The sequence below is a fragment of the Clostridium celatum DSM 1785 genome (assembly GCF_000320405.1).
Classification (GTDB): domain Bacteria; phylum Bacillota; class Clostridia; order Clostridiales; family Clostridiaceae; genus Clostridium; species Clostridium celatum.
Genome location: NZ_KB291650.1, coordinates 115344 through 173014 on the forward strand (window position 1 = coordinate 115344; position 57671 = coordinate 173014).

Annotated in this window: 49 protein-coding genes and 1 pseudogene (1 of these 50 only partly in view); 42 read left to right on the forward strand and 8 right to left on the reverse strand. The window is 27.8% G+C overall.

Features of this window, described 5'->3' with window-relative positions; genetic code table 11:
* The 9 genes and pseudogenes from HMPREF0216_RS10110 to HMPREF0216_RS10150 form a co-directional block, all read left to right on the forward strand.
* On the forward strand, nucleotides 1–856 hold the 3' portion of the coding sequence (locus HMPREF0216_RS10110; RefSeq protein WP_005213957.1) for a 6-phosphofructokinase. Its footprint begins 245 nt before the window's first position; only the last 856 of its 1101 coding nucleotides appear in the window; its start codon lies beyond the left edge, outside the window; it ends in the stop codon at nucleotides 854–856.
* Between the two features lie 231 nt (nucleotides 857–1087).
* Nucleotides 1088–1867 carry a serine hydrolase gene (locus HMPREF0216_RS10115; RefSeq protein WP_005213958.1) on the forward strand — a complete coding sequence of 260 codons (780 nt, stop codon included), beginning with the start codon at nucleotides 1088–1090 and terminating at the stop codon, nucleotides 1865–1867.
* A gap of 189 nt (nucleotides 1868–2056) precedes the next feature.
* On the forward strand, nucleotides 2057–2977 hold the full coding sequence (gene pyrB / locus HMPREF0216_RS10120) for an aspartate carbamoyltransferase (protein ID WP_005213959.1): 921 nt from the start codon (nucleotides 2057–2059) through the stop codon (nucleotides 2975–2977).
* Nucleotides 2977–3409, forward strand: a pseudogene (locus HMPREF0216_RS10125) (aspartate carbamoyltransferase regulatory subunit). Before pyrB ends, HMPREF0216_RS10125 begins: the two are co-directional and overlap by 1 nt.
* A gap of 4 nt (nucleotides 3410–3413) precedes the next feature.
* The gene (locus HMPREF0216_RS10130; protein WP_005213961.1) at nucleotides 3414–4616 is read left to right on the forward strand and encodes a dihydroorotase; all 1203 of its coding nucleotides are present in this window, start codon (nucleotides 3414–3416) and stop codon (nucleotides 4614–4616) included.
* A 39-nt stretch (nucleotides 4617–4655) separates the two neighbouring features.
* Nucleotides 4656–5528: an orotidine-5'-phosphate decarboxylase gene (pyrF, locus tag HMPREF0216_RS10135; RefSeq protein ID WP_005213962.1), complete on the forward strand. Its 873-nt coding sequence runs from the start codon at nucleotides 4656–4658 to the stop codon at nucleotides 5526–5528.
* Between the two features lie 14 nt (nucleotides 5529–5542).
* On the forward strand, nucleotides 5543–6280 hold the full coding sequence (locus HMPREF0216_RS10140) for a dihydroorotate dehydrogenase electron transfer subunit (RefSeq protein ID WP_005213963.1): 738 nt from the start codon (nucleotides 5543–5545) through the stop codon (nucleotides 6278–6280).
* A gap of 21 nt (nucleotides 6281–6301) precedes the next feature.
* Nucleotides 6302–7198, forward strand: coding sequence for a dihydroorotate dehydrogenase (locus HMPREF0216_RS10145; RefSeq protein WP_005213964.1), 897 nt, complete (start codon nucleotides 6302–6304; stop codon nucleotides 7196–7198).
* Nucleotides 7199–7488: 290 nt separating this feature from the next.
* Nucleotides 7489–10971 carry a 5'-nucleotidase C-terminal domain-containing protein gene (locus HMPREF0216_RS10150; RefSeq protein ID WP_040419635.1) on the forward strand — a complete coding sequence of 1161 codons (3483 nt, stop codon included), beginning with the start codon at nucleotides 7489–7491 and terminating at the stop codon, nucleotides 10969–10971.
* A 110-nt stretch (nucleotides 10972–11081) separates the two neighbouring features.
* Here HMPREF0216_RS10150 and HMPREF0216_RS10155 read toward each other — a convergent pair whose 3' ends face one another.
* Nucleotides 11082–12533 (reverse strand): alanine/glycine:cation symporter family protein, encoded by a 1452-nt coding sequence (locus tag HMPREF0216_RS10155; RefSeq protein WP_005213966.1) that lies wholly within the window; start codon nucleotides 12531–12533, stop codon nucleotides 11082–11084.
* Nucleotides 12534–12911: 378 nt separating this feature from the next.
* Nucleotides 12912–15620: a transglycosylase domain-containing protein gene (locus HMPREF0216_RS10160; protein WP_005213967.1), complete on the reverse strand. Its 2709-nt coding sequence runs from the start codon at nucleotides 15618–15620 to the stop codon at nucleotides 12912–12914.
* A 96-nt stretch (nucleotides 15621–15716) separates the two neighbouring features.
* On the opposite strand from HMPREF0216_RS10160, the gene yunB reads away from it, so the two are divergent.
* From yunB to HMPREF0216_RS17125, 3 genes are all read left to right on the forward strand, one after another.
* Nucleotides 15717–16391 (forward strand): sporulation protein YunB, encoded by a 675-nt coding sequence (gene yunB / locus HMPREF0216_RS10165; protein WP_005213968.1) that lies wholly within the window; start codon nucleotides 15717–15719, stop codon nucleotides 16389–16391.
* Between the two features lie 1404 nt (nucleotides 16392–17795).
* Nucleotides 17796–18572, forward strand: a complete 777-nt coding sequence (locus HMPREF0216_RS10170) for an Ltp family lipoprotein (RefSeq protein ID WP_051040697.1) — start codon at nucleotides 17796–17798, stop codon at nucleotides 18570–18572.
* 258 nt (nucleotides 18573–18830) lie between these two features.
* Nucleotides 18831–19004, forward strand: a complete 174-nt coding sequence (locus tag HMPREF0216_RS17125; RefSeq protein ID WP_157464284.1) for a hypothetical protein — start codon at nucleotides 18831–18833, stop codon at nucleotides 19002–19004.
* A 191-nt stretch (nucleotides 19005–19195) separates the two neighbouring features.
* Here HMPREF0216_RS17125 and hpt read toward each other — a convergent pair whose 3' ends face one another.
* Nucleotides 19196–19720 (reverse strand): hypoxanthine phosphoribosyltransferase, encoded by a 525-nt coding sequence (gene hpt, locus HMPREF0216_RS10175; protein ID WP_005213971.1) that lies wholly within the window; start codon nucleotides 19718–19720, stop codon nucleotides 19196–19198.
* Between the two features lie 522 nt (nucleotides 19721–20242).
* Between hpt and hflX the strand changes: the two genes are divergently transcribed.
* The 3 genes from hflX (at nucleotide 20243) to HMPREF0216_RS10190 (ending at nucleotide 24177) form a co-directional block, all read left to right on the forward strand.
* Entirely contained in the window at nucleotides 20243–22039 is a 1797-nt protein-coding gene (gene hflX / locus HMPREF0216_RS10180) for a GTPase HflX (RefSeq protein WP_005213972.1), read from the forward strand.
* 322 nt (nucleotides 22040–22361) lie between these two features.
* Complete coding sequence (yjeM, locus tag HMPREF0216_RS10185; protein ID WP_005213973.1) at nucleotides 22362–23855, forward strand: glutamate/gamma-aminobutyrate family transporter YjeM; 1494 nt, start codon at nucleotides 22362–22364, stop codon at nucleotides 23853–23855.
* A gap of 127 nt (nucleotides 23856–23982) precedes the next feature.
* Nucleotides 23983–24177 carry a hypothetical protein gene (locus tag HMPREF0216_RS10190; RefSeq protein ID WP_005213975.1) on the forward strand — a complete coding sequence of 65 codons (195 nt, stop codon included), beginning with the start codon at nucleotides 23983–23985 and terminating at the stop codon, nucleotides 24175–24177.
* Nucleotides 24178–24340: 163 nt separating this feature from the next.
* On the opposite strand, the gene HMPREF0216_RS18260 is transcribed toward HMPREF0216_RS10190, so the two are convergent.
* Complete coding sequence (locus tag HMPREF0216_RS18260; RefSeq protein ID WP_005213976.1) at nucleotides 24341–24844, reverse strand: CPBP family intramembrane glutamic endopeptidase; 504 nt, start codon at nucleotides 24842–24844, stop codon at nucleotides 24341–24343.
* Between the two features lie 41 nt (nucleotides 24845–24885).
* On the reverse strand, nucleotides 24886–25203 hold the full coding sequence (locus HMPREF0216_RS10200) for a hypothetical protein (RefSeq protein WP_040419637.1): 318 nt from the start codon (nucleotides 25201–25203) through the stop codon (nucleotides 24886–24888).
* A gap of 77 nt (nucleotides 25204–25280) precedes the next feature.
* Between HMPREF0216_RS10200 and HMPREF0216_RS10205 the strand changes: the two genes are divergently transcribed.
* From HMPREF0216_RS10205 to HMPREF0216_RS10235, 8 genes are all read left to right on the forward strand, one after another.
* Nucleotides 25281–26366, forward strand: coding sequence for a DUF8173 domain-containing protein (locus HMPREF0216_RS10205; protein WP_040419639.1), 1086 nt, complete (start codon nucleotides 25281–25283; stop codon nucleotides 26364–26366).
* 148 nt (nucleotides 26367–26514) lie between these two features.
* Nucleotides 26515–27927: a MocR-like pyridoxine biosynthesis transcription factor PdxR gene (pdxR, locus tag HMPREF0216_RS10210; RefSeq protein WP_005213979.1), complete on the forward strand. Its 1413-nt coding sequence runs from the start codon at nucleotides 26515–26517 to the stop codon at nucleotides 27925–27927.
* Nucleotides 27915–28565 (forward strand): YigZ family protein, encoded by a 651-nt coding sequence (locus HMPREF0216_RS10215; RefSeq protein WP_005213981.1) that lies wholly within the window; start codon nucleotides 27915–27917, stop codon nucleotides 28563–28565. The genes pdxR and HMPREF0216_RS10215 overlap by 13 nt, the downstream gene beginning before the upstream one ends.
* Before the next feature lie 100 nt (nucleotides 28566–28665).
* Complete coding sequence (locus HMPREF0216_RS10220) at nucleotides 28666–29406, forward strand: YebC/PmpR family DNA-binding transcriptional regulator (protein WP_005213983.1); 741 nt, start codon at nucleotides 28666–28668, stop codon at nucleotides 29404–29406.
* Between the two features lie 207 nt (nucleotides 29407–29613).
* On the forward strand, nucleotides 29614–30528 hold the full coding sequence (locus tag HMPREF0216_RS10225) for a tyrosine-type recombinase/integrase (RefSeq protein ID WP_005213984.1): 915 nt from the start codon (nucleotides 29614–29616) through the stop codon (nucleotides 30526–30528).
* Between the two features lie 142 nt (nucleotides 30529–30670).
* Nucleotides 30671–30796 carry a hypothetical protein gene (locus HMPREF0216_RS17920; protein WP_267955918.1) on the forward strand — a complete coding sequence of 42 codons (126 nt, stop codon included), beginning with the start codon at nucleotides 30671–30673 and terminating at the stop codon, nucleotides 30794–30796.
* 20 nt (nucleotides 30797–30816) lie between these two features.
* Complete coding sequence (locus tag HMPREF0216_RS10230) at nucleotides 30817–31368, forward strand: hypothetical protein (protein ID WP_005213988.1); 552 nt, start codon at nucleotides 30817–30819, stop codon at nucleotides 31366–31368.
* Nucleotides 31369–31736: 368 nt separating this feature from the next.
* Entirely contained in the window at nucleotides 31737–32900 is a 1164-nt protein-coding gene (locus HMPREF0216_RS10235; protein ID WP_005213990.1) for a DUF262 domain-containing protein, read from the forward strand.
* Between the two features lie 413 nt (nucleotides 32901–33313).
* Here the strand turns inward: HMPREF0216_RS10235 and HMPREF0216_RS10240 are convergent, their stop codons facing one another.
* Nucleotides 33314–33814: a QueT transporter family protein gene (locus HMPREF0216_RS10240; RefSeq protein WP_005213992.1), complete on the reverse strand. Its 501-nt coding sequence runs from the start codon at nucleotides 33812–33814 to the stop codon at nucleotides 33314–33316.
* A gap of 337 nt (nucleotides 33815–34151) precedes the next feature.
* Here HMPREF0216_RS10240 and HMPREF0216_RS10245 point away from each other — a divergent pair, with 337 nt between their 5' ends.
* The 12 genes from HMPREF0216_RS10245 (at nucleotide 34152) to HMPREF0216_RS10300 (ending at nucleotide 49019) form a co-directional block, all read left to right on the forward strand.
* A complete protein-coding gene (locus HMPREF0216_RS10245; RefSeq protein ID WP_051040702.1) occupies nucleotides 34152–35990 on the forward strand; it encodes a 5'-nucleotidase C-terminal domain-containing protein in 1839 nt (612 codons plus the stop codon).
* A gap of 236 nt (nucleotides 35991–36226) precedes the next feature.
* On the forward strand, nucleotides 36227–36373 hold the full coding sequence (locus HMPREF0216_RS10250) for a hypothetical protein (protein WP_005213995.1): 147 nt from the start codon (nucleotides 36227–36229) through the stop codon (nucleotides 36371–36373).
* Between the two features lie 84 nt (nucleotides 36374–36457).
* Nucleotides 36458–37075, forward strand: a complete 618-nt coding sequence (locus tag HMPREF0216_RS10255; RefSeq protein WP_005213997.1) for a hypothetical protein — start codon at nucleotides 36458–36460, stop codon at nucleotides 37073–37075.
* 191 nt (nucleotides 37076–37266) lie between these two features.
* Complete coding sequence (locus HMPREF0216_RS10260) at nucleotides 37267–37680, forward strand: hypothetical protein (RefSeq protein WP_005213998.1); 414 nt, start codon at nucleotides 37267–37269, stop codon at nucleotides 37678–37680.
* A gap of 229 nt (nucleotides 37681–37909) precedes the next feature.
* On the forward strand, nucleotides 37910–38515 hold the full coding sequence (gene ruvA / locus HMPREF0216_RS10265) for a Holliday junction branch migration protein RuvA (RefSeq protein ID WP_005213999.1): 606 nt from the start codon (nucleotides 37910–37912) through the stop codon (nucleotides 38513–38515).
* Between the two features lie 13 nt (nucleotides 38516–38528).
* Nucleotides 38529–39560, forward strand: coding sequence for a Holliday junction branch migration DNA helicase RuvB (ruvB, locus tag HMPREF0216_RS10270; protein WP_040419643.1), 1032 nt, complete (start codon nucleotides 38529–38531; stop codon nucleotides 39558–39560).
* Nucleotides 39561–39571: 11 nt separating this feature from the next.
* Entirely contained in the window at nucleotides 39572–40597 is a 1026-nt protein-coding gene (gene queA / locus HMPREF0216_RS10275) for a tRNA preQ1(34) S-adenosylmethionine ribosyltransferase-isomerase QueA (RefSeq protein ID WP_005214001.1), read from the forward strand.
* A gap of 28 nt (nucleotides 40598–40625) precedes the next feature.
* Nucleotides 40626–41765 (forward strand): tRNA guanosine(34) transglycosylase Tgt, encoded by a 1140-nt coding sequence (gene tgt / locus HMPREF0216_RS10280; RefSeq protein WP_005214002.1) that lies wholly within the window; start codon nucleotides 40626–40628, stop codon nucleotides 41763–41765.
* A 159-nt stretch (nucleotides 41766–41924) separates the two neighbouring features.
* Nucleotides 41925–42200, forward strand: a complete 276-nt coding sequence (gene yajC / locus HMPREF0216_RS10285; RefSeq protein ID WP_005214003.1) for a preprotein translocase subunit YajC — start codon at nucleotides 41925–41927, stop codon at nucleotides 42198–42200.
* 55 nt (nucleotides 42201–42255) lie between these two features.
* Nucleotides 42256–42636, forward strand: a complete 381-nt coding sequence (locus HMPREF0216_RS10290) for a TIGR04086 family membrane protein (protein ID WP_005214004.1) — start codon at nucleotides 42256–42258, stop codon at nucleotides 42634–42636.
* Between the two features lie 287 nt (nucleotides 42637–42923).
* On the forward strand, nucleotides 42924–44057 hold the full coding sequence (locus HMPREF0216_RS10295; protein ID WP_005214005.1) for a YibE/F family protein: 1134 nt from the start codon (nucleotides 42924–42926) through the stop codon (nucleotides 44055–44057).
* A 285-nt stretch (nucleotides 44058–44342) separates the two neighbouring features.
* Nucleotides 44343–49019 (forward strand): CehA/McbA family metallohydrolase, encoded by a 4677-nt coding sequence (locus HMPREF0216_RS10300; RefSeq protein WP_005214006.1) that lies wholly within the window; start codon nucleotides 44343–44345, stop codon nucleotides 49017–49019.
* Nucleotides 49020–49156: 137 nt separating this feature from the next.
* Here the strand turns inward: HMPREF0216_RS10300 and HMPREF0216_RS10305 are convergent, their stop codons facing one another.
* Complete coding sequence (locus tag HMPREF0216_RS10305) at nucleotides 49157–50125, reverse strand: substrate-binding domain-containing protein (protein ID WP_005214007.1); 969 nt, start codon at nucleotides 50123–50125, stop codon at nucleotides 49157–49159.
* 164 nt (nucleotides 50126–50289) lie between these two features.
* Here HMPREF0216_RS10305 and modA point away from each other — a divergent pair, with 164 nt between their 5' ends.
* The 5 genes from modA to HMPREF0216_RS10330 all read left to right on the forward strand — a co-directional run bounded on the left by modA (nucleotide 50290) and on the right by HMPREF0216_RS10330 (nucleotide 54297).
* Nucleotides 50290–51090, forward strand: coding sequence for a molybdate ABC transporter substrate-binding protein (modA, locus tag HMPREF0216_RS10310; protein ID WP_005214008.1), 801 nt, complete (start codon nucleotides 50290–50292; stop codon nucleotides 51088–51090).
* A 124-nt stretch (nucleotides 51091–51214) separates the two neighbouring features.
* Nucleotides 51215–51892 carry a molybdate ABC transporter permease subunit gene (gene modB, locus HMPREF0216_RS10315; protein WP_005214009.1) on the forward strand — a complete coding sequence of 226 codons (678 nt, stop codon included), beginning with the start codon at nucleotides 51215–51217 and terminating at the stop codon, nucleotides 51890–51892.
* Between the two features lies 1 nt (nucleotide 51893).
* Nucleotides 51894–52988, forward strand: coding sequence for a sulfate/molybdate ABC transporter ATP-binding protein (locus HMPREF0216_RS10320; protein ID WP_005214010.1), 1095 nt, complete (start codon nucleotides 51894–51896; stop codon nucleotides 52986–52988).
* A gap of 92 nt (nucleotides 52989–53080) precedes the next feature.
* On the forward strand, nucleotides 53081–53686 hold the full coding sequence (locus HMPREF0216_RS10325) for an HAD family hydrolase (protein WP_005214011.1): 606 nt from the start codon (nucleotides 53081–53083) through the stop codon (nucleotides 53684–53686).
* Nucleotides 53683–54297: a copper homeostasis protein CutC gene (locus tag HMPREF0216_RS10330; RefSeq protein WP_005214012.1), complete on the forward strand. Its 615-nt coding sequence runs from the start codon at nucleotides 53683–53685 to the stop codon at nucleotides 54295–54297. Before HMPREF0216_RS10325 ends, HMPREF0216_RS10330 begins: the two co-directional genes overlap by 4 nt.
* A gap of 258 nt (nucleotides 54298–54555) precedes the next feature.
* Here HMPREF0216_RS10330 and HMPREF0216_RS10335 read toward each other — a convergent pair whose 3' ends face one another.
* Nucleotides 54556–54975, reverse strand: a complete 420-nt coding sequence (locus HMPREF0216_RS10335; RefSeq protein ID WP_005214013.1) for a GNAT family N-acetyltransferase — start codon at nucleotides 54973–54975, stop codon at nucleotides 54556–54558.
* Between the two features lie 470 nt (nucleotides 54976–55445).
* Between HMPREF0216_RS10335 and HMPREF0216_RS10340 the strand changes: the two genes are divergently transcribed.
* Together HMPREF0216_RS10340 and HMPREF0216_RS10345 are read left to right on the forward strand one after the other, a co-directional pair.
* Complete coding sequence (locus HMPREF0216_RS10340; protein ID WP_005214014.1) at nucleotides 55446–55862, forward strand: hypothetical protein; 417 nt, start codon at nucleotides 55446–55448, stop codon at nucleotides 55860–55862.
* A gap of 196 nt (nucleotides 55863–56058) precedes the next feature.
* Nucleotides 56059–57414 (forward strand): MATE family efflux transporter, encoded by a 1356-nt coding sequence (locus HMPREF0216_RS10345; RefSeq protein ID WP_005214015.1) that lies wholly within the window; start codon nucleotides 56059–56061, stop codon nucleotides 57412–57414.
* The last annotated feature ends 257 nt before the right edge of the window (nucleotides 57415–57671 follow it).

Genomic DNA, 57671 nt, shown 5'->3' on the forward strand with positions numbered 1-57671 from the left:
TGATTATACAGTTGAAGAAAATGGTGTAATGGTAAAAAAGGACGTTTCAGATGTTGCTGTTGAAAATATGAGAAAAGAAGGCGTAGATGTATTAATAGTTATTGGTGGAGATGGAACATTAACTTCAGCTAGAGATTTTGCTAGAAAAGGAGTTAAGGTTATAGGTGTTCCTAAGACTATTGATAATGATTTATCCTCAACAGATGTAACTTTTGGATTTAATACAGCTATTGATGTTGTAACAGAAGCTTTAGATAGACTTCATACTACAGCTGAATCACATCATAGAATTATGCTTTGTGAAGTTATGGGAAGAAATGCTGGATGGATAGCATTAGAATCAGGAATTGCAGGTTCTGCTGATATAATTCTTTTACCAGAAATGCCATATGATATAAACAAAATTGCATTAAAAGTAAAGGAAAGAGAAGAGCAAGGAAAGAATTTTACAATAATTGTAGTTGCAGAAGGGGCTAAGCCAAAGGATGGCGAGGTTGTAGTATCTAAAATAGTAGCAGATAGTCCAGATCCTATAAGACTTGGAGGAATTGGTAATAAGCTTGCAGAAGACTTAGAAAAATTAATAAAAGATCATGAAGTAAGATGTACAGTTTTAGGACATATACAAAGAGGTGGTAATACATCTACTTATGATAGAATCCTTTCAACTAGATATGGAGTTGCTGCCGTTGAATTAATGATGAATGGTAATTTTGGGGAAATGGTATGCTTAAAAGGAGATAAAATATCTAGTGATACTTTAGAAAATGTAATAGGCCAAAATACTAAGAAGGTTAATCCAGAAGGAGAATTAGTACAAGTTGCTAAGAAAATAGGAATAACATTTGCAGAATAATAATAAGACTGTACCAAAATGATTGTTTTGGTACAGTCTTATTTAAGTAATAAAACAGTTGTTTTAAGAATATATAGTATAGTTATTTATATAAAGTAAAAAATAAAAGTGTATATGGCAATTAAAAAATATAGTAAAAAAATAATGAAATACTTCAAAATATTCTGACAATATGTTATAATAAATATAGAGTAAAGAAATTTTTAGAATAAGTGGATTTAGGAGGGTATTATGAAAGAAATAAAGAAATATTTAGAATCAAGAATCGGAAAATATAGTTTCTTTTTTGAGGATCTAAAGAGTGGATATGTGTATGGGTACAATGAAAACGTTTCTATGGTTGCTGCTGGATGTATGAAATTGCCTATAGCTGTTTCATTGATAAAAGCTGTAGAAGATAAGAAAGTTGATTTTATGGATAAGATCAAAATTCAAAGTTCAGATAAAGTTTTTGGTACTGGAATAATCCATGAGTTTAATGAAAGAGAATATACTGTATTTGAACTTTTAGTAATAATGTTAATACAAAGTGACAATACAGCTGCAAATAAGATTATTGATATTGTTGGTATGGAGCAAATAAATGAAGATATATTAGCTATGGGATTAAAAAATACTAAATTAAATAGAAAGACTAATGATGAAAGAATAAACGTTGAAGGGGTAGAAAATTTTACATCAGCATATGATTTATCAAGAATATGGAAACATTTAGCTAATGGAACATTTTTAAATAAGGAAAATGGACAGATGCTAATAGATATATTAAGAAGACAACAAATAAAAAATAAAATTGCGTTATATATACCAGATGATTTAAAGGTAGAAATATCAAGTAAAACTGGAGATAAAAAAGGTGTTGAAAATGATACAGCACTATTAGAATTACCTAAGGGAAGATTTGCTTTTACAGTATTATCACAAGATGTACCAAATAGTGTATATGGAACAGTATCTTTAGCTAAATGTGGTAAAATGATGTGGGATGAAGTTATGAATAATTGGAAATAAAAATGTATTGACAACTATTTCTAGAAGTGATATTCTATGAAAAAAGAACCTTTAAAGGAATCCTGAGAGATTCATAAGGAAGTTGTAATGATACCAATATTATAGGATTACTATACCTTCCTTTAAATTAAAGGAAGGTTTTTTGTTCTTTAAATTTAACACTGTGATGTTAAAAAGGAGTGACGTAAAATGAATAATAGAAACTTAATAAGTCCTATGGACTTTTCAAAAGAAGAATTAAACGAAATCTTTGAACTAGCAGAAAAAATTATTTCAAATCCAAAGGAATTTTCACATATCTGTGATGGCAAAATATTAGCTACACTTTTTTATGAACCAAGTACAAGAACAAGATTTAGTTTTGAATCAGCAATGATGAAATTAGGTGGTAATGTACTAGGCTTTTCTGAACCAAATTCTACTTCAAGTGCAAAGGGAGAAACACTAGCAGATACTATAAAAATGGTATCCATATATTCGGATATTATTGCAATGAGGCATCCAAAGGAAGGATCAGCAAAGGTTGCAAGTATGTATTCAAATGTACCAGTAATAAATGCTGGTGATGGAGGACATCAACATCCAACTCAAACACTAACAGATCTATTAACAATAAAATCTCAAAAAGGAAAATTAAATGGACATAAGATAGGGATATGTGGTGACTTGAAAAATGGAAGAACTGTTCAGTCATTAATATCAGCAATGTCAAGATATGAAGAAATAGAATTTATTTTAATATCACCTAAGGAATTAGTCATTCCAGAGTATATAAGAGAAGAAATTTTAAAGAGAAATAAAATAACATTTAAAGAAGTTGAAAGAATAGAAGATGTAATAAGTGAATTAGATATTTTATATATGACAAGAATTCAAAAAGAACGTTTCTTTAATGAAGAAGAATATTTAAGATTAAAGGATAGTTACATATTAGATATGGAAAAAATGAATAAAGCAAAAAAAGATATGATTGTAATGCATCCACTTCCAAGAGTAAATGAAATAGCTACGGAAGTAGATAGTGATAAAAGAGCTGTCTATTTTAAACAAGCTGAATATGGAATGTATGTAAGAATGGCTTTAATAGCTAAATTATTGGGGGTAATGTAATGTTACAAATAACTAGTATAAAAAATGGATTTATGCTTGATCATATAAAAGCTGGAATGGGAGTTAAAATATTTAGGTATCTTAATTTAGATAAATTAGGTCATCAAGTTGCGCTAATAATAAATGCAGATAGCAAAAAAATGGGTAAAAAAGATATAATAAAGATAGAGAATATAGAAAAAATTAATTATACAGTATTGGGCTTGCTTTCACCAGGAATAACAATTAATGAAGTTAGAAATGAAGTTATAGTTAATAAAATTAAACCAGAGCTTCCAGAAAGAGTAGAGAATATTATTGAGTGTAAAAATCCAAATTGCATAACTTCAGATGAAAAATATATACCTCATAGTTTTACATTAGTGGGATAGAACACAGGGAAGCTATAAATGTGAATATTGTGAACAAATAATAAATCCAAGTGAGGTGTAGATTTATGAACTTACTAATTAAAAATGCTAATATCGTAGATGCACATGAAGAATTTTGTGCTGATGTATTAATAATAGATGGGAAAATAGCTGAAATAGGTATTGAGTTAAATAAAAAGGATGTAGAGATTATAGATGCAAATGGATTAACATTAATGCCGTCTTTTATAGATACTCATGCACATTTTAGAGAACCGGGATTAACAAATAAGGAAGATATAGAAAGTGGTTCTAAGGCTGCAGCTAAAGGTGGATATACGGGGGTTTGCTTAATGGGCAATACTAATCCAATATGCTCAAGCAAAGAAGTTGTTGAGTATGTAAGAAATAGATCCAAAGAGGTTGGATTAATAGATGTTCATCAATGTGTTTCAATAACAGAAAATTTTGCCGGAAAGTCTATAGAACACTTAAATGCTTTTGATAATGATAAGGAATTAGTTGCAATAACTGATGATGGTGTTGGAGTAATGGATTCTAGCATAATGATGAAAGCTATGGAGAAGGCTAAAGAAAATAATTGGATAGTTATGTCTCATGCAGAAGATAAAACATTTTCTAAAATAGACATGAGAATAGCAGAAGATTTAATGACAATAAGAGATTTATACTTAGCAAAAGTTACTGGTGCTAGACTTCATATGGCTCATGTTAGTACCGTAGAATCTATTAATGCTATAAGAAGAAGTAAAAGTGAGGGTGCGAATGTTACTTGTGAAGTAACACCACATCATATTGGACTAACAACAGAAATTAGTAATTATAGAGTAAATCCTCCTATAAGAAAACAAGAGGATATTGATGCTATAATAGCTGGTATTAAGGATGGAACTGTTGATTGTATAGGAACAGATCATGCACCACATACTGAAGAAGATAAACAAAATGGTGCACCAGGAATGGTAGGGCTTGAGACATCATTTAGTATTTGTTATACAGAGCTTGTAAAAAAATATGGTATTTCCATAAATAAATTAAGTGAATTAATGTCAAAAAATCCAGCTAATATTCTTGGAATGAATAAAGGAACAATAACAGTTGGAAAAGATGGAGATTTAGTATTAGTTGATTTAAATAAAGAAGTAGTTATAGATAGAGAGACTTTTGTATCAAAAGGGAAAAATACTCCATTCCACGGAAGAAAGTATTATGGAGAAGTTATAGCAACTATAAAAGCAGGAAAAGTAATATATAGTACAAATGTTTAAGTTTAGTATAGTATAAAAAGCGAAAGGTGAGTAAGTTTTATGAAAAGTTTAATAATAGATAAATTATATAAAAGAGTTGAAGAAAGAGGAGTAGTTTGTTTAGGTCTTGATACTGCTGTTGAATATATACCAGAACATGTTTTAGAGGGAAAATCAATTGAAGAAGCAATATTTCAATATAATAAAGAAATTATAGATGCAACTTTAGATGTTGTATCATGTTATAAGGTTCAAATTGCATATTATGAAGCATTAGGACTTGCAGGGCTTTTAGCATATAAGAGAACTTTAGAATATTTAAGAGAAAAAGATGCTATTATAATTTCAGATATAAAAAGAGGGGATATAATGGCAACTGCAACTCAATATGCTAAGGGTCATTTTAGTGGTGATTTTGAAGCAGATTTCATAACATTAAGTCCATATATGGGGATGGATAGTATAGAACCATATATGCCATATATGGAAAGTGGAAATAAAGGTGTATTTGTATTAGTTAGAACTTCAAATCCAGGAGCAGAAGATATAGAAAATATTGATACTAAAGATGGTAGTAAGGTCTATAAAGTTGTAGGTGATAAGCTTACTAAGATGGGAGAAAATGTTAAGGGTGAATGCGGATATTCAGCAATAGGTGGAGTAATTGGATGTACTCATGTTGAAGAAGGAAAAGAAATAAGAGAAAGATATAAGGATATGTTCTTCTTAATTCCAGGATACGGAGCACAAGGAGGGAAGGCTGAAGATGTAGCTTTATATTTAAGAGATGGAAATGGTGGAGTTGTAAATTCATCAAGAGCAATTCTTTTAGCATATAAGAAAGAAAATAAACCAGAAGAGTTTGCTGCATGTGCAAGAAGAGAAGCAATTAGAATGAGAGATGAAATAAGAACTGCAGTTAATAACCTTTAGGAGGAAAAGAATTTATGAAGTATACACAAGGCAAAATATTAGTAAATGAAGAAATTCAAAATGGAATATATAAAATGGTAGTAGAAGATAAAAATGAAGCTAAAGCTGGACAATTCTATATGTTAAAGCATAATGGAGCAACTTTACTTCCAAGACCAATTAGTGTTTGTGAAACTAATGGAGATACATTAACTTTTGTATATGCAGTAGTAGGAGATGGGACAAAAGAATATGCTAAATTAAAAGAAGGTGATTCAATAAGTTTAAATGGCCCACTTGGAAATGGATTTAACTTAGAAGAAGAATTAGGTAAAGTAGCATTAGTAAGTGGTGGTATTGGTACAGCACCAATGCTTGAAGTTGCTAAAAAGTTAAGAGAAAAGAAAAGTGATATTAAGATGGAACTTTATGCTGGATTTAGAGATGATATATATTTAATAGATGAAATAAAAGAATATGTTGATGATGCATTTGTTTCAACAAATACTGGTAAGCATGGTCATAAAGGTTTTGTAACAGAAATTTTAGATGTAACAAATTATGATACAGTACTTTGTTGTGGTCCAGAAGTTATGATGAAAAGAGTAATTGAAATATGCAAAGAAAAGCAAGTTAAAGTATATGTTTCAATGGAAAAGCATATGGCTTGCGGAGTAGGAGCATGCCTTGTGTGTACTTGTAAGACTAAAGATGGAAATAAAAGAACATGTAAAAATGGTCCAGTATTTGATGGATACTATGTAGAATTATAATAAGCCAAAGGAGAAGATAAAATGTTAAAAGTTAATATAAATGGAGTAGACTTTAAAAATCCAGTAATAGCAGCATCAGGAACCTTTGGTTTTGGAGTGGAGTATAATAATTTCTATAATGTAGGAATTTTAGGGGGTATATCATCAAAGGGATTAACTTTAAATGAAAAGGCTGGAAATGATGGCATTAGAGTCTTTGAAACTCCATCTGGAATGATGAATTCAGTTGGTCTTCAAAATCCAGGAATAGATAGATTTATAAGAGAAGAACTTCCAAAGATGAAAGAGCTTGGTACTAACATAATTGCTAATGTTGGTGGTGGATGCATGGAAGATTATGAAATTGCATTAGAAAAGCTTAGAGGAACAGAGATAGACATGATAGAGCTTAACATTTCATGTCCTAACGTAAAGTCAGGGGGAATGGCTTTTGGAATTAAATCTGAAGTAGCTTATGAGGTTGTTAAAAAAGCTAAATCAATAGTAGATAAACCTCTTATGGTAAAATTATCACCTAATGCTGAAGATATAGTAGATATGGCTATAAAGTGTCAAGAAGCAGGAGCTGACTCTATATCACTTATAAATACATTAAAAGGATTAGCAATAGATCCATATAAGAGAAAGCCAATATTTAATAATGTATATGCAGGATTATCAGGTCCTGCTGTTAAACCGGTAGCTTTAAGAATGGTTCATGAAGTAGCTAAATCTGTAGAAATACCAGTTATAGGGCTTGGTGGAATTACAACAGGAATAGATGCGATAGAGTTTATGATGGCTGGAGCTTCGGCAGTTCAAATAGGAACAGTTAATTTCTTTAATCCAATGGCTGGAAAAGAAATTATTGAACAAATGGAAGCATTTTGCATTGAACAAGGTATTAAAGATATTAATGAGATAGTTGGAATAATATAAATTAAGAAATTACATTAAATAATTATAAAAATAATTTAATTAAATTACGAAACAAAATTAGTTTAGAAATTAAGATTTGCTTTTATGAAAGCATAAATATTTAATTTCTAGATTTCAAAAATTGTTTCGTAATTTTTTTTTTTTGTTTATATTTAATATAAAATTTGCTTTTATACATAGCTGTAAATGATTACAGATAATATTTATGGTATAATAAGTATGTAATAACTTTAAATTACATAATTTATTTGATGTATTATAACCTTTTAGTATATATGATGGGGTATAAAATGAATATAAAGAGGAAGAGTAAAAGGAAAATTTTCATAACTACGTTATTAACTATGATAATTTATATATTATCGTTAAATGAAATAAATGCGTTGGTTAAATTAGATAAAAACTTAAAGATTCAAATTATTGCAACTAGTAATTTAAATGGAAAATTTACAGCTTATGAATATTCTAAAAATATGAATGTAGATGGTGGGCTTACACAGATTTCAACTTTAATTAAAGAAGAAATGGACAATAATAAAAATACTGTGATAATTGATAATGGTGATAGTATTCGAGGAAATTATAGTAATTTATTCTCAGAAGATAAAGAAAATCCAATGATTTTAGCTATGAATAAAATTGGATATGATGTATTAAATTTAGGTGAAGGTGAATTAAATTTAGGTATAGATAAAGTAAATAGTTTTAAAAATCAATCACAAAATAAAGTAAATATAATTTGTTCTAATTTATATAAAAATGGGGAGAGAGTCTTTGATGGATATGCTATAAAGGATTTAGATAATAATATTAAAGTTGCAATAATAGGTATTGTTTTGCCGGAGATTGAAAAGAAATATGATAATAAGTTAAATGGATGTACGTTAAAAAATCCTATTGATGAGGTTGGAATAGTAATTGATGAAATAAAGTCAAAAGGTGGAGCTGATTTATATATTTTATCGGCTAATATAAGTGTAAGAGAAGAGAAAAATTCAGATGAGAATTTGATAAGAAAAATTGCGGAGAGATATGATAATATATCTGCTATAGTAATAGGTGATGAGTGTGAAATAGAAGAAGTAGAAAAAATTAATAATGCTATAGTAATTAAACCCAATAGTAATGGTGAAAGTATTGGAAAAATAGAAATAACCTTAGAAAAAATAGATAATGAATATAAAATAGTTAATGAGGAAAGTGAAATAATACCAACAGCAAGTGTTATAGAGGATGAAGAATTAACAGAAGAAGTTAAGAGTTATCATGAGAGATTAGTAATAGATGCTACAAAAAAGATTGGAGTATTAGATAAAGATTTAGTAGAAAAGGATAATATAAAAGGTATACCGCAATCTATAGTTAGTGATCAAGGGTTAACTGATTTTATAAATGAAGTACAATTATATTATAGTAGAAAACAATTAGAAGAATTAGATATTGATGTTGATAATATATATCATGTATCTGCAGCAAATATATTTGAAAGTACTTCTAATATTGAGGAAGGTAATATTACTAAAGCAGATATTTATAATATATATGGAAATGATAATAATCTTTCTACAATAAAAATTACAGGAAAACAGCTTAAAAAATTGATGGAATGGTCAGTTGCAATTTACAATAAATTTCAAGAAGGGGATTTAACAATATCCTTAAATGAAAAAAGAAAAATATATCAATATTATATGTTTGATGGAATAAGTTATGAAATAAATATTTCTAATGATATAAATGATAGAATTGAGAATTTAATTTTTGAAAAAGATAAAAAAGAAGTTAAAGATGATGATACAGTTTATTTAGCAATAAATAATTTAAGCTCTAAATCTATAATTGATTCTGAAATAAATAGTGTTTTTCATGGAGAAAGCTATGAAAAAATATGTGATACTAGCAATTATAGAATTTCAGCTATAAGAGATTTGATTTTTGACTATATTATTAATGTAAATAATGGAGAAATAAAGAGAAATGTAGATGAAAATTGGAAATTAACTGGGGTAAAATATGATAACGAAAAAAGAGAAGTAGCAATGCGATTAATTAATGAAGAAAAGTTAAAGATTATGAAATCAAGTGATGAGAAAAATCCAATTATTAAAAGTATAACTTGGGATGATGTAATAGAGGTTTCAGATAAAACTATAGATATAATAGCCTTTAATGATTTTCATGGAAGTTTACAAGAAGGTGATAAAAGTATTGGAGCTGCAAAACTTCTAACTTTAATTAAAGAAAAGCAAAGTTTAAAAAGTGATGATTATGATTCATTTATTGTTTCAACTGGAGATGTTTATGGAGGAGCACCTATATCTACACTTACATATGGCAAAGCAGTTTCAGAATTTTTAAAAGAAATGGATTTGACAGTATCCTCAATTGGGATACATGAGTTTGATTTAGGAATTGATAAAATAAAGGCGTGGCAGAGAGAAGGGGAATTTTCTTTTTTAGCAGCTAATATAGTAGATAAAGAAAGTAGAAATCCAATAAGTTGGATAGAGCCATATTCAGTTATTGAAAGCAATGGTTTAAAAATAGGAGTTATAGGAGTAACTACTCCAGAAATAGTTTCTAGAATAAAAGATGAAAATATTGAAAATTTAGAGTTTATATCTCCGGAAAGTGTTATAAATAAATATGCTAAAAAGTTAAAAGAAGAAGAAAAGGTAAATGCTGTTGTTGTTTTAGGATATTTAGAAGCAATACAAAATAAAATAACAGATAAGGTAGAAGGAGAAGTCACTGAACTGGCAAAGAGTATTTATAATGTTGATGCTATAATTACAGGAAGTAATGGTAAGTATATATCGGGGAGTGTTAATAATATACCTATAGTTGAAGCAGGAGGTAATGGAGAAGGATTATCTAATCTCAAATTTACTTTTAATGTAGAAGGAAAATTGCTTAATGTAGAAGGTATTAGTGAAAAAATATGTAAAACAGATGAAAAAATTATAGCTAATGACAATATGGAAAGGATAATAAAGTCTTATGAAGAAGAATTAAGTGATATATTATTAGAAAAAATAGCTTATTTAGATAGAGATTTAGACTATGACAAAGATAATGGATTAACTTACATTGGAATGGTTATTGCAGAGTCACTAAGGAGAATAGCAAATACAGATATAGTTCTTATTGATGGTAGAGAAATAACAGGAGGGTTAGAGCAAGGTGAGGTTACAGTAGAGGATTTATATACAATAGTACCTTATGATAATGAATTAGTTACTATAAATCTTACGGGTGAAGAAATTAAAAATATAATAGAAGATAAAATAAAACTAAATGATAATGAGTGTGTTCAATTTGCAGGAATAAATGTATATTATGATGAAAGTAGAGAAATAGGAAAAGGAGTAACGTCTATAAAACTAACTAATGGAACAAGCTTAGATATGAATAGAAGCTATAAAGTTTTGATAAGCGATTTTATGCTATCTAGCAAAACAGAGAATAGCGTTGCAAATAATGAAGAGGTTATGGAAAATAATATAAATATTAGGAATTCAATAATGGAATTATGGAAAAATGAAGGTATTAATTTTGAGGTTGAAAATTTGCTAGTAGTAGAGGAAAGTCAGTGCTATAATTATATAAATAAAGATGAAAAAAAGTATTATTCAAAAGGAAGTATAGAAGAGTCAAAAGGTATAAATGAAAAATTGCCTATTACAGGTGGTGTAAATTCGATTTATATCATTATATCAGCTAATATTATTATGATTAGTGGAATGTGTATTAAAAAGAAAAGGTTAAAATAATAAAAAAATAGATAGTATTAAAAACATTAAGTACTGTAGATAAGTATGTATAATTAGTATTATATAAAAATTTAAAATACCACTATGCTAAAAAGCATAGTGGTATTTCTTTAAGCTATATTAGAGCTTTTTTCATTTTCTCTCCATTCTTCAACTTCAGGTCCAAGTTCTTCTATTGAAGAAGCGTAGAATACTGGATCTTTACCAGCTTTCTTTTGTTCGTTATAATCTTTTAATGCTTTTATAGCAATTTTGCTAAGTAATACTATAGCTATTAAGTTAAGGATTGCCATAAGACCCATAAATACATCAGCTATATTCCATACTAATTTCATTGAAGCTACAGAACCAAATAAAACCATACCAACAACTAATATTCTGTATATGTAAAGATATATTTTTTTGTTTGATATGAATTGAATATTTGTTTCTCCGTAATAATAGTTTCCAATGATTGAACTAAAAGCAAAGAAGAAAATACAAAATGCAATAAAGTATTGCCCCCATGCTCCAACTTGAGAACCTACAGCTATTTGAGTAAGCTCTATACCAGCTATATCACCTAATGGAATATTATTTGAAGAAGCATGTTGTACTAATGTATCAGATGATAAAAGTATTATAAATGCTGTAGAAGTACATATTATTAGTGTATCAGTAAATACTCCAAGAGTTTGAATTAATCCTTGCTTTGCTGGGTGTGAAACAGTAGCAGTAGCAGCAGCATTAGGAGCTGATCCCATACCAGCTTCGTTAGAGAATAATCCTCTTTTAATACCATTTAATAAAGCAGCACCAATTCCACCACCAATAATTTGTTTTACACCAAAAGCATTAGCAAAAATCATTTTCAATACTGCTGGAATTTGAGTTATGTTAGTTATTATAATAAATAAAGCTACTAAGATATATGCTACAGCCATAATAGGAACTATTATACTTGAAATTTTAGCTATACTTTTAACGCCACCAAAAATTATAATTGCTGAAGCAATAGTGATTATAACACCAAGGAAAACTCTATTTATACCAAAAGCTGAATCGAAAGCAGCTGTAATTGTGTTTGATTGAACTGAGTTAAAAGCAAAACCAAAACAAATTATTATTAATATTGAAAAAGTAACACCCATCCATTTTTTCTTTAGGCCTTTTTCCATATAGTAAGCAGGACCACCTCTAAAGCTATCTCCATCTTTAACCTTATATATTTGAGCTAAAGTTGATTCTATAAAAGCAGAAGCAGAACCTATTAATGCAATAAGCCACATCCAAAATACAGCACCAGGCCCACCAATTGCAATTGCAGATGCTACACCAGCTAAGTTTCCTGTACCAACTCTAGAAGCTGTACCAATACAAAATGCTTGGAATGATGAAATTTCACCTTTTTCTTTTGAAGATGTGCCTTCCCCCAGTAATTTGAACATAGATTTAATGTTTGTAAATTGCACAAATTTTGTTTTCCATGTGAAGTATACGCCTATAGAAATTAACATTGCTATTAGGATATATGTCCATAGAAAATCATTGATTGAAAGAATAAAAGTATTAAATTTTTCCATTGGAATGTTCCCCCTTTTTTATCTTAAGTAATATTCTATATTTTATAGTATATAGGAAAAAAATAAAAAATGCAAGAAATATAATTAAAAAATTCATAAAAAATATTTTTAGTATCAAATATGCAAGAAAACGATAAAAAAATGAATAATGTGAAAGAAAACAATTCAAATATCAAATTTAACAGGATAATTTATTAAAAAAGTTATAGTTTTTTTGTGGTAAATATTTACAAAGCTAGTTATAAAGAATATATACTTTATATTTCGGAAATTTAAAATAATACAATTAAATATAATAAAAGCATCAAGTAAGATTTAATTTCTTACTTGATGCTTTTTATTTTGAATAGAATATATGATTTTTATAATATTTAAATATTAATCAATATTATCTGAAGAGTTTGAATCATTGTTATCATTACTATCATCATTACCATTATTATTTTCATAAGAATTATTGTTATCTTCAGAAGGATTATTTCCTATTGAAGTATCATTTGAAGAAGATTTTGAAATAGTAAGGGTTACAGTGCCGTCTTCAAGAATTTCGCTTGTAAATCCTGTTAAAATATATTGTCCAGGTGATAAGCTACCAGATACTGATTGGCCATTAAATGTATATTTAATTTTTCTATCATTTAATAAAACTATAGCATCATATAAATCCATATTAGCTTTTAAGCCAATTTGAGATAGATTTATAGTTGTTTGAGCTTTTGTATCATCCAGTTCTGTAGGGACAACATAAGCATAATCCTTTGCACCATAATATGCATTTGGTTTCTTTATAAATACTCTAGTTTCTATTAAACTCTTAGGAGTATTATCAGATACTAGTTTATTATTTTCTTTATTAACTTGTACTGCTACATGCACATCACAATAAGATTTTGGTTCAGTTCCTTCGATAAATAATTCGGTTTTAACTCTATTACCTCTTTGATCTTGACTACAAAGATTAGTAGCAAGTTTTCCAGAGTCTTTACAAACTACAGCTTTAACTATTCCTGATGGTTCATCAATTTCTTTGTACTCAAGTCCTTCGTGAACAACGCTCATAACGCTACCAAATAAATCAGCTGCAGATGAACTATATCCATTACCCATAGGTGTTTGATCTTGATATCCAATCCAAACTGATCCAGAGTAATAAGGAGTTAAACCTGCAAACCAGAAAGAGTCAACATTATTAGTTGTTCCTGTTTTACCAGATACAGGCATATCACTAAACTTAGCACCATTGGCATCAAAATAAACTAACGGATCTTTTAATATGTTATACATTATATAAGCTGTTTGTGGTGAGAATAATACAACTGGTGTAGCTTCTTTTTCTAAAATAACTTTTCCACTAGCATCTACAACTTTAGTATAAAGTATAGGCTCTATTCTAACACCATTATTTCCAAATGCACCAAATGCAGATGCTAATATAGTTGTATTACCACCATCTCTATCACCTATAGGTTGCTCAAATTGCCCCATTGATGCAGCAGACATAGTATGAGAATCATCACTATATTTAAGACCAGCTCTTTCACCATATTCTATAGCTGTATTTAAACCAATTTTATCAACAGTTTTTATAGAAGTTAAGTTTTTAGAATAAGTTATAGCATCTCTAGGAGTTATATAACCATCCATAACACCATTATAATTTTGTGGAGGATTATTGGTATTAAATCCATACTTGTTAATTAATTCTGTTGATATAGGTGTATCATCTATAGGAGTTGCAGCTGTCATAACTTTAGTATCTATAGCAGGACCATAAACAGTAAGCGGTTTAGTAGTAGAAGCTATTGATTTATGATCAAAGTAAGCATTGTTAATTGAACCCGGTGGAGTATCTCCACGACCTCCAATTAAAACCTTAACTTGACCAGTTCTATAATCAATTACAGTTGCAGCAGCTTGTAATAATGGAACACCTTCTTCAGAGTATTCTTCAATATATTCACCATTATATTGTTCTACATGTAAATTACTTCTTTCATCTAATACAGCTTGAACTTTATTTTGAAGCTCGGTGTTCATAGTAGTATATATTTTAAGTCCACCAGTTACAAAAAGTTTATCAACTTCATCATCTGTATATTTATATTTTTCTTTTAAATCTGTTCTAACTTGATCAAGAGCAGGGTATACAAACCATTCTTGATTTAATTTATAATCTGTATCAGTAGTTGAAAAAGCAAAATTATTTGCATCTGCTTCAGCAACAGTGCTATCATGTTCTTCTTGAGATATATAACCAAGTTCTAACATTTTATCAAGAACTGTTTTAGTTCTATTTATATAAGTATTGGGATAATCTTCTTCTTCAGTATTATAAGCACTATAATATGAAGGTGCTTGAGTAATACCTGCTAAATAAGCACATTGAAGTAAGTTAAGCTCATCTACTGATTTGCCGAAATAGTATTTAGAAGCAGCTTCAACTCCATAAAGATATCCACCTAATGGAATAGTATTTAAATAAGCTCTCATAATTTCTTCTTTACTTAATTCTTTATCAAGTTGTACTGAAAGAGCAATTTCTTTAATTTTTCTATTAATAGAATCAAGTGGTGTTGATTCTGCAGATGATTCTTCTAATAATATAGAATTTTTAACTAATTGTTGAGTTATAGTTGAAGCACCATGAATACCACCATCTTTTAAACCTAAGATAATTAAAGCATCTCTTGTAGCTGCACCTAATATTCTTTTTACATCTATACCGCCATGAGTCATAAAACGTTCATCCTCAATTGCGATATATGCATTAACTAAATTTTTTGGAAGTGTGTCATAATCTTCGACTACGTATCTTTCTTGAATAGATGGTAAATTGTCTATAAATTCACCTTTATCATCGTATAGCATAGAAGTTTCATCTAAATTATAAATAGCATTTATATCTAATGGTGGTGCAGTTTTAATTACTGCATAAATATATCCAACACCTACTACTCCTGTTAATAATACTATTATTAAAATCGTTAAAAAAAAGTATTTTAAAAAACGTTTAACTCTAGATGGTTTTTTCTTTAACTTTTTAGAAGTGCTTGATTTTTTTTGCTGTTCATTTGAATTATTAGCCATCTCTTCCTCCTTTTAATAAATAAAAAAATATAATATTCTTTTATATTATAGCATATTAATTGTAATAGTAAAATAATAACTATGCTAGGTGGTTAGATGAAATATTATACTCAAAGACAAAAAAGTATTCCAAAGTTTAAACCTAAAAAGAGACCATTTCCATTTAAGTTAATTCTACTAATAATGTTAATAATATTAATGAATTTTATTCTATATTTAATCAATAAAAGAATATTACCTATGGTATTAAGTGTTGGAGAAATTGAAATGAAGGCAGAAGTTTCAAAAATAATTAATGAAGAAAGTGTAAAGGTCTATTCTGAAAACTTTAATTATGATGATATTATACATATTGATAAAGACTTAGAAGGAAATATTACAATGGTTAGATCAGATACAGTAAAGCAAAATTCTTTAGCATCTCAAGTTGTTTTAAAATGTAATGAAAGATTAAAAAGTTCAGATGATTTAAGTGTGAAAATTCCATTCGGGTATATAACTAATAACGTTCTTTTTTACAACTTAGGACCTAAAATAACAGTTAAGATTCAGCAGGTTGGAGCCATAAATACATCATATGAATCTGTATTTGAAAGTGCAGGAATAAATCAAACTAGACATAAGATATATTTAGATGTAAAAACTACTATGAGAATTGTAGTACCATTTAAAAGTAAGGATATTGATGTTACATGTCAAATTCCAGTTTCAGATACTATAATTGTTGGTAAGATTCCGGATACAGCTATAAATATGAATAGTAATAATTAAAATAAAAAAGTGGCTTTTGCCACTTTTTTATGATTCTCAATTAAATACTTAGAGAATTTTAATGTTGTTAAAAATTAACTAATGTTATTAGCTTTTATGTAAAGTTACTTAACATATTATTTAATGTTATTTATCATTGAATAAATTTGTATCAAATTATTTGTTTCGATACAAAATGCACACAAAAATAGAGCAGTAGAAACCACTCTAAAATATCATTTAAGACTTGAGAAGATTCTTCTTTTAATTCTTATAAAAGATAAAAAACAACAATATCCTTCAACCATAGTTGAAGTACTTATATTAGTTCTTTTAATCTTTAGTACTTATATAAGTACTAAAGATTAAAAGTCTGAAAAACATTGATATAAGTAGTTTTGAAGGAGAGGCTGGAACTTAAATAAGATTCAAATTAAGAGTTTGGACTTTTTTTCTATCGTATGTGATGTTTTCATTAATATGTTAAAAAGCTAGCAATAGAGCCATTTTATGAATTTAGGATAAGCATTTCATTTATTTGGAGTAGGTCATCTGATGGATGTTCTGCTGGGCAACATAATGATCAAAGCTAGTATTTTCAATGCTTTCATCTGAACTGTCTGTTGGTAATATTATCTACTCGTAAATTATTCCAAGCAAACAATAAAAAAGTATGATAATTAACTTAAGAAGCAAGTTACAAAGTTATTAGTGAAATTAAAATAATAACTTACAATTTAATTAAAACATGTCAGCTTTAGTTCATATGCAAAGCTTCTAAATGTTGAGATAATTAATTTAACAAATGGATGTTCTTCGAAAACTGAATATAGTTCAATGAGAGTTTTATTTATAAGATAGAAACAGTCCAAGTTAAAAAAATATAAGCTATTGCAAAAGCATTTGGGCTAACTGCTAAAGAGTTATTATAAAATTCAAGTTTAATAATTTAAGGGGAATAGGTATGACAAAGATATTAATAAAACAGTATTGCACGAGTAGGTGTTAAAAGTGGAAAAGGATTTTTGGGAATTGGTAAATTAACAGATTATAACTTTGAAAAATGGAAATATAATTTAAAATGCTGTCAGCATAAATACAAAAGCACTATAGATTAAAGATGGTATTAAGCAAAGATTTGCGTACTTTGAATAATCCTTAATTATTAACAGAAGCTACAGATGTAGAATATTTGATTTATCTTTTGAGCAGATAATAATGTATGTTAATTAGATGTGAATTTGAGGATTACAATTATTGAAAATGAACATTATTTTGTTAAAAAAGGTATCGTCAAATGTTTAGGAAGAAGCATATAATGAAATGTTAGGAAATTAAATTTTAAAGAACCTAAACAACAAGAACATAAACTAATAAACAAAAGCTAGCAAAAATTAAATTTTATAAATGAATGGGGGATTGTTTATGAAAAAATTATTTGTTAGTTTATTAGTGTTAAGCGTAGTTGGTTTTGTAGGATGCGGTGAATCCGTTACTGAAAGTGTTGAATATCAAGAATTGGAATCTAAATATAGTGAATTAGAAACTGAATATGAGGAATTAGAAACTGAATATGGGGAATTAAAAAAACAAGATGTAGAAGATGATAAGACTATTAAGAATTTACAATCACAAGTAGATAAAGCTAAAGACTATTTAGATTTAGATCAGGAAGAAAAGAAATTAGTAGATGAGAAAATAGTTGAAGTAAATAAAGCTACAGAAGAACGTATAGCTAAAGAAAAAGCTGAAAAAGAAGCTGCTGAAAAAGCTAAGAAGGAAGAAGAAGAAATTGCTAAAAAGGAAGCTGAAGAAAAAGCTGCAGCTGAAAAGAAAGCAGAAGAAGAGAGAAAAGCACAAGAAGAACAAGCCAAGAAAGAACAAGAGGAGAAAGAAAAACAAGAAAAAGCTAATTTAATAGAAAAGACTAATGCTATAGCAACAGCTAAAAACTATTTAAGCTTTACATCATTTAGCAGGTCAGGTTTAATCCATCAATTGGAATATGAAGGATATTCTACAGAAGCAGCGACTTACGCAGTAGATAATATTGATGTAGATTGGAATCAACAATGCGCTAAAACAGCTAAAAACTACATGGATTATATGGCATTTAGTAGAGATGGATTATATCAACAATTACAATATGAAGGATTTACAGATGAACAAATTCAATATGGTTTAAGTAGTGTTGGTTATTAAAAAAATATAGAAAGAACTCTTTTTAAAAGGTTCTTTTGTGTTTATAATACCACAGGTTCGACCTGTAGTTCCAGAAAGTTTCTAGCTATGAGTGAATAAAAAAGGCCTCCTTTGGAAAAGTATTTTAAGTTTGACGACTAAAATAAATTAAAAGGAGGCGTCGTTAATTAAAAAGATATTGTTAGTCGGGAGCATATAGGAAAGATTGAATAATAAGGGATTATGTTCATATAATCTATTAATTAAAAGGGAAATATGATGAAGAGGATTTTAATTGCTTCTCTTATAGGAAGAGTAGTTTTATTTAATGGGTGTAACAGCAAAGGTAATACAGAAGGTGAAATCAGAGATATTGAGATACAAGAAACATTAGAAGCAACTGATGAAGATGGAATAAGTATTGATGATATAGAAATTTTTCTGCTGATATAATAGAATATTTAGAACTGATATTGAAAATTATCAAGTTTTAAATGAGAGCATAAGGGAAGTTGGAGAGTTGGTTGATTAGCAGCATAAAAATAATTCCATTGGATACAAAATGTACACAAAGGCATAAAAACATATAAAATAAAAGCTAGTTAAACTATTGATATAACTAGCTTTTAACGTATTGTTATTTTTTATGATTCCCAATTAAATACGTAAGGAACATTTCTATAGAAACCTTCGTAGTCTAATCCATATCCAACTACGAATAAATCGTCAATTTCAAAGCAACAATAATCAGGTTTTAAATCAACTTTTCTTCTAGAAGGTTTATCTAATAAAACACAAGTTTTAACTGATTTTGCACCAAGTTTTTTAACGTGATCTATAACAAATTCCATTGTGTAACCAGTATCGATTATATCGTCAACTATTAAAACATCTAAGCCTTCTATGTTGTCAGGAATGTCGTTAACAACAGTTACAGTACCAGAACTAACTTCGCTATGACCATAGCTTGAAGTAGTCATAAATCCTACTTTTGCTTTTAAATCTAGAGCTTTAAATATATCAGCACCAAAAACAAAGCTTCCTCTTAAAAGTGGTAATACATAAATTTCTTTACCTTCATAATCATTAGTTATTTGCTTACCTAATTCTTTAACTCTTTCTTGAATTTGTTCTTGAGAAAAAAGAATATTACGCTTCTTATCTTCCATGTCAAAACCTCCGTTAATACAATACAATTTTTATAATATATGAAAGAAAAATTATTAATAATATTATTTTAAATATTAACAATAATTTTCAAAATTTGCAACTTAAAATTTAAGATATAGTCAAATATTACATTTATTTAGCGAAAATTGTTAACTTGAAAATTTAGTATAAATTAAAGAAGGTTTTTATCGCTAATAAATATATTATATGTGAATTTTAATATTGAACTATGAAATTTAAAAGTTAAAACTAAATAGAGATAGAAAACTCCTTTTCCTAAACGTCAAAGGAGTAAGTTCCAGTAACCAAATATAAAATTAAATACAAATAGGAAACTCCTTCTCCTAATCGTCGAATGAGTAAGTTCAACTTACCAAATTAAAATTTGGAGTTTCACTTATGTTTACATTTACTTTGGAATAGGATAAAATAAAATGAAAAATTACTTAATATATAGTTATTTGTATATAATTATAATAAATTTAAATAATATATTTAAAGTCTTAAAATGAGGTGAAAAGATGATATATGGAAATATAGATGGAGTTAAAAAGTCAGCTTTAGAAGAGTTAGAAGCTCTTTATAAGGCAAAATGTCCTAAAGATGAAGTATGCTCTTTAAATATAATAGAAACAATATCTAGAGTTTCAGCATTTATTGAAAGAGAAGTAAGTGTGGCTATAGATAGAAGAGGAAATATAAGAAGTATTGCAATAGGTGACTCAACATCAGTTGAAATTGAAACATTAGATATAAGAGAAAAAAAATTAGCAGGTGTTAGGATAATTCATACTCATCCTAATGGAATGAGTAACCTATCTGCCCTTGATATAAGTGCATTATTAAAGCTAAAATTAGATGCTATTGTAGCAATTGGAATTTATGAAGGAAAAATTTTAGATTGTTCATTAGGTCTTTTAACTGTATTAGATGATAAGTTAGATTATGAAGAAATACAAAATATAGCTTTAGAAGATTTAAGTAAGATTCATATATTAAATAAAATAAATTATATTGATTCTCTAATAAAGGAGAAAGATATAATTGAAGATGAGGGCGAAAAAGCTATTTTGGTAGGTTCAGATACAAGAGAAAGCCTAGAAGAATTAAAGGAATTAACTAAAGCTTGTGATATACCAGTACTTGAAAGTGTTTATCAAAGCAGAAGTAAAATTGATGCAGCATTTTATATAGGAAGAGGAAAGGTTCTTGAAATTGCTCAACTTAGACAAAAATTAAGAGCAAATGTAATTATATTTGATGATGAACTTTCGGGATCACAAGTTAGAAATCTTGAAGCAGCAATAGGAGCTAAAGTAATTGATAGAACAACGCTTATACTTGAAATATTTGCAAGAAGAGCGAAGAGTAGAGAAGCTAAAATACAAGTAGAACTTGCTCAACTTAAATATAGAATGAGTAGACTTCAAGGGCTTGGAACTATTATGTCTAGAACTGGTGGTGGTATTGGTACTAGAGGCCCAGGTGAAAAGAAGTTAGAAACAGATAGAAGACATATAAAAGAAGAAATCTATGATTTAAATGATGAACTTAAAAAAATTAAAAAGATAAGAGAAACTCAAAGAGAAAAGAGAAATAAAGAAAGTATTCCAAAAGTATCATTAGTTGGATATACTAATGCGGGAAAATCTACTTTAAGAAATGCCCTTTGTGATGTTGCTGCACAAAAGGAAGTTATAGGTAAGGAAAAAGTATTTGAAGCAGATATGCTTTTTGCTACCTTAGATATAACAACTAGAGCTATAGTGCTTAAAAACAAAGGTGTAATAACATTAACAGATACAGTAGGATTTGTTAGAAAATTACCTCATGATTTAGTTGAAGCATTTAAATCAACACTAGAGGAAGTAATATACTCTGATCTTTTATGTCATGTCGTTGATACTTCAAGTGATACTGCATTAGAACAAATAAAAGCAGTAGAGGAAGTGTTGTTTGAATTAGGAGCAAAAGATAAGGATACTATTTTAGTATTAAATAAAATTGATAAAGCTACAGAAGAACAAATAGCAACTGTTAAAGAAGCAACAGCTGAGTATAATACTATTGAAATTTCAGCTAGAGAAGGAATAAATTTAAATGAACTTCTAAATTTAATTGAAGAAAACTTACCTTATAATATGAAAAAATGTGAATTCTTAATACCATATGATAAAAGTGATATATCATCATTCTTGCATAGAAATGGAAGAGTATTAGAAGAAGATTATAGGGAAAATGGAACTTTTATGATTGTTGAAGTAGATGATGAAAGTTATAATAAAACTAAAGATTATATTGTAAATATAATAGCATAATAAAAATACTCCTTAAAATAAATTGTTTTAAGGAGTATTTTTATTAATATATATAAGATTTAATTAAAGTAATTTTATATATTTAATTTCAATTGAATATCATGAAGAAAAAGATAGGACATTTTTATAAAATAAAGGATAAAATATTTATAATTGAAAAAAATAATCTTATCCGAATATTAAAAATAGATTTATATTAAGGTTAATTTAATTGTATTTTTATTTAAATAACAAAATAATATATTGTACTATATAAAATAAATCTGATATTATATAGTATGACGTAATTTGTCGAAATAAATAAAACAAAGGAGAAAAACAAATGAGTAAACAAAACAAAGGAAAAATGACTTTGATAGCCTTAATACTTATGATTTTTACGTCTGTATTTGGGTTTAATAATATTCCAAGAGCATTCTTTCTTATGGGATATTCAGCTATTCCATGGTATATATTTGGTGCAATAGCATTCTTTATACCATATGCATTTATGATGGCAGAATTTGGAGCTGCATATAAGGAAGAAAAAGGTGGAATTTATTCTTGGATGGAGAACTCAGTTGGAAGAAAGTTTGCATTCATAGGAACTTTCATGTGGTTTACATCTTATATTGTATGGATGGTAAGTGTTTCTTCATCAATATGGGTTCCACTTTCAAATTTAATTTTTGGTGTTGATAAAACATCAACATGGGAAATGTTTGGATTGAGCTCTACGCAAACATTAGGTATTTTAGGTGCAATTTTTGTTATATTAATAACATTCTTATCATCAAAGGGAATGAGTAGTATATCAAAGGTTGCATCTGTTGGTGGAATTTTTGTAACTAGTGCCAATGTATTATTAATAGTAGGATCATTAATAGTATTTTTTGCCAATGGATTTAAAGCAGCACAACCATTAAACTTAGCACAATTTACACATTCACCAAATCCAGCTTATGGATCAGTTTTAGCAGTATTAGGATTTTTAGTTTTTGCTATATTTGCATATGGTGGATTAGAGGCAGTTGGAGGTCTTGTTGACCAAACTGAAAATGCTAATGTAACATTCCCTAGAGGAATTAAAATATCAGCAATAGTTATTGGTGTTGGATATTCTTTAGCGATATTAATGGTAGGATTATTTACAAATTGGGATGCAGTACTTTCATCACCAGATGTTAGAATGGCTAACGTTTCTTATGTAGTAATTAAAAATCTTGGAGTTGAACTTGGAAAAGTATTTGGACTTTCACAAGCAGGAATAGAAATAATGGGAACTTGGTTTGCTAGATATATAGGTTTAGCTATGTTTTTAGCATTACTTGGAGCATTCTTTACATTAATTTACTCACCACTTAAGCAATTAATTGAAGGAACACCAAAAGAAATTTGGCCAAAGAAATGGACTGAATTAAATGAAAATAACATGCCTGTAAGAGCTATGTGGGTTCAATGTATAACAGTTGTTGCTATTATAATGATTGCAGTGTTAACAAGTGGTAAATCTACAATGTTCTTAGATTATTTAATACTTATGGGTAATGTTTCTATGACTATACCTACAGTTTTCTTAGCTATAGCATTTATATATTTTAAGAAAAATGATAATATTAAAAAACCATTCATATTCTTTAAGAGTAAGACAATGGCTACATTCTGGGCCGTAGTTGTAATAGTTACAGTTGGATTTGCAAACATATTTACAATAATACAACCAGCAATTGAAAGTAAGGATTATATTTCAACTGGTTTCCAATTAGCTGGACCTATAGTATTTGGAATAATTGCATTTATATTAATAACTATATATGAAAGAAAATATAGTTATTAATAATTAGAAATAAAACTTAAAGTGTGATGTAAATGACTCTATGCAATTTGTATGGAGTCATTTTTATTTATATGATAGGATATAAGGAGATTAAAAATTTTAATATAGAGTGTACTAGGAGGAAGAAATGATTAGTAAAAAACAATTAAAAGATGATATTATAACTTATGATATTATAACTTATACAGATGAAGATGGGAAGTTTATAGAATATGTAGAAGTTACTTTGGTTGATAGAATAATTGATGTATATATGGATACTAGAGAAGTTAATATAGGGTTAATTGCAAATAAAATAATAGAAGATAACTTATATAAATAATAACTAAATTATAATAAGTGTGATGATATAATATTTCAAAAATAATATATCATCACTTTTTGTTTATACTTAAAATTTATTTAAGTTATATTTAGTACTTGCATTAGTTTGGAGGTAATTTCAGTTAAATAAATTAGTGGTGAGATATTTAGATTAATTTTATTTATAAATTACTAAATGGAATAGAATCCATTTTAAATCGGCTCTTATTATTTTTATTTAATATAATAAGAAATAGTAGAGTAAAACTTATACCTAAAATTATAAAAAGCACATAAGTTAATATTGAATTTATATTTTTAGGTAAAAAATTGAATACTATTATAGCTGTTAAATTGTTAGAGATATGAGCAATAATAGATGAATAAAGTGATTTTGTTTTATAAATTAAATAACCAAAAACAATTCCTAAAAATGTAGTATAAATACATTGAATAATATTACCATGACATATGCCAAATAAAAATGCTTGTATAAAAATTGTGGGTAATATAGGAAAACTTTTTAGAAGTGTATTATATACTAAACCTCTAAACAAAAGCTCTTCAGCAATAGGTGTTATTATACCAATAATTAATATAGTTTCAGGTAAACCTCTTATTGTTAAAATATTGATTATACTATTGAAATTTTCCAAAATATTAGAAAAGAAAGTAGATGAATTCAAAATTCCTAAGAAGCCTATGTTAATACATAATATAGATACTCCTAAAAAACAGTCAGTAATAAAGTGTTTTTATTGGTATTTATTAGTGAAATATCTACAGTGATTTTTTTACCATGAATATAATAAATAATAGCAATGGTGATAAAAAATATAACATATGCAATTAAATTTATATAAAGAATATTTTCTATAGCAACATTATTGAGAATGTTTGGTAAATTTAAAATGGAAGATTTATTGTAGATTAATAAATACAGTGTATATATAATTTCATATAAAATAACTGTTAATATTTGAATTAAAAATATAAATAAAATATAGAGTATAACTGTAAAAATATTTTTTATTTTTTCTTTCATTTTAAATAATACCTCCAAGAAAAATAATATAATATAATATTACCATATAATGTAAAATAATAAAATGGGGGGAAGTTATGAGGTTAAAAAGGTGTTTAGTGGGGGTATTGATATTAACTTTTGTAAGCTGTTTTTCAATCAAAGCATTTGCAGAATCTACTAATAGTGCGAAAAATTTATTTGTGGCAGATGGAGAAGTTGATAAAAGGTTAGATATTGAAGGGGATGCCTATATTGCTGGAAATGGAATTAAATTAAGTGGTAATGTTGCTGGTGATGTTATTGTTGCAGGAAATACATTAGATATTTATGTAGAAAATGTGGGAGGAAGTGTAAGGCTTGCAGGTTCAACTGTGAATATAGGAGGTAATATTAATAGAAATATTACTGCTATAGGTGCAACTATAAATATTAAAGAAGGTACTAGTGCTAATGGAGTATATGTATCAGCAGGTGAAGTAGAATTTTTAGGTGAAGCAGAGGATGTATTTATAAGTGCTGATAAAGTGAATTTAAATGGGATTATATATGGAAATGTCAATATTGAATGTAATGAGTTGATAATAGGTGAAAATACAAAAGTCGATGGCGAAATTAAAGTTAAAGCAAGTACAGAGCCAACTATATTAGGTGAGTTTGACAGTGATAAAATAGAATTTACTTTAAGTAAAGAATATGAGAATAAAAGTGATACTTATAATAGAGCATTTTTTATTGAAAAAATTTTAAGTTTAATTACAGCGTTAATATTATCACTGTTACTAGTATTGATGTGTAAAAGATATTTATTTAAAGCTAAAGAATATACAATAGATAGGCCATGGTTACCGTTTTTAATTGGGTTTGCTACTTTGATTATATTACCTATATTAGCATTGCTGGTATGTATAACCATTATTGGAATACCTATAGCTTTTATAGCTTTAATTATTTATGGTGTTTTAATTTATTTAGCACCGGTAGTATCAGGTATAGTTTTAGGTGAAATTATTTTTAAAAACATGAATTTATATTTATCAGCATTAATAGGCACTATTTTTATAAAAGTTATTATGTTTATACCATATGTTGGTGGAGTTGTATTGTTTGCTTGTGTATTATTATCATTAGGAGTATTTATACAAAATTTAATTTCAAGTATCACTTCAAAAGAAATCATGTAGATTAGTATAAAATATACTTAAGTATCAGAGTTAAGATGTGCTTTTATGTGTGTCTTAACTCTTTTTCAATTGACCAAAGAAGTATTATTTTTTATAATAAATTGTAATAATACAATTTAAATTTGTTTGTGGGGATAAAAAGAAATTTATGAAGAGATATCATATTGAATTTAATGATTATGAACCAAAATATGTTCAAATTGCAGAAAATATAAAAAAACTTATTAATTCTAATGTAATTAAGGATGGAGATAAACTTCCTCCTATAAGGGAATTATCAAAAGAATTAAGTGTTAATAACGTCACTATAGTAAACTGTTACAATAAGTTGAAAAGCGAAGGATATGCCTATCAAAAAATGGGTTCAGGCACATTTGCAAAAAAGAGAGAGCTGGTAGATAACTTTAAAAAAGAATACTCAAAAGAAATTAAATTTATAAAAAGTAATGTAAATAATGAGATAATTGACTTTACAGGAGAGGGAAGTAAAGAAGTTAATTTCCCAATAGAAAAATTTAAGAATGTTATAAACGCAGTTTTAGATAGAGATGGTGCAGAAGCATTAATCAAAGAAGAGCCTTTTGGATATACAAATTTAAGAGATACTATTAATAAGATTTTCTGGGAAAATCAATTAAATATTGATAATTTACTTATAGTTTCAGGCGCTCAACAAGGGATAGATATAGCATCAAAAGCAATTTTAAATATTAATGATAATGTGGCAGTTGAAAGACCAACTTATGCAGGTGCATTATCTGTATTTAAGTTTAGAAGAGCTAATGTTTTTGAGATTCCAATAGAAGAGGATGGAATAAATATAAAGAAATTTGAAGAGATATTAAAAAAGAACAAAATAAAATGTTTTTATGTAATGAGTTATTTTCAAAATCCTACAGGAATAAGCTATAGTTTAGAAAAGAAAGTTAAAATTTTAGAACTTGCGAAAAAGTATGATTTTTATATTATAGAAGATGATTATTTATCAGAATTAATTTTTAGTGATGATTTAAAGCATCAACCATTTAAAGCATTAGATAATGATGATAGAGTAATATATATAAAAAGTTTTTCTAAAATATTTTTGCCTGGAATCAGACTTGGATATATAATTACTCCAGAAAAGTTTAGAGAGAGTATTCAAAATTCTAAAATTAATACAGATATAGCAACATCTACATTAATGCAAAGAGCATTAGAAATGTATATTAAAGAGGGATATTGGATTAATTATATAGAAGATTTAAAAAGTGAATATATAAAAAGATACAATATTATGAAAAATATAATAAATGAAGAACTTTATGAATATATAACCTTCACTCCACCTAAAGGAGGATTAAGTTTTTATTTACATTTAAAGAATAAGAATATTAAATCTAAAGAATTGTTTTATAAGTTAAAGAAAAGAAATGTTTATATTACACCAGGTGTTATTTTTTATAGAGGATCTACTGTTGGAGAAGAGTATTTTAAAATAGGATTTTCACAGGTTAATGAAGAGGAAATAAAAAGAGGAATACAGTTAATTAAGGAGGAACTAGAGAAGTGGCATATATAACAATAAGAGAATATGGGGAAGATAGTTTTATAGAAAAAAAATCAGAATTTATAGGATATGCTAAAAGAGTTGAAAATGAAGAAGAAGCAAAAGCCTTTGTTGCAGAAATAAAATCTAAGCATAAACAAGCAAGACACAATTGTTGGGCATATGTTATAGGTGAAAATATGGGGATTCAAAGGTATAGTGATGATGGTGAGCCACAGGGAACTGCAGGTATTCCGATTTTAGAAGTTATGAAAAAATCAGATATAACAGATTGTGCTGTAGTAGTTACTAGATATTTTGGTGGAATACTATTAGGAACTGGTGGACTTACAAGAGCATATACAAAAGGAGCATCTATAGCTTTAAAGGCAGCAGGTGTGGTAGAAAAGGTGCAAGGCGTTTGTGTATCACTTTATTTAGAGTATGATATGATAGGTAAGGTTCAATATTTCTGTGCTCAAAATAATTGGCATATAGAAGATACTGAATATACAGATAAGGTAGTAGTTAAGATATTAGCAGAGGAATATGTTGCAGAAGAAATTGAAAAAGTTGCAACAGAAGCTAGTAATGGTAAAATAATTATAGAAAAAACTAAACCAGAAATATACTTTAAGGAAGAAAATAGATTATATAAAATAATAGAATAATATATGACAATAAAGTAGGAAAATTGTTAAATAATAATTCTTATGGTATAATATAATCGATTTTATTTAATATAATTTATAAATTTAGGAGGATGAAATAATGTCAGGACATTCAAAATGGCATAATATACAAAACAAAAAAGGTAAAGCTGATGCAAAAAGAGGGAAGATCTTTACTAAAATAGGTAGAGAGTTAATGATAGCTGTTAAAAATGGAGGACCAGATCCTGATAACAACCCTAAATTAAGAGATGCAATAGCAAAAGCAAAAGCAGCTAACATGCCAAATGATACAGTTCAAAGATCTATAAAGAAAGCTTCAGGAGAGCTTGGTGCAGTAGATTATGAAAGAATAGTATATGAAGGATATGGACCATCAGGTGTTGCTGTTATAGTTGATACTTTAACTGATAATAAAAATAGATCAGCAGGTAATGTAAGAAGTGCTTTCACTAAAGGCGGTGGAAATATGGGAACTACAGGATGTGTAGGATTCATGTTCCAAGAAAAAGGTGAAATTGTTATAGAAAAGGGAGACCTTGATGAAGAAGAATTAATGATGATGGCTTTAGATGCAGGAGCTGAAGATTTCAATAGTGATGAAGAAGAAGTATTCATAATTACAACTGAACCAGATGATTTTGGAACAGTAAGAGAAGCTTTAGAAGCAGAAGGATTAGAATTCTTAGAAGCAGCAGTTAAAATGATTCCAGATACATATACTGAAATTGATGAAGATGCAGCAAAGAAATTCCAAAAAATGTTAGATTTACTTGAGGATGATGATGATGTTCAGGAAGTTTACCACAATGCTGAATTCCCAGAAGGATGGGATGAATAATCCTGTTAAATGCAGTAATATTCAGTGTTAGCAGTGTTTTTACAATATGTTTTACAGAAGGTAAAAGTAATATGAAGTAGGTAAAAATCCTATTCATTATGATAAATGTTAACAAAAAGCATAGTTTTCACTATGATGTTCATTTATAAGCTACTTTTCAAAGCAGATTAACAGATAATTTGTTTTTGAAAGGTGGCTTTTTTATTTATGTTAGTAGATGATATTGTAAAAGAATTTATTTTTGAATTACAGGTGCAGAATTATACACCTAGAACAATAAAGGGGTATAAGAACAATATTTTAAAGTTTATGGAATACTGTAAACAAGAATTTGAAATTTTTGAATTAGAGGAAATAAACCATATCCATATTAAAAAGTATTTTCAGTATTTATTAAGTAAAGGAAGAAGTTCTGTTTATGTAAATAATATATTAAAGAATATAAGGGCATTTTTTAAGTATTGCTATAAGGAAGAATATATAAACAGAAATATAGCTTTAAAAGTAGAATGGCAAAGGGAAAAAAGAACAGTAATTAAAACTTTTAATGATGATGAAGTACAGGGGATGCTAGGGGTGTACACCTATAAGAATTATCTTGAAACAAGGAATAAATGTATAATGGCAGTTTTATTTGATACAGGAATTAGAAACCTTGAACTTTGTACATTAGGTATGTTAGATATAAAGGATACTGTTATTTATATTAAAGGTAAAGGAAGAAAGGAAAGGGTAGTTCCAATAAGTCCAATGCTTAAAAAGATAATGATAAGATATGAAAGAGCAAGAGAAGAATACATTAAAGATAGTATTATAAAGGATGATGCCTATTTCTTATCATATAGGGGTAAAAGAATGACAGGTGAAGCAGTTGAAAGAATAGTAAAGATTTGTGGCAAGGAAGCTAAAATAAGAAGTGAAATAAGATGTTCACCACATACTTGCAGACATTATTTTGCACAAGCACAATTAAGAAATGGATTAGATGTTTATTCATTAAGCAGATTATTAGGACATGAAAATATAAGTATAACAAAAAGATATTTACAGGGATTAGAAGATAGAAATATTGTTGAAATAAGTGTTAAAACAAGTCCATTAATGAATTTAAGAATTAAATAAAATAGTATTTAGGCAATGAATTAAGTTTCATTGTCTTTTTTATGTCACAAATTTATAGCATCAAGTAACTTATCTTTATGTAAAAGGTAGTCACAGTTATTTAAGGTCTTTGAACCTAAATCTATGTAGGGGGATGAAAGATATGAAGTTAGTTCATGTAATTGATATAGAAAATGAAATAATATTAGATGTTTATTTTGTTGATGAACAAACAGGTATAAGAATTGATTATAGTGTTGAGGAATTTTTAAAAAGTATTAAACAATAAGTATAGTGGAGGGTTTATAAATGGAAAAGGTGTTGTATTTAGAACAAGGTGAAAAATATAGTGATAGACAAGAAGGGTATTTTATGGTTCCTAATTGGTTATTTGATGAAGGTGAACATATTGAATTAGATGTTTATGAAAGAATGGCACTGATATATATTATTAGGTGTGTTAATAAAAAAGATAATAGTCAAGGTATGGGTGATATTTTCTTTTTATCAGCAGAGCAGTTAGCAAAGAGGGGGAATTTTTCATTAGGAAAAGCAAAGAAAGTATTAAAAAGATTACAGGAACATGGATATATCAAAAAAATAAGAACAGGAAATAACTTAATAAAACAAGCAAATTCTTATAAAGTTATGAACTTACAACCAACATATATACAAGGTTTGAAAATTTCATTAAGTGAAGCAGAAAAGAATTTATCAGAGGAAGAATTTAATGAATTATTAATTAAAGGAAAAGGGAGTATTTATTACTATGAAGATGAAGAAAAATATTCACATAGAAAATCATTGCCACTATTAGTAAATACTAATAATGGAAAAATTGGTTGTTTTGTTGATATTTAAATAAATTGAACAATGATATATAAGTATATTAAGAATGGTATAAATTATAATTACTAAGATTTAGTGTAATTTAAATAGTCACTACATGTACTCTATAAAGAACTATAATACAAAGAACATAAATAAAGAAATAATTAAGGAAGAAGTATTTGCATTAATTTCATTAATGGCAACAAAGTATATATTTTTTTATTAGTTTATAAGACATAATGAAACATAATATAAAACAAAATAATATGTGAATTGTGATATTATAAGATTTTAATAAGAGTATTGAAATATAGATGTTGCAATATAAAGATTTGTAGTGTAGTGATATATTAATGTGTTATAATATAACTGAGTTACATAATAATGGAGGGTGAAATATGGCACTTATAATACCAGAGGATGCTGTTAAGCAAGTTAAAAGTAAAAAGATGAGTAATGCAGATTGGAGTGTAAAATCTAATACATCCACTTACAATTTATCATCAATAAAAGAATTAATAGAAAAGGGAGAAAAAGGGGAAGCTGGAGGTATAAAATTAAAACCTTTCTATCAAAGGGATTATAAATTCAATGAAGAAGATGAAAGTTTATTAATGGAATCAATATTATTAGGAATTCCAATTCCAACAATATATACTGCTTCTAATTCTAGAAGTAATATACATTATTTTAATGTAATTGATGGACAACACAGACTGAGAGCTGTTTATAGATTCTTATGTGGTAAGTATAGACTTAAGGGATTAGAACATTTACAAGAATATAATAATATGAAGTTTGAAGATTTACCAACAGAAATAAAAAATGAGCTTAATTTTCAGAAGACATTAGTTATTGAGAATATACATGTACAAAATAATCCAGAGCTAGAATGGGAAATATTTAAAAGATATAATAGAGGTGGAAACCCATTAACTGGACAAGAAATGAGAGGAATAGTATTTGCATCAGAATTTGATTCATGGGTTCAAAAGTATTTAGAGGAAATTAGAAATGAATCTTTAGTAAAGAATGTAATGAATATTTCTAATAGTAGATTCCAAAATAAAACAATACATGAGGAGTTCTATGTGTTTTTAGGTTTATATGAATATGGAGTTAATGATGACTTTTATTCCTCATCTAATTATGCAGATAAATTTATGGAAGAAGTATCTATGTTAGATTATTCAACTTCTCAATCAGCAATTAACTTAGCTAAAACAACATTTGAAGATTTTTTAAATATGCTAGATTGTGTTTACTGTAAGAGGGGGATTCAATATCCATTATCCAAGGAAATATATAAAAATGTTGATAAAAAGAACTATAAGTGTCAAGTAAGTATTTTAATGATTTTAACAATAGTATATAAGTATATTCAGAGTAGTGGAATTGATTATAGAATAGATAAATATTCAAATATAATATTCAATGCTATAAAAACAGGATTTACTAAAGGGGATTTTGAAAAGACTAATGCATCAACAACCAGACCAACAATTATTAGAAGCACTTCAAATTTAATAGTTGAAATAATAAAAAAAGAAATAAGTCTCTAAATATTGCCTATATTATAATATAATAATTATGTTTTTACTTATGTTTTTAGTTAAGGTAACTGTTAATATGCTTTGAAATTAAAAGTAGGCATAAACCTAGTAAAATATAGATTATAACTTTAAAGAACTGTGATGTTCAAGAAGTCTACCACAATGCAGAATTCCCTGAAGGTTGGGATGAATAATATTTAATAAAATTTTAATATAAATCATTAAATAAGATGTCTATTAGTTATAACATAATTTTGTAATATGTTACAAAAAGAACATAACTAATAGATGTTTTATTTTTTTTTATAATGTATTTGAAAAAATAGTTTGATTATGAATTTTGTATTAGTAATTTAGAGAAAATAGGAATAGAACATATAATTTAAGAAAGGACAATCCTTTAAAAGGGATTGTCCTTAAATTTATTTCATCGTTATTGCCTTTTTAAATCTTGAACCAGCTGCTAAGAATAATGGCACTCCTATAATTGTAATTACTACGAATTCTCCAACTGCAACTTCACCTATAGTAAGCCAAAGTGGTAATGCATATAATTTATTTAACATTAGTCCTATAATAATACCATTAAATATTGTTGGCCAAATAGAAGCTATTAATAATTTAACTTTGTAATTTTTTATGATTTTACCTGTTAAATAAATTGCATAAACGCTTATAAAAGTAGCTAATGTACCAAAAATTACATCCATTGGACCATTTGGGCCTAAGAGATTTGCAATTAAGCATCCAAGTGTTAATCCTCCTATATATAGTGGATCAAATAATGCAAGTAATACTAACACTTCAGAAACTCTAAATTGAATATTCCCATAAGCAAATGGTGCAATTACCAGAGTAACTACTGCATAGATTGCTGCAATTATTGCAGTTCTAGTAAGTCTTTTTGTTAAATTGTTTTTCATCTGAAAAACCTCCTAATAATTATTATTAGGAACCTAAGGCATAAATATTTTACCTAGTTTTGTTTAGAGACAGGAGGTTCCCGAACTGTCTATATTTCAATGATAAATTATACATTAAAATATACGATAAGGCAATAAAATTGATAGTAAAACACTTTAATGATAAAGTTTTAGTGAGTGTGTTATTAGGGTGAAATTTGATAAAAAACGACAAAAAGAAATAAAAAATATACGAATTATTATAAAAGTATTGCAAAAAATATTCGTGTAGTATAAAATGGCAATAGAGCAAGAAAAAGATGGCAAAAATATTCATCTAAAAATGAGGGGGATAATAATGATAAAAAACAAAAGAAGTATAATTTCACTTTTAACAGCACTTACGTTATCTGTAGGGTTAATAACTCCTACAAAATTAGTAAATGCAACAGAAAATCAAGAAGAGTTAAATGAAATAACTACACAAATAATAGAGGTTTTAAGCTTTAATGATTTCCACGGAAATGTTTTAGCTAGTGGGAAAAATGTTGGAGCTGCAACATTAACAGGAGTTATAAAAGAGTATCAAGCTAAAGATGTAGAAGATGATAAGTATGGAGTAGTAACAGTATCAGGTGGAGATATGTATCAAGGTACGGCTATTTCAAACATATTAATGGGTGAGCCAGTTAATGAAATGATTAAAGAAATTGGTATAGTTGCATCAGCTATTGGAAATCATGAATATGACTGGGGTGCAGATAAAATTAAACCATGGGCTGATGATGCAGGATTTAAATTTGTAGCAGCAAATTTAATAGATGAAGCTACTGGAGAATTACCAAACTATGCACAAGCCTATGTAATGACAGAAGTTGATGGAGTTAAAATAGCACTTGTAGGTATAGCAACTCCAGAAACATTAACAAGTACAAAAGCTGAAAATGTTGTTGGATTAAAATTCCTAGATATAGTTGAAACATTAGATAAATATTCTGAAATTGTTAGAGCAGAAGGTGCTGATATAGTTGTTGCATTAACACATTCACCAGCTACAGAAAATGTAGATGGAACAATTACAGGAGAGGCAGCTGAAATTGGAGAAAATGCAAAAGATGTTGATGCTGTAATTGCAGCACATAATCATAAATTTGTTGATGGTTTTGTAACAAATAATATAACAGGTAAACAAGTTCCAGTTGTTCAAGCTGGATATAATGGAAGAGGATTATCTTCTGTAAAGTTCACTTTAGATGATGATAAAAATATAGTAGATATAGAAGCTAAGACAAGAGAATTATATAATGAAGAGAATCTTCCAGTAGATGCTAATATAGAAACTATAATAAATGAATATAATGAGAAATTATCACCTATTTTAGCTGAAAAAATAGTAGATTTAGATTTTGATTTAGCACATGATAGAAATGAAGGAATTACACCACTTGGAGTAACTATAGCAGAAGCTATAAGAGAAGCAGGTGGAACACAAGTTGCAATTGTTAATGGTGGTGGAGTTAGAGCACCATTAAGTAAAGGAGAAATTACTTTAGGTGACATGTATACAATACTACCATTTGACAATAATGTAGTTACAATGAAGGTAACAGGGGCAAAGTTAAAAGAGTTAATTCAACATGGAATAGCTCCAGAAGGATTTGGTTGGGGACAATACTCAGGTTTAACAGTATGGTATGATTCAGCAACAAAAGAAATAACTTCTATGAGATTATCAGATGGAACTAAAGTTAAGGATGATGAATATTATACATTAACAAGTATTGACTTCTTAATGACTGGTGGAGATAGTTATAATTTTGATGGATATATTGATGATGTTATTATTGGTGAAATGAGAGACGTAGTAATAAACAATTGGAAAGAAAATGGTATTAAAGAGTTAAATTACAACTTATTAATTGATGGTGAAGATACAACAATAGATACTCCATCAGAAGAAGTTAAACCAGAAGAAAAACCGGAAGAAAAACCAGAGGTTAAACCAGAAACTAAGCCAGAAGTCGATTCAGAAGTTAAACCAGAACAACCATCAAAAGATGAAAATGTAAGTGCAGGTAAAGGGGATACACTTCCTAATACTGGAGCACCAATATCGTCAGCACAAGTTGTTGTAATGTCATTAGCAATGGTTGGTATTGGAGTTACAATGTTTAAGAAAAAAGAAGATATTGCATAAATTTTAAATTTATACCTATATAAGAAAAGTTAAAAACTAACACTTATATAGGTGTTTTTTTATAAAAAAATAATAATTTTCATAAATTTATACTATATATATATTAATGAGAGAGTTTTATGAAAATAATTTTTAAATAAAGGGGGAGGAAATGGATGTTTTAAAATAATGAAATAAAAGATAGATTTGAAGAAAATAAAAACAAAATTTTAGAAAATATTAAAATTGGAAAAGATATGGGGGTAAGTAAAATAAGTGCAATTTTAGCTATTGACGAAGAAGAGAGTGAAATGATAATGAATCTTGTTAATTGGCTGTTATTGGAAGGGTATAAAGTTTCTTTAAAAAATGAAGAATATAGTATATTAACAATTGAATGGTGAAGCTTAGAGAAATCTAAGCTTTTTTTTATAAAATTGAATAAAAAGGCTAAATGTGGAAATGATTATTTGTAAGGAGTGATGTTTATGAATAATTATTTCGATAAAAATAGCAATAATTTAAAAAATAATAATAAAAAAATAGCTAAACTTTCAGTCTTGATATTAGTGATTTTCTTAATTGTTGGTTTTGGAACTTATTTTGTAACAGATAAGTTAATGAATAATGAATATGAAAGCGAAGAAAAGACAGTATATAATAATACTCAAGCTTTAAGTGATGAAATACAAATAGTTTTAATGGATGATGGTATAGTAACAAAAGAGCAAAGCGTATTAGAATTTAAAGCGGAAAATTCTATAGATAGTGATATAAATGAACAATTTATAGTGAATTTCTTTTTAGCCGAAGGATATGAATTGGAAGAACTTTTAGATTCAAAATTAGTATTTTCAAAAGAAAATACTATGGTTGTTGTAGAACCAAATAAATACTATATTGGTGAAAAAGATGGTTATTTTGCAATTTATAAAAGTGATAGTGAAGGCAAATTAACTATAGAAAGTGAAGATGATATATATAAGAATAGTAGACCTATAAGTTTTTTGCAAGATCAAGAGGATTTAAAGAGAATAAAAGAATTTAAAAATTGTTTCGATACTAAAGAAGAGGCGAAAGAAAGCTTGACTGCCTATATTTCTTAAAACACAAAAAAATTTATGTAAACAACAAGAAAATTAGAATAAGTATAAGCAATATAATATAAATTATTTATTTATACATTTAAATTTATATAATAAAGGAAAAGGAATATAGTAAAGGAAGAGAAAGCTTGTATAACATTATATTAAAGAGGAGAAAATAAAACTGAAGATAAAGTAAAGGAGGCTAAGATATGAGTATTATACCGAGCTTTCAATATTTATTAGTAATGCCTAATGGAGATGTAAAGGGATTTGATGATGTTGAAATAGCAAAAGGATATATAAATATTTATTATGATAAAAAAGTTCATAATTCAAAATATATATTCGAATTAAATGATTTGACAGATAGTAGTGATCAGTTTTTTAATACGATTTGTCAAAACCTCGGAGCAGGTGAAGGTGAATGTAAAGTATACAATACTTTAGATATAATTGAAAAAATTCAAGAAGAATTAGTATTTGATGAAGAGAAAGAAGAAGTTATATCTAAATTAATGTCATCACAAATAAATTTTAATATATATGATTATAGAGTGGATAATATTTTTAATGATGTAGAAGCTTTAGACATATTAGAACCATATGGTGAGTTCTTTAAATAAAATTTTATTTAATAAAAAATCATAAAAAAACAAGAAAGGTGAAACTTTGCTTTTCTTGTTTTTTTATGATTTTAAGAGAACAGATATTTCTTTATTGTTGAAAAAAACTAATTTAAATGTTAAAGTAGAAGATAGACTTAAATATTAAAATAACTAAAAAATACTAAAAAAGTTTAGTGTTATGGATAAAGTCTTTGTCAAAGTTAAGACATAAGAGGGGGAAGGTTAGTTGTACGAATATATTAAGGGAAAATATATAGGCATTAACAAGGATTATGTTATTGTAGAAAACAATGGTATAGGTTATAAGATATTTACTTCAGGAGCTACAATGGCTGAATTACCAAAAGTTTCAGAAGATGTGATACTTTATTTAGAGCAAATAGTAAGAGAAGATTTTATAGGCCTTTATGGGTTTAAAGATAGAGAAGAGCTTGAAATGTTTAAATTACTTATTTCTATAAGTGGGGTAGGAGCTAAAGCTGCATTGTCACTTTTATCTATAAGTAGAATTAATAATTTAAAATATGCTATTATGATGGAAGATGATAAACATTTATGTAGAGCACCTGGTATTGGTAAGAAAACTGCAGGAAGAATTATATTAGAACTTAAAGATAAGATTAAGAAAGATGATGTAGTAAGTGATGTAAATATTCAAGAGGGCTTTGAGGATATAGTACCAGCTAATAATAATGCAGTTGGAGAAGCATTAGGAGCACTTTTAGCGCTTGGATATTCAGAAAAGGAAGCAGAAAGTGCATTAAAGAAAGTTAACAAACATGAAAGTGTTGAAAATATTATTAAGGAATGTTTAAGAGTACTTATGGGATAGAGGTGATATAGCTTTGGAAAGAATTATCACTCCAGATGAGATGCTGGAAGATGGAAATAGTGAATTAAGTTTAAGACCTCAAAGGATAAATGAATATATAGGCCAAGATAAAGTTAAGGAAAGATTGAATATTTTTATTACAGCGGCAAAAAGACGAGAAGAGGCACTAGATCATGTTCTTTTATATGGGCCTCCAGGGCTTGGTAAAACAACATTAGCAAATATTATTGCAAAAGAAATGGGTGGAGATTTAAAAATAACTTCTGGGCCAGCTATAGAGAGAGCAGGAGATTTGGCAGCAATACTTACTACTTTAAAAGATAATGATGTTTTATTTATTGATGAAATACACAGATTAAATAGAAGTGTTGAGGAAATTCTTTATCCTGCAATGGAAGATTATGCTTTAGATATTGTAATAGGAAAAGGTGCTGCAGCAAAGTCTATAAGATTAGATTTGCCACAATTCACTTTAATTGGAGCAACAACTAGAATAGGTATGCTTACTTCGCCACTTAGAGATAGATTTGGAGTTCTTTGTGATATGGTTTATTATACAGAAGAACAACTTAAAGAAATTATAGTTCGTTCAGCTTTTGTTTTAGGTTGTAATATTACAGAAGAGGGAGCTTATGAAATTGCAAGAAGATCTAGAGGTACACCTAGAATAGCAAATAGATTATTAAAAAGAGTTAGAGATTATGCAGAAGTTTACTCAGATTCTTTAATAAGTTATAAGGAAGCAAGAGCTGCATTGGAACTTTTAGAAGTAGATGCTCAAGGGTTTGATAGGGTAGATAATAAAATATTAGAAGCTATTATAGATAATTTTAATGGTGGACCTGTAGGTATAGAAACATTATCTTACTTTATAGGGGAAGAACTTGGAACTATTGAAGATGTTTATGAACCATATCTTCTTCAAAAAGGTTTTATAGTAAGAACTGCTAGAGGAAGAACTGCTACAGATAAAGCTTATGAGCATTTAGGTAGAACAAGAGGAAAAAAAGATTTAAAAAGACAAACTAGTTTTTTTGAAAGTTAGGAGATAAAAAAATGAAAACAAGTGATTTTGACTTTTACTTACCAGAAGAGCTTATAGCTCAACATCCATTGGAAAAAAGAGATTATTCAAGACTAATGGTGTTAGATAAAGAAACTGGAGAAATTGAACATAAACATTTTTATGATGTTTTAGATTATTTAAATGAAGGAGATACTTTAGTATTAAATAATACAAGAGTTATGCCAGCAAGAATTATTGGAGAAAAAGCTGAAACAGGTGGAAAAATTGAGTTTTTACTTCTTAAAAGAATTGAAGGCGATAAGTGGGAATGTTTAGCTAAACCAGGTAAAAGAGCAAAAATAGGTGCAGAGTTTACATTTGGGGAAGGAAAATTAAAATGTACTGTTGTAGATATTGTTGAAGAAGGAAATAGAATAATTGAGTTTTCTTATGATGGAATATTTGAACAAGTGTTAGATGAGTTAGGTGAAATGCCACTTCCTCCGTATATAACAGAAAGACTTGATGATAGAGAAAGATATCAAACTGTTTATTCAAAGGAACAAGGCTCTGCTGCAGCACCTACAGCTGGATTACATTTTACCAAAGAACTTTTAGAAAAGGTAAAAGAAAAAGGTGTAAATATTGCATATGTAACATTGCATGTTGGTCTTGGAACATTTAGGCCTGTTAAAGTTGATGATGTTAATGCACATGTGATGCATTCAGAGTTCTATCACTTAGATGAAGAAAATGCTAATATAATAAATGAAACTAAAAAGCGTGGTAATAAAGTTATATCCGTAGGAACTACATCTACAAGAACGTTAGAAACTATTGGAGATGAGAATGGTTTTGTTAAAGAACAAAGTGGATGGACTAATATATTTATTTATCCTGGATATAAGTTTAAGGTTGTAGATAAACTTATAACTAATTTCCATTTACCAGAATCAACATTAATAATGTTAGTTTCAGCTTTAGCTGGAAAAGAAAAAGTTATGAATGCTTATAATGAAGCTGTAAAAGAAAGATATAGATTCTTCTCTTTTGGAGATTCAATGATAATAAAATAGAAAACATAAGGCAAAAGGACGTGAAGTTTTGAGTAAAAGATATACTTTATTAAAGAAAGATGGAAAAGCTAGAAGAGGAAGATTTGTAACTCCTCATGGAACTATAGAAACACCAGTATTTATGAATGTTGGAACTTTAGCTGCAATTAAGGGTGCAGTTTCTTCTATGGATTTAAAAGAAATAGGATGCCAAGTTGAACTTTCTAATACATACCACTTACATTTAAGACCTTCTGATAGAGTTGTGGCTAAAATGGGTGGATTACATAAGTTTATGAATTGGGATAGACCAATACTAACAGATTCAGGTGGATTCCAAGTGTTTTCTTTATCAGGAATGAGAAAGATTAAAGAAGAAGGTGTTTACTTTAACTCTCATATAGATGGAAAGAAAATATTTATGGGACCAGAAGAATCAATGCAAATTCAAAGTAATTTAGCATCAACAATTGCTATGGCATTTGATGAATGTATTCCAAATCCGTCAACAAGAGAGTATGTAATAAATTCAGTTGCAAGAACAAATAGATGGTTAGATAGATGTATTGCGGAGATGAAAAGATTAAATTCTCTTCCAGAAACAATAAATAAGGAACAAATGCTATTTGGTATTAATCAAGGTGGATGCTATGAAGACATTAGAATAGAACATGCAAAACATCTTGCTAAATTGGATATGGATGGATATGCTATTGGTGGATTAGCAGTTGGTGAAACTCATGAAGAAATGTACAGAGTAATTGATGCTGTTGTTCCTCATCTTCCACAAGATAAACCAATATACTTAATGGGAGTTGGAACTCCAGAAAATATATTAGAAGCTGTTGAAAGAGGGGTAGACTTCTTTGATTGTGTTCTTCCTGCAAGAAATGGAAGACATGGTCATGTATTTAACAGTGAAGGTAAGATAAACCTTATGAATGCTAAATTTGAGTTAGATGAAAGACCAATAGATGAAGGATGTCAATGCCCAGCATGTAAAAATTATACAAGAAGTTATATTAGACATTTATTTAAAGCTAAAGAAATGTTAGCAATGAGACTTTGTGTATTACATAATTTATACTTCTATAATAAATTAATGGAAGAAATTAGAGAAGCAATAGATAATGGAAATTATGCAGAATTTAAAGCTAAAAAACTTAAAGAATGGAATATAAAAAAATAAGAGTTAAAATATATGAATAAATTATTAATGTTTTACATATGTATACATATGATAATTGACATATAATATTAAATAAAGTATATTATTTAATACATAGTAATTATTAAAATGTAATTTAAAATATACTATATAAAGTAAAGATGAAGGGAAGGGATTATAATGGCACAATTATTAGCTACATTATTACCTTTAATAGCAATGTTTGCTATAATGTATTTCTTACTTATACTACCAGAAAAGAAAAGAAGTAAAAAATATAATGAAATGTTATCTGCATTAAAAGTTAATGATGAAGTTTTAACTAGAGGTGGAATAGTTGGAAAGATTATAACTATAGAAGAAGATCAAATGGTTATTCAATCAGGTCCAGATAGAGTTAGATTTAGAGTTACTAAGAACTCAATTGCTCAAAAACTTAATAAAGAAACAGAATAATTGTTGAATAATACCCCTTTTTACCTCATAAAATGAAGTAAAAGGGGGTGTTTTTATGGAATGGAAAAGTTATTTTAATAATGTGTTTAAAGGAGTAATAGGTGCTATTAGCATTACTATTTTGTTAACGGCGGTATTTTCACTTATTATGACTTTTGTAGACTTTAGTGATGCGGTATTTAGTGGTATTTATGTTGGGATTACAAGTGTGAGCTTGATACTTGGAACTATTATTGCATCTAAATTACAAGGGCATATAGGATGGTTAGTTGGCTTAGCAGTTGGAGTATTATTTTACATAGCCTTATATGGAATAGGAGTTTTATTTGGAGCTGAAGCTACACTTGGAATTTATGACTTGATAAAATTTCTTCTTTGTATTGTAGTTGGAATTCTTTCGGGAATGTTAGGTATTAATTTAGGAAAAGAAAAATAAAGATTAGAATTAATTAAAAATGAGATTATATTAAAGTGCAATTGCATAGCTTTTGATATAATCTCATTTTTATTTTATATAATTAAAATTTCTAAAAAATATTTCAAAATAACATTTAACACTATAAAAAGAAAAGTAATTAATGAATATAACACGAATTAAAATGTTAAATTTAATAAAAATGTTTACCTTTTTTGTCGATTATAATAAAATAAAGATATTATTACTAATATAAAATTTAAAGTATATAATAATAAAATATAAATTGGTATTGTTTGGAGGTAAAAATGGACAATCTAAAGAAAAATATAATTTCTATAATTGGAGTAATTATATGTAGTAGTATAATAATATTATTATCTAAATTTATATTCACAGGAGGATTTCTGACTGATAAATATAATAAGGGAATGGAATATTATAAAGGTGTTGTAACAAATATTGTAGAGGAAGATTTACAAGCTGATGAATTTTTAGAGGATGTAGAAGTTGGATTTCAAACTGTTTCAGTTGAAATAAAGGACGGGCCTCTAGAAGGTGGAGAGTTTGAGCTAGGAAATCCGGTAAGTAGACTTTATAATGTTAAGGTTAAAGTTGGAAGTAAAGTAATAGTTGGGTGTTATGATAGAGATGGTGAAAATGTTGTAACTATATTTAGTTATGATAGAAGTAACACACTATATATGTTAATGGCTTTATTTGCTGTAATAGTAATTTTAATTGGTGGTATTAAGGGGATAAAATCATTGGTATCATTAATATTTACGTTAGTATGTTGTATATTTTTAATGTTACCACTTATGTTTAGAGGGGTAAACCCTATATTAGCAGGTATAATAATGGCAATATTAAGTATAAGTGTTACGTTATCACTTGTATCAGGAATTAATAAAAAGACATTAACTGCAATTTTAGGAACAATAAGTGGGGTTATTATAGCAGGAGTTATTGCATATATATTTGGAAATTTATCTAATCTTTCAGGAATAACTATGGAAGATGCAGAAAGTCTTATGTATATAGCAGAGGATACTGGTCTTAAAATAAAAGGAATAATGTTTACTGGGATATTAGTAGCATCTCTTGGAGCTGTTATGGATGTTGCTATGTCTATAGCATCATCAATATTTGAAATACATTCTATAAATAATGATGCTACAATTGGTGAATTGTTTAAGAGTGCTATGAATATAGGAAAAGATATAATAGGTACAATGACTAATACACTTATATTAGCATTTGCTGGTGGGTCTTTAAGTATATTAATATTAATTTATTCATCTAATATGCCATATAATAAATTAATAAATTTAGATGTTTTAGGTATTGAACTAATACAAGGTATTTCAGGAAGTATAGGTATAGTTTTAGCAGTACCTATTACTGCAGTCATAGGAAGTTATTTATGTAAGAAAAAATAGTTTTAGATAAGATTAAAGGAGTCATAATTTAAGTTATGGCTCCTTTGTTGCAATAAGTATAAAAGTATAAATTCATTAATATGTTTTGTTGTTTTGGCAAGGTACGGAATAGTTCAAAAAATAATATAAAAAATAACAAAAATACATGGATTATGACAAAAAAAGAGAAAAAAATACACATTCAACAGAACTTTAACGCAAAAAACTCTGGCAAATATTCGGATTATATGTTAGAATAATATTCGTTAACTGATGTAAAAGTATGTAAATAGGGGGAATAATAATATGAAAAGTAAAAGATTGATAGCTTTGGTTATTGCAGCTACAATGACTACAGGACTAGCTACATTTCCTACAGAATCTGTAAAAGCAGAGAAAGCGTTAAATGTTGTTATAAGTGAAATTTATGGTGGCGGAGGTAATACTGGTGCCACATTAAAAAATGATTTCATTGAATTATATAATCCTACGGGAGAAGAAATAGATATTACTGGTTGGAAGGTTCAATATGCTTCTAAAACAGGTGAATTTGGAAAGAATGAAACTGAACTTACAGGTAAAATAAAAGCCGGTGGTTATTATCTTATAAAGCAAGCAGCCGGAAGTAATGGAACTGAAGAACTAGAGCATTATGATGCTGAAGGCAATATAGCGATGGCTGGAGCTGAATGTAAGGTAAGAATAGTTAATGCTAATAATGAAGTAATTGACCTTGTTGGTGTTGGATCATCAGCAAATCTTTCGGAAACAGCTCCAACAGTAGCTATGTCTAGTACTACTAGTGTACAACGTAGAGATAATTTAGGTGGAGAATCTGGTGAAACAAATGGTTGGGACACAAATAATAATAGTGCAGATTTTTATGCAGCAGAGCCAACACCAAGAAGTTCTATGTATGAAGTTGAAGAAGAAATTGAAGGTGTAACTTCTATTAAAAATGCTAGAGAATTAGCAGATAAAGAAGAAGTAACAATAAGAGGGGTAGTTTCATTTAATGACAGAAATCAAACTCTTCATATTCAAGATAAGTCAGGAGCAATAGCTATTTCTAATTATTCTAGTAAAATAGATTTTTCTCAAATAGTTGTTGGTGATGAAGTGGAAATTACAGGAACATTAGATACATTTAATAAGTTACGTCAAGTACAGGCTACAGAGTTAGAGGTTATAGCAAAGAAAACTGCACCTACTCCGAAAGAAGTAACTATAAAAGAGTTAAAAGAAAAAAATTATGATTCATATTATGTTGAAATTAAAGGTGCAGTATTAGATACAACAGCAAAAACATTAACTCAAGGTGATAATGTTTTAGATATATACTTCATTCCATCAGGATTAGAAGTACAAACTGGAGATACAGTGGATGTAGTAGGAACAGTTGGGAGATATGGTGATACTGTTCAAATTTATGGTTCATCTTGTACATTTACAAAAGTAGAAGTAGAAACACCAGATGTTCCAGAAGAACCAGAAGTTGATAAAGTTGGACCAACTATAGTTAAGGTTACTCCAGGGAACTCAGCAAATGTAGGAGATAACAGAAGACCAGAAATAACAGCTACATTTGAAGATGAATCAGGTGTAGACATGGAAAGTGTTAAAATGGTGTTTGATGGAAAAGATATTACATCTGCTTTAGTTAAAGAAGAAAACACTGTTAAATATACAGTTAGTGAAGACTTAGAAGATGGAAGACATACTGTTAAGGTTGAAGTAAAAGATACTTTAGGTAATATAACTACAAAAGAATGGAGATTTACTGTAGGAAAGCAAGAAACTAATCTTTACTTTGGACAACTTCACTCACATACAAATTTATCAGATGGGCAAGGAACTATAGATGAAGCTTATACTTATGCTAAAAATATTGCAGGAGTAGATTTCGTAGCTGTTACTGACCATAGTAACTGGTTTGATAATGATACAGCTGCTAATATGGGAGATGGTTCTGCAAGTGAGGAGTGGCAATTAGGATTAGCTACAGCAGATAAATATAACAAAGATGGTGAATTTACTGCTATTTATGGATATGAAATGACTTGGTCAGGTTCAACAGGTGGATATGGTCACATAAATACTTTTAATACACCAGGATTTGAAACTAGAACAAATAAAAATATGAATTTAAAGAATTACTATGAAACTTTAAAGCAGTACCCAGAATCTTTATCTCAATTAAATCACCCAGGAAAAACTTTTGGTAACTTCTCAGATTATGCTCATTATGATGCAGCAATAGATGAAGTTGTTACATTAATAGAAGTTGGTAATGGTGAAGGTGCCATAAGAAGTTCAGGATATTTCCCATCATATGAAGAGTACACAAGAGCTCTTGATAAAGGATGGCATGTATCACCTACAAATAACCAAGATAATCATAAAGGTAAATGGGGTAATGCTAATACTGCAAGAACAGTTGTTGAAGCGTCAGAACTTACAAGAGAAGCTATTTATGAAGCTATAAGTGAAAGAAGAACTTATGCAACAGAGGATGAAAATTTAAGAATTTCATATACTGTAAATGGAAATCCAATGGGATCTATATTAGATGATACAGGTTCTTTAGAATTTAATATTAGCGTTGAAGATATTGATAGTGGAGATAATATCAAAAAGATATCTATTATTGGAGATGGTGGTAAGGTTGTAAAATCAATAGATAATATAAATTCTACAACTAAGGATTGGTCATTTACTTTAGATAATAATGTAAGTTCATACTATTATGTAAGAGTTGATCAAGCTGACCAAGATATTGCCGTAACTGCACCAGTATGGGTTGGAGAAAGAGAAAATGTTGGAATAGAGTCAATTGATTGTGATACAGAACTTGTAGTAGAAAATGAAGAAATAAGCATTGATACAACTGTTTACAATAATGAAGCTACAGAATTAACAGATGTTAAAGTTGAATATTATGTTGATGGAGCTACTGATCCAGAAGTAGTTACTATTGAAAAGATAGAATCTGCTACAGCAGGAAAAGCAACGTTTACTCATAGATTTGAAAAAGCTGGAGAACATAAAATTGATGTAGTAGTTAAAGCAAATATCAATGGAAATGAAAGAGAATTTAAAGGAAGTATAGAGATAAAAGTATCTAAGGCAAGTGCAGTTTCTAAGGTTGTCATTGATGGAGCTCATCAAAATCAATATGTTAGTGGAGATTATTCAGGAAAAATAACTACACTTACAGGTTTAATGACTCAAAATGGTATAAAATCTGTGATTAACAAAGAACCTATTACAGATGAAGTTTTAGAAGGAGCATCATTATTAATACTTTCAGATCCTCAAAGCACAACTAAGGATTCAGTTGGGTTAACTCCACAAAAATATACTGAAGATGAACTTAAAGCTATAGCTAAGTTTGCAGAAAATGGTGGAAATATCATAATAACATCAAAGGCAGATTATGGTGATGGTGTTGGTGAATACGGAAATGCAGCACAAGGAAATTCAGTTCTTGAGGCAATTGGAGCTAAAATTAGATTTAATGATGACCAAGCTACAGATGATGTAGAAAATGGTGGACAAAGCTACAGACTATACTTCAATGATTATAATACTGAAAGTGCATGGTTAGAAGATGTTGATACAAGTAAAAATTATAGCTTCTATAGTGGTTCAACTTTAATTATGCCAGAAGACACTAATAATGTTGAAGTTTTAGTAAGAGGGCATGAAACTACTTATGGTAATGATGCTGATAAGCAAGGAGATGCTACTCCAATTGAGCAAGGAGATGTTGTAGGACTGGCTGTTGAAACTTTAGAAAGTGGAGCAAAGGTATTTGTTTCAGGAGCAACATTCTTCTCGGATTTTGAAATTGATGGATATGTATATTCAAACTTTGATATAACAAGCAAGGTATTAAGAGAATTAGCACCAACACCTGAATTACCAGTTAGCAAAATTGCTGATGTTAGAGTAGATTTAGATGGTGATAATAATCCAGATAGATTTGGTGAAACAGTAGTTGTTGAAGGATATGTTACAGCTGCATCTAATGCGGCGGCACCAGGGAATTCTTTCTTTGATGTAATATATATACAAGATGAAACTGCAGGACTTACTGTATTTGGAGTATCATCAACAGAAGTTAAATTAGGTCAAAAAGTAAAACTTACAGGTAAAGTTTCTTCATACTTAGGAGATGCACAAATTGCTCTTAATAATGAATCTTATGATTTAGAAATAATTGATGAGAACATAAATTTAGTAGCTCCTACTAAGCTTTCAACTGCAGATAGTATGCTTGAAGAAAAAGAAGGGCTATTAGTTCAAGTTTCAGGTACTGTAACTAGAATTGAAGGGCAAAATATTTATGTTAATGATGGAAGTGGTGAATCAAGAGTTTATACTGAAGGATACATCAGAAATAGCCAAAATCCAAGTGTAGCTGATGAATGGAAGTCAAGAATTAAAGTTGGAGATAATGTATCTGCAATAGGGCTTGCATCAGAAGATCCAGAAGGACATAGATTAAGAGTTAGGGATTCAGCAGAAATAGTTGTTTTAGCTGAAGATAAAGTTGATGAAGAAGCAATTGAAAAGGTAGAAGAACTTATATCTAAATTACCTGAAATATCTAATATAACTTTAAATGATAAGCATAGAGTTGCTGCTGCAAGAGCTGCGTATAATGCATTAACTGCAGAAGAAAAAGCTTTAGTATCAGAAAAATTTGTTAAGATGTTAGAAGAAGCAGAAGCTAGAATAGCAGAACTTGAAAAAGAAGAGTCAGAAGAAAATAAACCACAAACTCCAGGTGTTGAAGTTAAACCAGAAGATGAAACAACTAATGGAACAACTGATAATGAAGTAAGTGGTGGAAATACAAGTAAGCCAGGAAATTCTCTTCCAAATACAGGTGGAACTAATACAATTTATGTTGTATTTGGTGCATTAGTATTAGTTGCTGCTGGAGCATTTGCATTATTTAAGAAGAAGAAAAAGTAAATAAAATAAAAAAGAATCTTAGATTAAATCTAAGATTCTTTTTTTTAAATAAAGCTATAATTTGAATTATTCAAATATAAATGCAAATAGTTATTAAAAGATAATTGTATTTACTAAAGTATAATAAATAAAAGAATTTAAGTATGAGATATAATTTTACCTAAATCTTTTAAATCATAGCCACCAATGCCAAGTAATTCATTTTTGAATTTTTCAGATTGAATAATTGAAATAATTGTTTTATATATAGGGTTATTTAAATCATTTTCTTTTATTATTAAATCATATCTTTCTGTTTGAACTGGAATAAAATCTATATTCTCTACCTGCATAGAAGCCTTTTTATTACCGATTCCAACATTGGCATCCCCTCTGGCAACTTTACTTGCAACAGCTAAATGAGATGTTTCTTCGTTATAATATCCATTTATATTATCTGAATTTATTTTTAATAATCTAAGTTTTTCATCAAGTAATACTCTAACTCCACTTCCTTTTTCTCTATTCACAAATTTTACATTTTTATTAAGTAAATCTTCAAAAGAGCTTATATTTAGAGGGTTTCCTTTAGTTACATAAAAGCCTTGTAATCTATAAGCTAAATTTATAATTACACAAGGAATACCTGGAAGAAGTCTTTTAACATAATTAATGTTATAATCATCATTATCTCCATCCCAAAGATGGCAAGAAGCAATAGATACTTTGTTATTATATAAATCATATAAACCGTTATAACTACCTTTATAAGAACGAAGTACATTTAAATCAGGTATAACTTCTTCTATGTATCTAGCTAATATATCTAATATAATATCTTGGCCAGCAATAATTAGATCGGTATGAGATTTATTGTTTAGTGAAATATTATTATTATCATTTGAAAAACTATATGTAGAAATATCATTTTTGTAAGCGTTGGATAGTTTTATATTATTTTTCTGCGAATTAATATAGTCTTCAACGTCATGCTTATCTATTCTAATTTTTTTGCCTATTTTATAACTAGGTATTTCACCACGTTTTATAAGCTCATAAACAGTGTTTTTTGTTATTTTTAATAATTCTGCAACTTCTAACGGTGTTAAAGAAGATTCTAAGTTCATATTATCCCTCCTATTAGAATAATTTTAACATTATTTATAAATTAATTCTAGAATGTAAAGTGCTATATTGCTAATAAGAATATATTATGGTAACATTTAATATGTATTAAACGTGACAAAACATTATAAAACGTAACAAAAAATGATTAAAAGGAGAAGGTGGAATGAAAAAAAGATTTAAAGTGTTAAGTTTATTATTAGGATGTAGTTTGTTTTTAGTTGGATGTGGAAATAAAAATACCAATGAAAATACAACTGTAGATGACAGTAAAAATAAAAGTGTAGAGTTGAATATTTCTGCTGCAGCTAGTTTAAAGGAAGTAATGGCAGAACTTGAAACAGAGTATAATAAAGTTAATGAAAATGTAAAATTAGTAGTTAATTATGGATCATCAGGATCTCTTCAACAACAAATAGAACAAGGAGCACCTTGTGATTTATTTATTTCAGCAGGACAAACACAAATGAATAATTTAAAGAATGAAAATTTACTTTTAGATGAAACTACTAAAGATTTAGTAGAAAATGAATTAGTTTTAGTTAAAGCAGAAGGTATAGAAATTGAAAATTTTGATGACTTAAATAGTGATAAGATTAATAAAATTGCAGTAGGAGAGCCAAGTAGTGTTCCAGCAGGTAAATATGCTGATGAAGTATTAGTCAATACAGGAATTAAAGAAAAAATTGCTGACAAACTAGTATTTGCAAAAGATGTTAAAGAAGTATTAGCTTGGGTTGCATCAGGAAATGCAGATGTTGGCTTTGTATATTTAAGTGATGCTTTAAGTAGTGATAAAGTCACTATAGTAGAAAATGTTCAGGTAAATGAGCATACTCCAATTACTTATCCAGTTTCTGTTATAAAAGATTCTAAAAATATAGATGAAGCAAAAGCATTTGAGGATTTCTTATTTAGCAGTACAGCACAAGATATATTTGAAAAGTATGGATATAAAGGACTTTAAGGTTAAAAAATATATTAATAAAATTTAAAGGCATAAGGAGTATATTAAGGTATACTAAATAAGTGTATTTTAATATATTCCTATTAATTATATAAAGTTTAATAAGAAAGAAAAGGTAGATTATATGGATTTTTCACCATTATGGATATCGTTAAAAACAGCATTTGTTGCTACAGTTATTACATTTATAATAGGCATAGTTATATCTTATAAGATGGCAAATTATAGGGGGAAAGGAAGAGGGATAATAGATGGAATATTTACCCTTCCACTTATATTACCCCCAACAGTTGTAGGATTTTTTTTATTGCTTATATGTGGGAAAAATGGCGTTATAGGAAAAATAATAATGAGTTTTGATAAAAATATTATATTTACATGGAGTGCAACTGTTATTGCTGCAACAGTAGTTTCTTTTCCTATGATGTATAGGACATGTCGTTCTGCTTTTGAGCAAATAGATAAAAATATGATATTAGCAGCAAGAACCTTAGGATTAAGTGAAAGCAAGATATTTTTTAAAATTGCAATTCCGTTAGCTTGGCCAGGAATAATTGGAGGATTAGTTTTAAGTTTTGCAAGAGCACTTGGGGAATTTGGAGCAACATTAATGATAGCAGGAAATATACCAGGAAAAACTCAAACAATGCCTGTAGCGATATTTTTTGCTGTTGAGGGTGGAGATATGAATAAAGCTTTATTATGGGTACTAATAATAGTTGCCATATCTTTTATAATGATATTTTTACTAAATTTTTGGAGTGATAAACAACAAAAGCTTATAGGTAATAGGAGAAAATAATATGAGTTTATATATAGATATTAATAAGAATTTATCCTCTTTTAAACTAGATGTTTTTATGGAGGGAAATGGAGAAATAATAGGGTTTTTAGGGGCATCTGGCTCAGGAAAAAGTATGACATTAAAATGTATTGCAGGATTAGAAAAGCCAAGCTCTGGAAAAATAATAATAAATGATAAGGTTTTGTATGATAGTGAAAAGGGGATAAATATAAAAACCCAAGAAAGAAAAGTAGGATTTTTATTTCAAAATTATGCTTTATTTCCTCATATGACTATTAAGGAAAATATAGAAATTGGTTTGGGAAGTATAGATAAAAAAGAAAAGAGTAGATTATCTGCTACATATATTAAGAAGTTTAATTTAGAGGGATTGGAAAAAAGATATCCATGGCAGTTATCAGGAGGACAACAGCAAAGAGTTGCGTTAGCTAGAGCACTTATAACTTCACCAGAAATATTGTTATTAGATGAACCATTTTCTGCTTTAGATAATTATTTAAGAACTAATATGGAAAGAGAATTAGTGGAACTTTTAAAAGATTTTAAAGGAACAGTTATTTTTGTAACTCATGATATAGAGGAAGCATTTAGAGTTAGTGATAAAATTATTGTTTTTGATAATGGAAAAGCAAATAATATTAGAAATAAAAATCAGTTATTTGAAACACCAAGTTCATTGGCTGAAGCGAAGCTCACAGGGTGTAAAAATATAAGTAAAGCTAAAAAGATAGATAGTAAAACTATATTTGCAGAGGAGTGGGGTGTTAAATTAAATACTTTAAATGAGTTAGATAAAGAAGTGAATTATATTGCAATAAGATCACATAATATAAAATTATATACTGAAGATAGGAATATAAATGGATTTGAAAATATATTAGCAAAAGAAGATTATCAAAAGTCACAAAATGTTATAGATGTAAGAATAGAAAATATTATAGAGAACCCTTTTAATTACACAATATATGTTAAGGCGATAAATGGCAATTGTGATAAATTAATTAACTATACAATAAATAAAGAAGAGATGAAATTTAAAATTAATGATATAATAAAAATTGTACTGGAGAGTGAATATTTATTTTGTTTTTAATTTTAGTTTCCGTATGGGTAAACACCTTAGGAAAATACTCCTAAGGTGTTTTTGAATTTTAAATATTGTTGTACAAATTATAGGGGGATGGAATGTATAAAAATATTATTTTTGATTTAGGAAATGTAGTTTTAAATTATAATCCAGAGGAATATTTAATAAAAAAAATAAATGACAAGAATAAAGTAGAAATTGCATTAAATAATATTTTTAAAAGTAATGAATGGAAAATGCTAGATAGAGGTATAATTACTGAAGAAGAAGCAAAAAGAGTAATAAAGAACAGGGTAATAGATAATTCAGAAATAATTGATTTAGCTTTTGAAAATTGGTATGATATGTTAAGACCTATAGAGGAAACAATAGAGTTAATAAATAAATTAAAGAAAAATGGTTATAAGATTTATTATTTATCTAATTTTCATAGTAAAGCTTTTGAAGAGGTTACTAATAAAAATAAAGTTTTTGAAGAGTTTTATGGTGGCATAGTGTCTTTTAAAGAGAAATTATTAAAGCCAGAAAAAGAAATATATATGAAACTTTTAGAAGAATATAATCTGAATCCTGAAGAATGTATATTTATAGATGATATGTTAATAAATATTGAAGGTGCTAAAGCGGTTAATATAAAAGGAATACAATTTATAAGTACAAAAGATTTGATATATAAACTAAGAGAATGTGGGGTTGAAATATGAGTATAGTATTAGAAGCTTGTGTAGGTTGTTATGAAGATGCAAAAAAGGCAGTAGAAAGAGGAGCAAATAGAATAGAACTTTGTGATAACTTAAAAGAGGGGGGGACTACACCTTCTTATGGAACGATAAATTTAGCGTGTAAGAATTTTGATATACCTGTTGCAGTTATAATTAGACCAAGAGGTGGAAATTTTGTTTATAGCGATGATGAATTTGAAATAATGAAAAAAGATATAGAAATCTGTAGGGAACTTGGTGCTTATGCTGTTGTTTTTGGAATATTAACTAAGGATAATAAAATTGATATTGAAAGAAATAGAGAACTTATTAATTTATCAAAAGGACTTAAAGTAACTTTCCATATGGCTTTTGATGAAATAGAAAATAAGGTAGAAGCTATTGAAACTCTTATTGATTTAGGGGTAGATAGAATTTTAACTAAAGGTTGTAAAACTAGTGCTTTAGATGGAAAGGATATTTTAAAAAATCTTGTACAAATAAGTAATGGTAGAATTGAAATATTAATAGGTGGCTCAGTAACAAAAAATAATTACAAAGAACTTGTAGAGTATATAGGATGTAATGAGGCTCAGGGTAGCAGAATAGTTTAATGTAATTAATGTTTAAGGCTGAAAGTGTTAATAGTTAATAAAGGATGTTATTTTTCTATAAATATAACATTTTGGAAATAATTTATTTGATTAAATATATATATCGATTTGTTAACTAAAATAGGATCCATTAAGAAATTAAGTATGTAGAAAATAAATTTATTAAAGTGGAGGGAATACTTGCAATGAACTACAGAATTAATTATATAAATTTTAAGTTAAATTGCAATAAACCCAAAACTTTAATAAATTATTTTCTTATAACTTTTTCTTAAAGAAAATTTCACCAACACCATCATCATTAATTCCACATAACATACCACATTCAATAAATCCCATTTTTAAATGCCATTTTTGAGGGGAAAGCGCATCTGTCATAGTAGAGCTCAAAAGGGTGTCTTGTCCATTTTCTTTTAGATAATCTTCCAAGAATGATAACATTTTTTTGCCGATTCCAGTAGATCTAAAATCCTTTTTTATTACTATATAGCTTATAAAAGGAAGATGAGTCCAAATATACTCAAGTTTTAGACAACCTATAATTTCATTATTAAATTCAGCAACTATAACTTCTTTCATAGAAATTTTATTTTCTATAATAGCGATGTTTTTATGTAGGTCCAATTCTACACAATGATGTAAATCCTCAATATTTGCAAATCTTATTTTTATACCCATAGTAAATAACCTCCTAAAATAGTATATAATACATAATTATAAAACATTTACAATAAATAAGGAATGTTAAAATAATAAATTAAAATATGAAAAAGTAATAGTATTAAATTAGTTATATAAAAATACTTGAATAAATATAATATGCTTTAAGTATTTAGTAATAAAGAAACTGTAAGAAAAGTTACAAAAGCATTTCTAAATGTGATAAGAATATAAGGTATAAACTTATAAATTTTACAAGTCTTATAGTTAAATGTAGCTTGGAAAATATAAAAAATCCTAAAATAATATATGAAAGAGTTTAAAGAAGGGCGTAGAAGAATATGTTTGTAAGAATGTAGTTATAATATAGAAATTTTTATTGAACAAGTATAAAATATTTATATAAATATTTTATACTTGTTTTTATCGAAATAAAAATTGGTATAAAGATAAAATTATATATAGGAATAGGAAAAGGAATTTTTATTATGAAAAGAGAATTGACAGTATATGAATTAGGTAAACTACTTAAGGAAATTACAGAAAAAACAAAAGTAGAATTGTTAGTTAAAAGAAAGCTAAGTGGAGGATTTATAACTATAAAGGGTGAAACAAGAGTTTTGAATGCACCAACAGAACAGAAAACCTTAAAGGGAAATAATATTATAAGTTTAAGTGTTAAAAATAAAGAGAATGGAGAAATGGTAATTAAGCTTACAGGAATAAAAAATTCTAAGTTTTCTGTAGAAGTAGCACCAACAAGATATAAAGAGATAAATATTGGTGGACTATCTATGGATAAGATTAAAGAGAGTGATGAAGAGTGTAAGGTTAAAATTGATGAAGATTTAATATTTACAGTTCATGAGTCAAGTAGAGAAATAGAAAAATTACTTGAAGAATAGTAAATTTATAAAGTATTATAAAATTTATATGGGTTTGCATCAATAGCTATATCAAATTTATTTTAGTTATAGACTAAATAGATTTTGATATAGTTATTTTAATGTATAATAATAGTATTTTTATAGTTAAATACATGATAAAATAATGTGTTGAATTAACTTTTAACAATAGAAAAAAAGTAGGGAGGAATAATATATGCTAATTAGCAAGGAAAAGAGTTTTTATAAGTTAATAATAAGTATTGCATTGCCAATAGCAGTACAAAATTTAATAACATTTGCAGTAAGTATGATAGATACTATGATGCTTGGTTCTTTGGGGGAAGTTGAGCTATCTGCAGCTGCTATTGGAAATAATTTATTTTTTGTTTTGATGGTTTTGTTATTTGGACTAGCTGGAGGATCAAATATACTTATATCTCAATATTGGGGGAAAGGTGAAGTTAATGCAATACATAAAATACTTTCAATAATGTATAGAGGATGCTTAATAATTGCAGCAATATTTATAGGGATTGCTATGATATTACCAGAATTCTTTATGAAAATATATACAAGTGATATTAGAGTAATAGAAGCTGGTGTTACATATTTAAGAATTGTATCAATTGGATATATATTTTATGCTATAACCAACTGTACTATTATGATGTTACGTTCTGTAAAAACTGTAAGGATTTCTTTGGTTGTTTATATATCATCATTAATAGTTAATGCCTTATTTAATTATATTTTGATTTTTGGTAAATTTGGCATGCCAAGACTAGGAGTGATGGGGGCAGCTATTGCTACAGTAATAGCTAGAATAACAGAATTTATCATAGTTATTATTTTTATGATTGTATTTGAGGAAAAAATTAATCTTAGAATAAAGCATTTAGTTAAAATAGACAAGCTTATGCTAAAAGATTTCATAAGTAATTGTACTCCTGTATTGTTCAATGAATTCCTATGGTCAACAGGTTCAACTATGATTTCTATAATTATAGGGAGACTAGGAACAGAAACAGTTGCTGCTAATAGTATAAGTAATGTTGTTTTTCAATTTGTGACAGTATTTATATTTGGTCTTTCTAATGCAACCTCAGTGATTATAGGAAATACAATTGGTGAGGGGCGAAATGAAAAAGCTAAAGAGTATGCTAATACAGTAGGAGTTTTAAGTTTAATAATGGGAATTATGGCGGCAATGGTAATAGGAATCATTAGACCTATAGTTGTTGATTTTTACAATGTTTCAGAAAGTACTAAGAATATAGCTATGAATATTATGTCAGCAATGAGTATTATAGTGATATTTCAAAGCTATGGAATTACTCTGATGATGGGAGTTTTAAGAGGGGGTGGAGATGCTAAGTTTGTTTTAATTAATGATATTGTATTCTTATGGCTTGTGGCTATTCCTTGTGGGTTTTTAGCAGCTTTTATATTTAATTGGCCTATTGCAGTAGTTTTCTTTATTTTAAAAAGTGATGAAATAATAAAATCTATAATAGCTGTAATAAGGGTTCTAAGCGGAAAATGGGTAAGAAATGTAACTAGGGATTTTTAAATGAACATAATATATTGAGAATTTTCTTGAGAAAATAAGGAAAGATTTATTTTAGTGGTTTATATTTCTAGTATTCTTATATGCTAATATGCACAATATAAATTTAACTAAGTTTTTATAAATATAAAATTAGTAACTTAGGTAAATTAAATTACATAGGAGCCCTATAGGGGAAATTTAGAATTAATATTAAAAGAGAGGTGAAAATATTGGCTAAGAATAGAAATGAAAAGAAGCCCAAAACTGCTAAAAAGGCA

Excerpts from the sequence above, each read along its gene's own strand:
- HMPREF0216_RS10340 (WP_005214014.1), top strand. The coding sequence starts at position 55,446 with ATGAAAAGAGAATTGACAGTATATGAATTAGGTAAACTACTTAAGGAA.
- HMPREF0216_RS10205 (WP_040419639.1), top strand. The coding sequence starts at position 25,281 with ATGAGGTTAAAAAGGTGTTTAGTGGGGGTATTGATATTAACTTTTGTA.
- yunB (WP_005213968.1), top strand. The coding sequence starts at position 15,717 with ATGAAATATTATACTCAAAGACAAAAAAGTATTCCAAAGTTTAAACCT.
- hflX (WP_005213972.1), top strand. The coding sequence starts at position 20,243 with ATGATATATGGAAATATAGATGGAGTTAAAAAGTCAGCTTTAGAAGAG.
- HMPREF0216_RS10255 (WP_005213997.1), top strand. The coding sequence starts at position 36,458 with ATGAATAATTATTTCGATAAAAATAGCAATAATTTAAAAAATAATAAT.
- HMPREF0216_RS10320 (WP_005214010.1), top strand. The coding sequence starts at position 51,894 with ATGAGTTTATATATAGATATTAATAAGAATTTATCCTCTTTTAAACTA.
- HMPREF0216_RS10325 (WP_005214011.1), top strand. The coding sequence starts at position 53,081 with ATGTATAAAAATATTATTTTTGATTTAGGAAATGTAGTTTTAAATTAT.
- HMPREF0216_RS10290 (WP_005214004.1), top strand. The coding sequence starts at position 42,256 with ATGGAATGGAAAAGTTATTTTAATAATGTGTTTAAAGGAGTAATAGGT.
- HMPREF0216_RS10230 (WP_005213988.1), top strand. The coding sequence starts at position 30,817 with ATGGAAAAGGTGTTGTATTTAGAACAAGGTGAAAAATATAGTGATAGA.
- hpt (WP_005213971.1), bottom strand. The coding sequence starts at position 19,720 with ATGGAAGATAAGAAGCGTAATATTCTTTTTTCTCAAGAACAAATTCAA.
- modA (WP_005214008.1), top strand. The coding sequence starts at position 50,290 with ATGAAAAAAAGATTTAAAGTGTTAAGTTTATTATTAGGATGTAGTTTG.
- yajC (WP_005214003.1), top strand. The coding sequence starts at position 41,925 with ATGGCACAATTATTAGCTACATTATTACCTTTAATAGCAATGTTTGCT.
- HMPREF0216_RS10295 (WP_005214005.1), top strand. The coding sequence starts at position 42,924 with ATGGACAATCTAAAGAAAAATATAATTTCTATAATTGGAGTAATTATA.
- HMPREF0216_RS10250 (WP_005213995.1), top strand. The coding sequence starts at position 36,227 with ATGGGGGTAAGTAAAATAAGTGCAATTTTAGCTATTGACGAAGAAGAG.
- yjeM (WP_005213973.1), top strand. The coding sequence starts at position 22,362 with ATGAGTAAACAAAACAAAGGAAAAATGACTTTGATAGCCTTAATACTT.
- pdxR (WP_005213979.1), top strand. The coding sequence starts at position 26,515 with ATGAAGAGATATCATATTGAATTTAATGATTATGAACCAAAATATGTT.
- HMPREF0216_RS10155 (WP_005213966.1), bottom strand. The coding sequence starts at position 12,533 with ATGGAAAAATTTAATACTTTTATTCTTTCAATCAATGATTTTCTATGG.
- HMPREF0216_RS10300 (WP_005214006.1), top strand. The coding sequence starts at position 44,343 with ATGAAAAGTAAAAGATTGATAGCTTTGGTTATTGCAGCTACAATGACT.
- HMPREF0216_RS10345 (WP_005214015.1), top strand. The coding sequence starts at position 56,059 with ATGCTAATTAGCAAGGAAAAGAGTTTTTATAAGTTAATAATAAGTATT.
- HMPREF0216_RS10220 (WP_005213983.1), top strand. The coding sequence starts at position 28,666 with ATGTCAGGACATTCAAAATGGCATAATATACAAAACAAAAAAGGTAAA.
- HMPREF0216_RS10140 (WP_005213963.1), top strand. The coding sequence starts at position 5,543 with ATGAAGTATACACAAGGCAAAATATTAGTAAATGAAGAAATTCAAAAT.
- HMPREF0216_RS17920 (WP_267955918.1), top strand. The coding sequence starts at position 30,671 with ATGAAGTTAGTTCATGTAATTGATATAGAAAATGAAATAATATTAGAT.
- HMPREF0216_RS17125 (WP_157464284.1), top strand. The coding sequence starts at position 18,831 with ATGAAGAGGATTTTAATTGCTTCTCTTATAGGAAGAGTAGTTTTATTT.
- modB (WP_005214009.1), top strand. The coding sequence starts at position 51,215 with ATGGATTTTTCACCATTATGGATATCGTTAAAAACAGCATTTGTTGCT.
- pyrF (WP_005213962.1), top strand. The coding sequence starts at position 4,656 with ATGAAAAGTTTAATAATAGATAAATTATATAAAAGAGTTGAAGAAAGA.
- HMPREF0216_RS10335 (WP_005214013.1), bottom strand. The coding sequence starts at position 54,975 with ATGGGTATAAAAATAAGATTTGCAAATATTGAGGATTTACATCATTGT.
- HMPREF0216_RS10150 (WP_040419635.1), top strand. The coding sequence starts at position 7,489 with ATGAATATAAAGAGGAAGAGTAAAAGGAAAATTTTCATAACTACGTTA.
- HMPREF0216_RS10130 (WP_005213961.1), top strand. The coding sequence starts at position 3,414 with ATGAACTTACTAATTAAAAATGCTAATATCGTAGATGCACATGAAGAA.
- HMPREF0216_RS10305 (WP_005214007.1), bottom strand. The coding sequence starts at position 50,125 with ATGAACTTAGAATCTTCTTTAACACCGTTAGAAGTTGCAGAATTATTA.
- HMPREF0216_RS10225 (WP_005213984.1), top strand. The coding sequence starts at position 29,614 with ATGTTAGTAGATGATATTGTAAAAGAATTTATTTTTGAATTACAGGTG.
- HMPREF0216_RS10145 (WP_005213964.1), top strand. The coding sequence starts at position 6,302 with ATGTTAAAAGTTAATATAAATGGAGTAGACTTTAAAAATCCAGTAATA.
- HMPREF0216_RS10245 (WP_051040702.1), top strand. The coding sequence starts at position 34,152 with ATGATAAAAAACAAAAGAAGTATAATTTCACTTTTAACAGCACTTACG.
- HMPREF0216_RS10330 (WP_005214012.1), top strand. The coding sequence starts at position 53,683 with ATGAGTATAGTATTAGAAGCTTGTGTAGGTTGTTATGAAGATGCAAAA.
- HMPREF0216_RS10190 (WP_005213975.1), top strand. The coding sequence starts at position 23,983 with ATGATTAGTAAAAAACAATTAAAAGATGATATTATAACTTATGATATT.
- queA (WP_005214001.1), top strand. The coding sequence starts at position 39,572 with ATGAAAACAAGTGATTTTGACTTTTACTTACCAGAAGAGCTTATAGCT.
- pyrB (WP_005213959.1), top strand. The coding sequence starts at position 2,057 with ATGAATAATAGAAACTTAATAAGTCCTATGGACTTTTCAAAAGAAGAA.
- HMPREF0216_RS10170 (WP_051040697.1), top strand. The coding sequence starts at position 17,796 with ATGAAAAAATTATTTGTTAGTTTATTAGTGTTAAGCGTAGTTGGTTTT.
- HMPREF0216_RS10235 (WP_005213990.1), top strand. The coding sequence starts at position 31,737 with ATGGCACTTATAATACCAGAGGATGCTGTTAAGCAAGTTAAAAGTAAA.
- HMPREF0216_RS10240 (WP_005213992.1), bottom strand. The coding sequence starts at position 33,814 with ATGAAAAACAATTTAACAAAAAGACTTACTAGAACTGCAATAATTGCA.
- HMPREF0216_RS10115 (WP_005213958.1), top strand. The coding sequence starts at position 1,088 with ATGAAAGAAATAAAGAAATATTTAGAATCAAGAATCGGAAAATATAGT.
- HMPREF0216_RS10260 (WP_005213998.1), top strand. The coding sequence starts at position 37,267 with ATGAGTATTATACCGAGCTTTCAATATTTATTAGTAATGCCTAATGGA.
- HMPREF0216_RS10200 (WP_040419637.1), bottom strand. The coding sequence starts at position 25,203 with ATGAAAGAAAAAATAAAAAATATTTTTACAGTTATACTCTATATTTTA.
- HMPREF0216_RS10160 (WP_005213967.1), bottom strand. The coding sequence starts at position 15,620 with ATGGCTAATAATTCAAATGAACAGCAAAAAAAATCAAGCACTTCTAAA.